Annotated in this window: 42 protein-coding genes, 1 tRNA gene and 1 pseudogene (2 of these 44 cut by a window edge); 24 read left to right on the forward strand and 20 right to left on the reverse strand. The window is 47.0% G+C overall.

Annotated elements, in window-relative coordinates:
- On the forward strand, positions 1-225 hold the 3' end of the coding sequence (locus ACMUEV_RS15415) for a C39 family peptidase (RefSeq protein ID WP_190652890.1). The gene continues 597 nt to the left of window position 1, outside the view; only the last 225 of its 822 coding nucleotides appear in the window; the start codon falls outside the window, past its left edge; its stop codon occupies positions 223-225.
- 180 nt (positions 226-405) lie between these two features.
- On the opposite strand, the gene ACMUEV_RS15420 is transcribed toward ACMUEV_RS15415, so the two are convergent.
- The 5 genes and pseudogenes from ACMUEV_RS15420 to ACMUEV_RS15440 form a co-directional block, all read right to left on the reverse strand.
- On the reverse strand, positions 406-786 hold the full coding sequence (locus tag ACMUEV_RS15420) for a hypothetical protein (protein ID WP_017288256.1): 381 nt from the start codon (positions 784-786) through the stop codon (positions 406-408).
- Positions 787-1,039: 253 nt separating this feature from the next.
- Positions 1,040-1,138 (reverse strand): annotated as a pseudogene (locus tag ACMUEV_RS15425) (transposase); the annotation flags it as partial.
- A gap of 380 nt (positions 1,139-1,518) precedes the next feature.
- Positions 1,519-3,711: a DUF3769 domain-containing protein gene (locus ACMUEV_RS15430; protein WP_190652889.1), complete on the reverse strand. Its 2,193-nt coding sequence runs from the start codon at positions 3,709-3,711 to the stop codon at positions 1,519-1,521.
- A 219-nt stretch (positions 3,712-3,930) separates the two neighbouring features.
- A complete protein-coding gene (locus ACMUEV_RS15435; protein ID WP_071596159.1) occupies positions 3,931-4,047 on the reverse strand; it encodes a photosystem II reaction center protein I in 117 nt (38 codons plus the stop codon).
- Positions 4,048-4,119: 72 nt separating this feature from the next.
- Positions 4,120-5,616 (reverse strand): hypothetical protein, encoded by a 1,497-nt coding sequence (locus ACMUEV_RS15440; RefSeq protein ID WP_190652888.1) that lies wholly within the window; start codon positions 5,614-5,616, stop codon positions 4,120-4,122.
- A gap of 17 nt (positions 5,617-5,633) precedes the next feature.
- Between ACMUEV_RS15440 and ACMUEV_RS15445 the strand changes: the two genes are divergently transcribed.
- A complete protein-coding gene (locus ACMUEV_RS15445) occupies positions 5,634-8,750 on the forward strand; it encodes an alpha-mannosidase (protein WP_190652887.1) in 3,117 nt (1,038 codons plus the stop codon).
- Positions 8,751-8,753: 3 nt separating this feature from the next.
- On the opposite strand, the gene psbN is transcribed toward ACMUEV_RS15445, so the two are convergent.
- Positions 8,754-8,885 carry a photosystem II reaction center protein PsbN gene (gene psbN / locus ACMUEV_RS15450; protein WP_017288250.1) on the reverse strand — a complete coding sequence of 44 codons (132 nt, stop codon included), beginning with the start codon at positions 8,883-8,885 and terminating at the stop codon, positions 8,754-8,756.
- 140 nt (positions 8,886-9,025) lie between these two features.
- Here psbN and ACMUEV_RS15455 point away from each other — a divergent pair, with 140 nt between their 5' ends.
- Together ACMUEV_RS15455 and ACMUEV_RS15460 are read left to right on the forward strand one after the other, a co-directional pair.
- Positions 9,026-10,399: a cation:proton antiporter gene (locus ACMUEV_RS15455; protein ID WP_190652886.1), complete on the forward strand. Its 1,374-nt coding sequence runs from the start codon at positions 9,026-9,028 to the stop codon at positions 10,397-10,399.
- Between the two features lie 630 nt (positions 10,400-11,029).
- A complete protein-coding gene (locus tag ACMUEV_RS15460) occupies positions 11,030-12,763 on the forward strand; it encodes an N-acetylmuramoyl-L-alanine amidase (protein WP_199329677.1) in 1,734 nt (577 codons plus the stop codon).
- Between the two features lie 9 nt (positions 12,764-12,772).
- On the opposite strand, the gene ACMUEV_RS15465 is transcribed toward ACMUEV_RS15460, so the two are convergent.
- Positions 12,773-13,684 carry a DUF4351 domain-containing protein gene (locus tag ACMUEV_RS15465; RefSeq protein ID WP_190652884.1) on the reverse strand — a complete coding sequence of 304 codons (912 nt, stop codon included), beginning with the start codon at positions 13,682-13,684 and terminating at the stop codon, positions 12,773-12,775.
- 69 nt (positions 13,685-13,753) lie between these two features.
- Between ACMUEV_RS15465 and ACMUEV_RS15470 the strand changes: the two genes are divergently transcribed.
- Positions 13,754-13,921, forward strand: a complete 168-nt coding sequence (locus ACMUEV_RS15470) for a hypothetical protein (RefSeq protein WP_190652883.1) — start codon at positions 13,754-13,756, stop codon at positions 13,919-13,921.
- A gap of 239 nt (positions 13,922-14,160) precedes the next feature.
- Here the strand turns inward: ACMUEV_RS15470 and ACMUEV_RS15475 are convergent, their stop codons facing one another.
- Both ACMUEV_RS15475 and ACMUEV_RS15480 read right to left on the reverse strand, forming a co-directional pair.
- Positions 14,161-16,131 carry a caspase, EACC1-associated type gene (locus ACMUEV_RS15475; protein ID WP_190652882.1) on the reverse strand — a complete coding sequence of 657 codons (1,971 nt, stop codon included), beginning with the start codon at positions 16,129-16,131 and terminating at the stop codon, positions 14,161-14,163.
- Positions 16,132-16,135: 4 nt separating this feature from the next.
- Entirely contained in the window at positions 16,136-16,513 is a 378-nt protein-coding gene (locus ACMUEV_RS15480) for a hypothetical protein (RefSeq protein ID WP_190652881.1), read from the reverse strand.
- 383 nt (positions 16,514-16,896) lie between these two features.
- Between ACMUEV_RS15480 and murI the strand changes: the two genes are divergently transcribed.
- Together murI and ACMUEV_RS15490 are read left to right on the forward strand one after the other, a co-directional pair.
- Complete coding sequence (gene murI, locus ACMUEV_RS15485; protein WP_144056199.1) at positions 16,897-17,754, forward strand: glutamate racemase; 858 nt, start codon at positions 16,897-16,899, stop codon at positions 17,752-17,754.
- Positions 17,755-17,768: 14 nt separating this feature from the next.
- A complete protein-coding gene (locus ACMUEV_RS15490; RefSeq protein ID WP_017288240.1) occupies positions 17,769-18,134 on the forward strand; it encodes a hypothetical protein in 366 nt (121 codons plus the stop codon).
- A gap of 18 nt (positions 18,135-18,152) precedes the next feature.
- Here ACMUEV_RS15490 and ACMUEV_RS15495 read toward each other — a convergent pair whose 3' ends face one another.
- Positions 18,153-18,842 carry a LuxR C-terminal-related transcriptional regulator gene (locus tag ACMUEV_RS15495; protein WP_017288239.1) on the reverse strand — a complete coding sequence of 230 codons (690 nt, stop codon included), beginning with the start codon at positions 18,840-18,842 and terminating at the stop codon, positions 18,153-18,155.
- Positions 18,843-18,866: 24 nt separating this feature from the next.
- Entirely contained in the window at positions 18,867-20,009 is a 1,143-nt protein-coding gene (locus tag ACMUEV_RS15500; RefSeq protein WP_190652880.1) for a sensor histidine kinase, read from the reverse strand.
- Positions 20,010-20,394: 385 nt separating this feature from the next.
- On the opposite strand from ACMUEV_RS15500, the gene ACMUEV_RS15505 reads away from it, so the two are divergent.
- From ACMUEV_RS15505 to ACMUEV_RS15515, 3 genes are all read left to right on the forward strand, one after another.
- Positions 20,395-20,823, forward strand: coding sequence for a Pvc16 family protein (locus ACMUEV_RS15505; RefSeq protein ID WP_190652879.1), 429 nt, complete (start codon positions 20,395-20,397; stop codon positions 20,821-20,823).
- 131 nt (positions 20,824-20,954) lie between these two features.
- Positions 20,955-22,943, forward strand: a complete 1,989-nt coding sequence (gene htpG, locus ACMUEV_RS15510) for a molecular chaperone HtpG (RefSeq protein WP_190652878.1) — start codon at positions 20,955-20,957, stop codon at positions 22,941-22,943.
- Positions 22,944-23,092: 149 nt separating this feature from the next.
- Positions 23,093-23,227: a hypothetical protein gene (locus ACMUEV_RS15515; protein ID WP_017288235.1), complete on the forward strand. Its 135-nt coding sequence runs from the start codon at positions 23,093-23,095 to the stop codon at positions 23,225-23,227.
- A gap of 69 nt (positions 23,228-23,296) precedes the next feature.
- Here the strand turns inward: ACMUEV_RS15515 and ACMUEV_RS15520 are convergent, their stop codons facing one another.
- Positions 23,297-23,761, reverse strand: a complete 465-nt coding sequence (locus tag ACMUEV_RS15520) for a DoxX family protein (RefSeq protein WP_017288234.1) — start codon at positions 23,759-23,761, stop codon at positions 23,297-23,299.
- A 191-nt stretch (positions 23,762-23,952) separates the two neighbouring features.
- On the opposite strand from ACMUEV_RS15520, the gene ACMUEV_RS15525 reads away from it, so the two are divergent.
- The 5 genes from ACMUEV_RS15525 (at position 23,953) to ACMUEV_RS15545 (ending at position 30,640) form a co-directional block, all read left to right on the forward strand.
- Positions 23,953-24,303 (forward strand): DUF1257 domain-containing protein, encoded by a 351-nt coding sequence (locus ACMUEV_RS15525; protein WP_017288233.1) that lies wholly within the window; start codon positions 23,953-23,955, stop codon positions 24,301-24,303.
- A gap of 129 nt (positions 24,304-24,432) precedes the next feature.
- Complete coding sequence (locus ACMUEV_RS15530; RefSeq protein ID WP_190652877.1) at positions 24,433-25,251, forward strand: endonuclease/exonuclease/phosphatase family protein; 819 nt, start codon at positions 24,433-24,435, stop codon at positions 25,249-25,251.
- Between the two features lie 10 nt (positions 25,252-25,261).
- The gene (gene cls, locus ACMUEV_RS15535; RefSeq protein ID WP_190652876.1) at positions 25,262-26,704 is read left to right on the forward strand and encodes a cardiolipin synthase; all 1,443 of its coding nucleotides are present in this window, start codon (positions 25,262-25,264) and stop codon (positions 26,702-26,704) included.
- Positions 26,705-27,081: 377 nt separating this feature from the next.
- Complete coding sequence (locus tag ACMUEV_RS15540) at positions 27,082-29,403, forward strand: hypothetical protein (RefSeq protein ID WP_190652875.1); 2,322 nt, start codon at positions 27,082-27,084, stop codon at positions 29,401-29,403.
- Positions 29,404-29,458: 55 nt separating this feature from the next.
- On the forward strand, positions 29,459-30,640 hold the full coding sequence (locus ACMUEV_RS15545; protein ID WP_190652874.1) for a hypothetical protein: 1,182 nt from the start codon (positions 29,459-29,461) through the stop codon (positions 30,638-30,640).
- Positions 30,641-30,759: 119 nt separating this feature from the next.
- Here the strand turns inward: ACMUEV_RS15545 and ACMUEV_RS15550 are convergent, their stop codons facing one another.
- Positions 30,760-32,172 (reverse strand): GTP-binding protein, encoded by a 1,413-nt coding sequence (locus tag ACMUEV_RS15550; RefSeq protein WP_190652873.1) that lies wholly within the window; start codon positions 32,170-32,172, stop codon positions 30,760-30,762.
- Positions 32,173-32,241: 69 nt separating this feature from the next.
- On the opposite strand from ACMUEV_RS15550, the gene ACMUEV_RS15555 reads away from it, so the two are divergent.
- On the forward strand, positions 32,242-32,622 hold the full coding sequence (locus tag ACMUEV_RS15555; protein ID WP_190652872.1) for a hypothetical protein: 381 nt from the start codon (positions 32,242-32,244) through the stop codon (positions 32,620-32,622).
- Positions 32,623-32,718: 96 nt separating this feature from the next.
- On the opposite strand, the gene ACMUEV_RS15560 is transcribed toward ACMUEV_RS15555, so the two are convergent.
- From ACMUEV_RS15560 to ACMUEV_RS15570, 3 genes are all read right to left on the reverse strand, one after another.
- Positions 32,719-35,376 (reverse strand): NACHT domain-containing protein, encoded by a 2,658-nt coding sequence (locus tag ACMUEV_RS15560; protein ID WP_190652871.1) that lies wholly within the window; start codon positions 35,374-35,376, stop codon positions 32,719-32,721.
- Positions 35,377-35,536: 160 nt separating this feature from the next.
- Positions 35,537-36,253 (reverse strand): Uma2 family endonuclease, encoded by a 717-nt coding sequence (locus ACMUEV_RS15565; RefSeq protein ID WP_199329676.1) that lies wholly within the window; start codon positions 36,251-36,253, stop codon positions 35,537-35,539.
- 11 nt (positions 36,254-36,264) lie between these two features.
- Positions 36,265-38,226, reverse strand: a complete 1,962-nt coding sequence (locus tag ACMUEV_RS15570; protein ID WP_242044710.1) for an FAD-dependent oxidoreductase — start codon at positions 38,224-38,226, stop codon at positions 36,265-36,267.
- A gap of 76 nt (positions 38,227-38,302) precedes the next feature.
- On the opposite strand from ACMUEV_RS15570, the gene ACMUEV_RS15575 reads away from it, so the two are divergent.
- A complete protein-coding gene (locus ACMUEV_RS15575) occupies positions 38,303-39,133 on the forward strand; it encodes a FecR domain-containing protein (RefSeq protein WP_190652870.1) in 831 nt (276 codons plus the stop codon).
- Entirely contained in the window at positions 39,114-41,336 is a 2,223-nt protein-coding gene (locus ACMUEV_RS15580; protein WP_190652869.1) for a CHASE2 domain-containing protein, read from the forward strand. Before ACMUEV_RS15575 ends, ACMUEV_RS15580 begins: the two co-directional genes overlap by 20 nt.
- A gap of 79 nt (positions 41,337-41,415) precedes the next feature.
- Here ACMUEV_RS15580 and ACMUEV_RS15585 read toward each other — a convergent pair whose 3' ends face one another.
- Positions 41,416-43,002 carry an NAD(P)H-quinone oxidoreductase subunit N gene (locus ACMUEV_RS15585; protein ID WP_017288220.1) on the reverse strand — a complete coding sequence of 529 codons (1,587 nt, stop codon included), beginning with the start codon at positions 43,000-43,002 and terminating at the stop codon, positions 41,416-41,418.
- Positions 43,003-43,543: 541 nt separating this feature from the next.
- Here ACMUEV_RS15585 and topA point away from each other — a divergent pair.
- Positions 43,544-46,252: a type I DNA topoisomerase gene (gene topA / locus ACMUEV_RS15590; protein WP_190652868.1), complete on the forward strand. Its 2,709-nt coding sequence runs from the start codon at positions 43,544-43,546 to the stop codon at positions 46,250-46,252.
- A 283-nt stretch (positions 46,253-46,535) separates the two neighbouring features.
- On the opposite strand, the gene ACMUEV_RS15595 is transcribed toward topA, so the two are convergent.
- Positions 46,536-46,784: a hypothetical protein gene (locus ACMUEV_RS15595; protein ID WP_190652867.1), complete on the reverse strand. Its 249-nt coding sequence runs from the start codon at positions 46,782-46,784 to the stop codon at positions 46,536-46,538.
- A 356-nt stretch (positions 46,785-47,140) separates the two neighbouring features.
- Here ACMUEV_RS15595 and ACMUEV_RS15600 point away from each other — a divergent pair.
- Positions 47,141-47,214, forward strand: a tRNA-Pro gene (locus ACMUEV_RS15600).
- Between the two features lie 502 nt (positions 47,215-47,716).
- On the opposite strand, the gene ACMUEV_RS15605 is transcribed toward ACMUEV_RS15600, so the two are convergent.
- Positions 47,717-48,448: a hypothetical protein gene (locus tag ACMUEV_RS15605; RefSeq protein ID WP_190652866.1), complete on the reverse strand. Its 732-nt coding sequence runs from the start codon at positions 48,446-48,448 to the stop codon at positions 47,717-47,719.
- Positions 48,449-48,748: 300 nt separating this feature from the next.
- Between ACMUEV_RS15605 and ACMUEV_RS15610 the strand changes: the two genes are divergently transcribed.
- The 4 genes from ACMUEV_RS15610 to ACMUEV_RS15625 all read left to right on the forward strand — a co-directional run bounded on the left by ACMUEV_RS15610 (position 48,749) and on the right by ACMUEV_RS15625 (position 56,552).
- Positions 48,749-48,976 (forward strand): helix-turn-helix transcriptional regulator, encoded by a 228-nt coding sequence (locus ACMUEV_RS15610; RefSeq protein WP_347277628.1) that lies wholly within the window; start codon positions 48,749-48,751, stop codon positions 48,974-48,976.
- A 126-nt stretch (positions 48,977-49,102) separates the two neighbouring features.
- Complete coding sequence (locus tag ACMUEV_RS15615) at positions 49,103-52,441, forward strand: Eco57I restriction-modification methylase domain-containing protein (protein WP_190652865.1); 3,339 nt, start codon at positions 49,103-49,105, stop codon at positions 52,439-52,441.
- Positions 52,441-55,710 (forward strand): helicase-related protein, encoded by a 3,270-nt coding sequence (locus ACMUEV_RS15620; protein WP_190652864.1) that lies wholly within the window; start codon positions 52,441-52,443, stop codon positions 55,708-55,710. Before ACMUEV_RS15615 ends, ACMUEV_RS15620 begins: the two co-directional genes overlap by 1 nt.
- A 269-nt stretch (positions 55,711-55,979) precedes the next feature.
- The gene (locus ACMUEV_RS15625; protein WP_190652863.1) at positions 55,980-56,552 is read left to right on the forward strand and encodes a tyrosine-type recombinase/integrase; all 573 of its coding nucleotides are present in this window, start codon (positions 55,980-55,982) and stop codon (positions 56,550-56,552) included.
- Between the two features lie 261 nt (positions 56,553-56,813).
- On the opposite strand, the gene ACMUEV_RS15630 is transcribed toward ACMUEV_RS15625, so the two are convergent.
- Positions 56,814-57,671 carry the end of a caspase family protein gene (locus ACMUEV_RS15630; RefSeq protein WP_277880446.1) on the reverse strand. Its footprint extends 1,959 nt past the window's final position, so the window shows 858 of its 2,817 coding nt (coding positions 1,960-2,817); its start codon lies off the right edge, out of view — the gene reads right to left on this strand; it ends in the stop codon at positions 56,814-56,816.

A 57,671-nucleotide genomic window follows, 5' to 3' on the forward strand; every position in this document is an offset into this window, starting at 1 on the left:
ATTGTTCATGGCTATTTCACAGGATTCGGTCATATTATTCTGATTCGCGGCTATGACGAAACAGGATTTTGGGTGAATGATCCTTACGGAGAATGGACAGAATGGGGGTATCGTACGGATCTGAGTGGGGAAAATCTGCACTACTCGAATGAGCTAATTCAATCGAAGTGTTCTCCAGAAGGCGAGGATTTCATTTGGTTGCATCGGATTGCCAAGGCTTTATAACGATTGAAGTCGTCGTCAACCGCAGCAATGTTGCGGAGTAGGGAGTGGGGAGTGGGGAGAACCTAAACTCAGATTGCTCCCTATTCTCCTATCAAATTTATTGTGGTGAACTAGTAGCGAAGCACAAATTCTCTGGGCTGAAGAACTCTGAGGGTGAACAAACCGAGGATTTCGTTGAAGTTAGAAATCAGCTGTGCAATCGCGTGACCATTCTCCTCTGAAGATAGTACCGAAAGTCTTGAAGCAGCTTCCATCACGAGCAGATTGATTGAAGATTTCTCGTCTCGGCTCCCAGAACAACCCGGTTTGCATTTGACCCCGCACTGTAATGTTTTGGCTGCCAAGTGGCAATGTTACTGTTCGTTTACCACCAACAATGATTCCAGAGACTTTGAAGTCTTTACGTTGTCCATTAATGCTGTAGTTAATCTGATAGTCTGCGACATATCCACCTTGATTGAATACGGTGACTCGTGGGGCTGATGCAGCGATCGCAGACATTGAGAGGGCAGGAACAGTCGCAAGCATTAACGCGGAGGCAGAAAGAAGTTGACGTAGCATGTTGGTTCTCCTAGTGTTGTGTGAAGGTTTTAAGCTTCTGAGGAGATACACGTTTGCACTTTTGCGTTTATGCAAGCTTGCTCAAATTTCATCGGATTTATTTATCACAACCTAGAAGTTTCTCAAGCACGGCTGTTATGATTCCTGTCCAATTCTGGATAGAAGGTTCCTAGGTAATTCACCTGAAAGTCATCTTTTAGAAAATTAAGGTAAAGCTGAATTTTCTGATTCTTTGTGCTATTCCTCTAGTACTGGCATCAGGAAAGCCAGTAAGTCCATCACAGCACGCAATGAGAATGTCCTTCAGCCTGTGATTCTGAAGCTCAGTCAACACTGAGAGCCAGAACTTGCTAACTCGTTTTGGGTCATCTACATCCCGAGCAATTCCTTAGCAGAGTACTCAAGCTGATCATAGATTGCTTGAAATTTATCGGTATTTTAAGTTCTCTGACTTTACAGGAAAGGCTGGAACTGAGTGTAAGAGGATGTTTTAACGGGAATCATTCATTCATTCATTCATTCATTCATTCATTCATTCATTCATTCATTCATTCATCATCCGCCCCTCGGTTGGGAGTCGGAGCTATCGGAACGAAGTCTATTGAAACAAAGTAAATAGCTTACTGAAAATGGCTTTCAGTTCCTTTAGTAAACTTTGTTTCAATAGACTATGACTTCCAATCACAGATGGGATGTAACCGCCGCGAAAGTTTTAAAACATCTTCTGAATCTCTACTGAGGAGATCGAATAACTCCGCCTTCTACCGGAATGACACCACTGCCTGCGAAAGGCTCTCCACTGCCCTGATTCCAGTTGAAATCACTAATTTCAAAACCTACAGAGCCAATCTGCTGAACCGGATTATAGCGGAGTGTAATGCCATAAGTCCGACGCTTGTACTCTAAAAAGTAATCCGTACTAATCTCTCGACCTGTTTGAATGTTGTAAGCCGTTTGAAACCCGATGCGAATTGGTCCATAAAGCTGCTGCGTAATCCCTGCATAGAGGATTTTATCGTCTGCAATCCGATCGAATAAGAACGGCGACAAACCATTGCGAAAGGCTTGTGAGTAAGTGACGTTAAACGCAGTGTAATCAAAAAACGGGCGCGAGAAGTTCCCAAATTGTCCTTGTAAACTCACAGCACCACTAATGCTGTTTTGACTTTCCCCGTTACTATAAGCAGTCGCAACACCTGTTACTCCTACACCCACACCAATGTAAGGACGAATTGGAATCGGAGAGTACTTCAAGCCTTGATCCGGGGTTGCAGGTAAAGCATTTCCTTGCCATAGTGTAAAGCCTCGACTCAAAGCAGCACTTGCTTGGAATCGTCCCAGACTAATGCGATTGTTCGATCGAATTGGTTCTAGTAAATCAAGGCGATCGGTGTCTGCTGTGACGTATTGATATCCCACTTGATAGCTGAGATTAATCCCAGTTTTACCGATCGGAACAATCGGTGAAAAGAACAATGCCCCAATGCTACTTTGAACGTCTTGGAAGCCGAGGGAATTATTGAATAAGCGATCGCGGTAACTTGCTTCTAAGCTTAAGGTATGTGTACCAATCAATTGTTGTGCTCGCAAGCTGCCTCGTAATGCTTCTTCACTCCGATTGAAGTCTAAGCTAGTTAAGACACCTTCGCCTCGAATCACAGTTCGAGGACTCAAGGGAGCCGCAAGCCGCGCCCGTAGACCAAAGAGATTGGCAATATTACTGCGATCTTGAAACGCTCTTTGCACGAAAAACTGCGGAGTGAGTGTGAATTGAATCGGCGACTGCGGGAAAACATTAATATCGCGTTCGATAAACAGTCCACCTCGATCTTCACCGTCATATCCGAAGTTGAACAAAGCAGGCGATCGCTGATTGCGATCGAGGACTAGCGTTCGACTCGGCAATGGCAGCGTAAACCCTTGATCAAAGACCAATCGGTTACGGCTGACGCGAAGTTCATCTCTGAGCGGTGAAATGCGTCTGAGTTCGGCCCGATCTGAGCGCAGTTCCAGTTCAGGCGGCGAGAATGGATCATTCGTGACTCGGATATTTCGAGCTTGAAAGCCTTCTGGATAAAACTCAATTTGAGCCGCCTCAAATCGTAAGCGTCGAACAGTTCCCCCGGCAGGTCGAACAATCGTTGATCCACTCGAATTTTGCTCTGAGCCAACATTAATCCGCGCACTGCCTGCTAGAGAAATGTTATTCTGCGCCGCAGTCACTCGATCGCCGACTGAACCCACGGGGACAACTCCCGCCGTAATGTTAGTAGGTAAGTTGGGATTGAGATCGGTTCCAGCCGTTGGAATAAAAATTTCTCCACTGGCTTGTTCAACGGTTCCTTCTTCTTGGATCAAGTTATAGCGGAATCGTTGCCCCCGTAGGACTTGATCGCCCCTAGTCAGCGTCACGTTGCCTTCTGCAACTGTGAGGCGATTCACGAGATTCACCTGTAAGCGATCGCCCGTCAGCAATGCGCCTCGAAATCGAAGTGAGACGTTTCCTTCGGCGGTGAAGATCTGGCGATTTGTGTCGTAGTCTTGGCGATCGGCTTTGAGTTCGAGAATTCCTTGGTTGGTGAGGCGTTCGGTGGGGATGTTGCCGGGAGTGGGGGAAGTGGGGGGTAGGGGAGTGGGGGGTGGGGATGTTGCCGGGAGTGGGGAAGAAGTAGGGGGTGGGGAGATGGGGAGTGGGGAGGAAGTGGGGGGTGGGGGGGTTTGGGAGAGGGGGGTTGAGGTTGCAAATTGCCAATCGGGTTCGATCGCTGAAATGGATTGAGTTCCAGTTAGGTCTTCTGCTTTTTTTGACTCAACGGGAAGCTTCTCTGGCGGAGCGGTTTGAGCAAGCTTGATCGCTAGGTTGGGCTTCTGCGTAGGGGCAGGGGCAGGTTGAACAATCGCAGGAGGTTGAACCAGATAGGGCATAGTCTTAGAAATACGACTCGGAACAGAAGGCAGACGGCAGCATTGGCACTTTAACGGATTGACGGGAATTTCGGCAAATTGATTCCACGAGTTCGGTTAGAGCCTTGTAGGTTTTAGAGGTTGATCGATAGTAATGTCGATCGCGCATCGCTCTTGCGGCATTGACTGAAAAAAAAAGGGCAGATGTCTGCCCTCTTCATTCTCAAAATCGAGAATGGATTATTCTAAATCACGGCGGTTGGGGTTGCGCGAGGGGTCGTTCGAGAGAAATCCAAAGACGAACAGACCGATAAAGAAGAAGACCGTGATATAGACAACGATTTTGAGTGTGATCATATGAATGACTCCAAACTGGTTGGGCGGGGTTTGAAATTAGTCCCTTTATCTTACAGGAGGACGGGATCGTTGTTAATTGCGCTCGCGGAGCCAATGCCAGAGTGCAATGATTCTTTCCTCGATCCAAAGCACCAAATTGTCCAGCCATTTGAGAATTTTTTGCCAACGGCTCAGGATGTATTCGACCTCAGTCGCCGGGGTTTCAATCCAATCAAATGCTGTCTCTACTTGAGTCCGTTCGACCCGTCTTACCGCAGGTACAGATGCTTTTTGAGTCGTTGCCAGTTCGGTGGGTGTGCCAAAATCGAGCGGCTGTGCGGACTCGATCGACACTTGGGTGATTCGGGTTTCGATGCGGCTTAAGCTTGCAGCGCGCTGTTTGGGTTTCGATCGCAGAATGATTTTTCCAGAAAATCCTCTCAGATGGCGCTGAACATGCTCGAAGAGCGATTCTGTAAACGATGGAGCTTGATTCGGCATCAACACTCCATTAAAGGCAGCCGAGCCTTCTAAGATCTGAATTTCGCTGACAGCTTGATTCGGCAACGCCCCACCAAAGACATCGGTAAAGCTTAACCAAGGCGAGGAGTCCACCGTGTCTGACAAAGCACCATTTGCTGTCGCCAAGCGAGGCTTATTGCCAAAGAAATAGTGAATGGCTGCCCAGATTAACGCTTCTAAATCAGCTAAGTTCGGAGCTTGAGCAAACCAAGTGGTGACTGCTTTGCGGCTCGGAGGCGTGGGAATCAGTCCGGTGGGATTCCAAGCCGACAGTGGAACATTCGGAACAAACCAGGTGAGTTCTGCCACTTCGACGAGTTCTGATTCGTTGAACAGGTTGGCAGCGATCGCAACTGGGCTAGTCTGCACCCAAGCCATTAATTGCCGGAAGACTCGAATCGGAGCTAGTAAAGTTTCTCGATCTTCGGGCAGGGATAAGGGAGCGGATTTGAGATACAGCTTCCGTCGCCATTGCCAGTAGCGGGCGAGTTCGAGTCGGATGCGCTGTCCGATCTGACGCTGTTGTTCTGGAGTGAGAATGTCGAAGATGACATTATCTTCGAGAATCAAAACGATTTTTTGGGTATCAACGGTACAAGCGATCGCGGTAATTTGATACGGATTCGAGACAATTAGGGCTTCTTCGTCGCGACGGAACAAGAATCGTCCAATTACGACGAGTGGATGCCGTTCTTTGAGAACGGGAAGATTGCCGCCGCTGACTAAGGCGCGTTTGACAGCGACCAGAACATTTTGAATCGGCGCATCGCTGAGGTTGTTGTCGGGGTCGATCGCGATTTCCTCTCGACTCATCTTCAAGCGTAATACTGTTTTTTCTACCCGTTGCCCGATTTGCTGCCCAACGTAGCGTGTGCCCTGGAAGAGGGCGTAGACCGGATACAGCAAAATTTGAGTGCCCCAAATTGCAGCAAGTTTGGCGTGCCGCAATAAGGTACTCGTCTTGTCCGCAAATTTCTGAGTCTTTTGCGTGACAAAGTTAAACAATTGGCTTTGATAGCGTTGAGAGGTCATAAACTGAGGACGATCGTAACAATCGCGATTTTCCACCCCAATATCATATCGGTATGGTTGAATTTGTCACTTCTTTTATTGAGCGTTTGAGAAATTTAGTTCAAGCAGATGCGATCGAGCATTGGCTCGTCTGCGAAACGGATTGTACGATCGCAGATTTATCGACACAATCTTTTACAAAACTTGAGCTGAATGAGAAACGCTATTTAGTGTGGGAGAAGGGGCGAAAGGTTCGCTGGTTCTATCAAGAGTTTAGCGTGCCGGAAGATTTAGCAGGCTATCCCTTAGAAGGGTTAACGCTGCGGTTGGCATTAACCTGGTGGGCGGAACTGGCTGAAGTCTTTGTGAATGGGCAGAAGGTTCAGGAAGGGGATTTATTTGATCATTCTTGTCGGATTGTGTTGAGTTCTGCCACAGTTCCAGGCGAGAAGATTGCAGTTGCGATTCGATTGGTCAGTCCGGGACATGACATTGGCGGATTGATGCGATCGCGTCTAATTTACGAGTCGAATTACGACGAGATCGATCCGGGCTTTGTCGCGGATGAATTGGAAGTAATTCAGAGCTATGTTGAAGCGTTTGAGTTAGACAAGTTTGAATTTGAATTAGATTGGCAAGTTAGTAACCGATCGCAGTTTCATCAATCTCTCGAAGCACTGAGACGCTCACTTTTACCGTTTAGTACCCAAATCAAACAACATACAATTTATTTACTAGGTCATGCTCATTTAGATATGGCTTGGCTTTGGGATGTGGAGGAAACATGGAGAGCCGCAGAACGTACTTTTGTTTCAGTACTTAATTTGCAGAAAGACTTTCCTGAATTGACGTTTTGCCATACGACTCCGGCTTTGTTTGAATGGGTTGAACAGAATCGACCGGAGCTATTTGCTCAGATTCAAGCACAGGTAAAAGCTGGAACCTGGGAAATTGTCGGCGGCATGTGGGTTGAGCCAGAGATGAATCTGATCAATGCAGAATCGATCGCGCGTCATCTCTTGTATGGTCAACGGTACTGTCAAGAAAAGTTTGGTGAAATCTGCCGAGTCGCATGGCTGCCGGATACCTTTGGCTTCAATTGGCAAACGCCGCAGTTTTTGAAGCTAGCAGGCATTGATTACTTTGTGACACAAAAGCTGCGCTGGAATGATACAACGCGATTTCCTTACGAATGGTTTAACTGGCAAGCACCGGATGGTAGCCAAGTAAAGAGTTTGATGTCTTCGCCGATCGGGGAAGGAATTGATCCGATCAAAATGGCACAATTTGCTTGGGATTGGGTGAAGAAAACGGGTCAACCTCATGCGCTGTGGTTATTTGGTGTGGGCGATCATGGCGGAGGCCCAACGCGCGATATGTTGGAAATTGCAGAGCGGTGGAAGCGATCGCCGTTCTTTCCAAAGCTAGAATTTACCACCGCATTGAAGTACTTAGAAAGCCTAGAAGCTCCAAAAGACACTTGGAATGATGAGCTTTATTTAGAATTCCATCGGGGCTGCTATACAACACATGGCGATCAGAAAAGTTTTAATCGCTGGCTTGAATCGCTTCTAAAAGAGACTGAGCTTTGGTCTGCATTTGCAGCAATTACAAAAGATGAATCTTATCCAAAGCTAGACATGGAAGATATTTGGAAAGCAGTTTTATTTAATCAATTTCATGACATTTTACCAGGAACATCAATTCGTGAGGTTTTTGAAACAGCGGTAGAAACCTGGGAGTATGAATCTTACAACTGTATGGAGCTTGATGTGGTAGCACGGAGACTACTCTCAGGTTGTGTTCGGGTCTCAAATCTACCTCATCTAGAAGCAAAATTGATTATTGTTTTCAACCCATCAAATTGGAGGCGAGATCAATTTATTAGTGTCAAACCACTTCATGAAAACATAGCCTTTACTGACACAGATAAAAATCGATTGCACTGGCAGGTTGCTGATTTGGAAGGGAATTGGCTCGAAGAACAAAATCATTTCTATTCAAGTTCAAACATACAATCGTATGAAATTACTTTCTTAGCTAAGGATATCCCAGGAATAGGATATCGATGCTTCTGGCTTTGTCCACTTGAAACTGAAGCTGAAATCCTTCCAGAATTACCTAAATCATCAATTCTTGAAAATCAATTTCTACGAGTTACCGTCAATTTAGAGACTGGTAATCTAGATAGTATTTTTGATAAACAAAACCAACGAGAAATTCTTAGTGAGCCTGGAAACCAACTTCAAGCATTTCAAGATGAAGGACAATATTGGGATGCTTGGAATATTGATCCGAAATATTCAGATTATGCTTTGTCGTCTCCCAAACTTATAGAAGTTAAATTGGGCGAAACACATCTCTCAAATGGCTGTTATCGACCTTTACGAGCTTTTCGATCGCAGATCTCCGTCACCCGGCAAATCGGAGAATCTACTTTTGAACAAATTTACATTCTTGGGCAAGATTCACCCTTTCTCGAAATTCATAATTTTGTTGATTGGCGAGAACGTCATGTTCTAGTCAAAGCTGCGTTTCCACTCAATATTGAATCGAGCAGTGCAACTTATGAAATTGCAGCAGGCGCGATTGACAGAACTACCATTCCTCAGACCGAAGCCGAAAAAGCAAAATGGGAAGTTTCTGCACTCGGTTGGGCAGATTTGAGCGATGAAAATTACGGCGTTAGTATCCTCAGCGAATCAAAGCACGGCTACGATTGCACGTCTAATCAAATCCGGCTTACATTGCTGCGTGGCTCAGAATTCCCCGATCCAGAAGCCGATTTAGGATACTGTGAATTTAGCTATGCAATCTATCCGCACGCTGGAAACTGGAAAGAAGCGCAAACGGTTCGCAAAGCAGCAGAATTCTGCAATCCAGTGCAAGTGATCGTACTCGACAAAATTCCCGAAAACGGCACACTTCCCCCCGTCCATTCCTTCCTCGATCTTGGAGCAGACAATCTCATCCTCTCTAGCCTGAAGCAATCCGAAGACAATCCAGATGAGTACATTTTGCGCTGTTACGAATGCCACGGAGAACCCGCAGAACTCAACTTAAAAGGCGACTTCGAGATCATTGAATCGCTCGATCTGCTCGAACGATCGCTCAACACTCTCAACAAAATCGAACCTTGGCAAATTCGGACTTACAGACTAAAAAAGAGGGCATCCTTCGACACCCTCTAATTTTTAGTCTTCATGATCTTCAAACGGGTCATCCAAATCAACCGAAGGCGGCCCAAAAGCGGTATAAATCGCGTATCCGGTCAGTCCAACGATCGCTACACAGAGCGAGATATTCAGCGCGAATGCTGGTTCCATATTGGTTTTAGAGAGTGATTTTCTAACATTATAAAGGATTGTAACAAGTCCTTTTCATTTACGATCGATTCGGTAAGCTCGTTGGCTGAAGAAATCCCTGAGACCAAGTACAGTGAAAGGGATTTTCGATCGGTCGGATTATGATCAATTCCCTTTCCTCACTCGTCTTTTCTCATCCGCTCATTGCAGAAGCCAGCGCAGAAAGCGGGTCTCTTGTTCTCGCAGGCGTTCTGTTAAGCCTAGTCGTTGTCTATTTCGCAAGTAAAATCGGCGGAGAAATTTGTGCCCGCCTTGATTTGCCCTCTGTGTTAGGCGAATTGGTTGCAGGGGTTGTGGTTGGAGTTTCGGCACTGCATTTGTTGGTGTTTCCCAGTGCCGATTTTGATGCCAGTCGATCGCTGATCATGCAAACCCTGCAAATGACTGCCAACCTCAGCCCCGAAGCACTCAATAGCGTATTTGAATCGCAGAGTGAAGTGATCTCAGTCTTGGCAGAAATCGGAGTCGTGATTCTGCTGTTTGAGATCGGACTAGAATCTGATCTCAAAGAATTAATTCGAGTCGGTTATCAAGCTGCGGTGGTCGCCTGTGTGGGGGTGGCTGTGCCATTTGGATTGGGAACCGCAGGCTTAATGCTCCTCTTTCACGTGCCTGCGATTCCTGCGATTTTTGCAGGAGCTGCTTTGACAGCGACCAGTATCGGCATTACCGCACGAGTCTTGTCCGAAATTCAGCGCATTAGCTCGAAAGAAGGACAAATCATTATCGGTGCGGCAGTGCTCGATGACGTGCTCGGAATTATTGTGCTGGCAGTCGTCGCAGGATTGGCGAAAACTGGCGAAGTGCAGGTTTCGAGCGTCATTTATTTGATTATTAGCGCGGCAATTTTCTTGATTGGCAGCTTATGGTTAGGACGATTAGTTAGCCCGTTTTTTGTCACGCTGGTCAATGAATTGAAAACACGTGGTCAATTGCTCGTCAGTGCTTTGATTGTGGCATTCATTCTGTCGGATATTGCGGTTGTGATTCAGTTAGAAGCGATTTTAGGGGCGTTTGCTGCCGGATTAATTTTGGCGGAAACCGAAAAACGTGAAGAACTCGAAGCTCAGATTAAGCCGATCGCAGATATGCTCGTCCCGGTTTTCTTTGTGGTCGTCGGAGCAAGAACCGATGTCAGCGTCCTCAACCCCTTCGATCCGGCGAATCATGAAGGCTTGATTATGTCCGGATTTCTGATTGTTGTGGCGATTTTAGGAAAAGTCGTGACTGGATTTACGGTGTTTGGTCAGCCTGGATTAAATCGACTCGCGATCGGAGTCGGGATGATTCCACGAGGCGAAGTTGGACTCGTGTTTGCGTCATTTGGGGCAAATACAGGCATTCTCTCCGATGCCTTACAAGCTGCAATTATCGTCATGGTGATCTTAACCACATTCGTCGCACCGCCTTTACTGCGGCTGGTTTTCCAACGAGAAGAGTCGGCTCCAGTTCTCAGTGCGCCAGACGATATATGAGCAAAAAAATATGCTGTGATCCCGGCATCTGTACTAGAATGCTCTAGCCTAACTCCACCCTGTTGAGTTAGAGATGCCGTTGTTTCACCTCTTTTGAATTTATGCAACCGCTATTTCCCAGAAACTCGATCGAACCATTCAGAAACTCGATCGAGTTTTTTTGCGTCGAGCTTCATCGAAGAGAACAAACCGATTTCTCAAATCAATTGAACAGAGTTTCCAGATTCTAGGAACGAGTTTGAGGATATTAGGTCAGTCGATCCAGTATCGTTGATTCTGATTCAAGATATTTGGTGTATAAAGGTTAGATTTCTGAGGTGAATACTGGCATGAATTCAAAGATTCAGCCGAGCAAGGATTCATCGATCGTGGGTGAGCGAGGACTGAAAATAGATTCAGAATCATTGAATTTGTAGGCGAAATCTTTAACATTTTGCCGCCGAATTTTGACGGTCAAATGATAAAAGTTGCTGACGAAATGAGTGCAACACCACGCATCAAAGGAGAGAAAAGTTGGAACGCGGTCTTCACACGATGAGTACAAAAATTAAGGCATCTCGCGCAAGCAAATCTCAGAAAACATCTTGCGTTCAAGCTTTCTTTTTGCTTTGCTCTTTTTATTTTTTACTATTGACTTTCCCGGCTCAGGCTGCCCGATTACAGTCCTGGCGGTTAAGTCCGACTCAAACTCAATTAGAATTTTTCACCGATGACGGCGTGCAGCCCACCGCGCAATTGTTGAGCAATCCGACTCGTCTTGTGATTGATATGCCCGGTGTCACGTTCGGTCGCCCCCAAGTCACAGAATCCTATAACGGCGCAATTCGCGCGATTCGAGTGGGGCAATTTGCTCCTGGTACGACTCGTATGGTGGTCGAATACGCGCCCGGATATACGATCGACCCCAATCAGGTGCAGTTCCAACCGAGAGCCGCCAATCAATGGTCGGTGCAGTTGCCGAATCCCCAAATTTCAGGCGTGATTAATCCTTCACCCGTTACGCCTTCACCCGTTACCCCGCCGCCGATTTCCTCGACTCCTCCTGCGACTAATGCGCGCGCGTTTCTACAAAGTCTGCAAGCGACTGGAGATGGGTTCTTTCTGCGATCGACCGGAGGTGCACCGGAGATTCGTTCCTTGAGATCCGGAGATCGCCGCCAAATGATTTTCGATTTTTACGGCGCAACGATTTCTCCAAATCTTTCCCCGCGTGATTTGCCCGTCAATTTGAATGGCGTTTCTCGCGCTCAAATTACCCAGTTCTCGCCAGATGTGGTTCGTGTGACTTTGACACTCTCTGAACAAAGCCCAAATTGGCAGGCGAGTGTCAGTCCTTCCGGGGGCTTGATAATTCTGCCCCAAACGATCGGAGCGAGTCCTGGACAGTCCGTTTCGCAAACCGCGATCGTCCAATCCGTAGAACTAGATGCCAACCGTCAACTCGTGATCCGAGGCAATCAGGCTCTCAACTACAGCGCCGGATGGGATCGCCCTTCAGGAGCTTATCGTATCCTGATTCGCTCTGCCCGTACGGATCTTAGAACGATTCAACTCCCTGCCAACAGTCCCCTACTTCGTGCCCAAGTTCGGCAAGAAGGCAATGACGTTGCAGTCTTGATCATTCCTGCGTCTGGCAACCAAATTGGCGCGATCGTGCAGTCTAGCCCACAACAATTGACGGTTCCATTTACTCGATCGGGCTTATTCCCCGTCACCCCACCCCCTATCACCCCACAACCCGTCACCCCACCCCCCACAACCAATCCGATCCCCGTCCCCCCTCGTCCCACTCCCACCCCAGTTCCCCGCCCGATCCCAAGCGGTCGTCAAGTCGTTATCCTCGATCCCGGACATGGTGGACCCGATCCTGGAGCAGTCGGAATTGGTGGAATTCAAGAGAAAGAAATCGTTCTCGATGTCAGCCGCCGCGTGCGAGACATCTTAGAACGTAGTAATGTTCAGGTTGTGATGACGCGCAATGCAGATATTGATCTCGATTTGCAGCCCCGTGTCGATATTGCTGAACGCGCTAGAGCCACAATTTTTGTCAGTATTCACGCGAATGCAATCAGCATGAGCCGTCCCGATATCAATGGAGTCGAAACCTACTATTTCCAAAGTGGATTGGAACTCGCCCAGACGATTCATCGCAATATCTTGGCAGGCACTGGCGCGCCCGATCGCCGAGTTCGCAGCGCTCGATTTTATGTACTGCGGCGCACCTCAATGCCCTCAGTCTTACTCGAACTTGGGTTTGTCACAGGGCGAGATGATGCGCGCAGGTTGTCAGATACGACATTCCGGCAACGGATGGCAGAATCGATTGCACGTGGGATTCTTGAGTACTTGGGTAGACGCAGTTAGTTTTGAGAATCAGCGGGGTTCTGCCAACCATTGCTCTAATTCTGCGATCGTACTGAGATTCAACAGTGCGATCGCGAGTTGGTCGAGTTGTGCGATCGGGAGTTGCTGGATTTGAAGTTCGAGGGGTTCGGGCAGAGAGAAGCGCGATCGCAGTTGCATTAAGATCAGTTCAGCTTTCCCGCGCTCAATTCCTTGTTCAATTCCTTGCTCAATTCCCTGTCTTCTTCCGGTTGCGAGCGTTTGACGTTCCCATTCTAAATATGCTTTTGAGAGTGCCATTAGAAATCGCTTCTCCTCTGCGTCAAGAGTTTCAGTTACTTTTATACTAAGGTTCCAGCGGGCTAATAGATCAAGGGCTGTGGAACGCTTTGGGGTGTTTTCTGGCAGCATGAGTAGCTCTTCGATCGCTTGTTCTTGAGTTGTGCCTTTGCCGAGTAGCCTGAGCCATAAAGTTTCTTCAGTTGAGCGTAATTCAGCAATGTTGATTAAGCCGGTTCGCCAACCTCGATCGAAAAGATAAATCCCGTCTTCTTCCTGAAGTTTGCCGCCAAAGTCGTTTAGAACTCGATCTGAAACAGAAGATGCCAGAATCCATAATTGCGGTTGTTCTGAATCTGGGAGGGTTTGTTCGGCGGCGCGATCGAGTTCGGCATGAAGGAAATAGAGTTTTGAAACACAGCTACGGATATCGGTTGCGGTTGGAGGATTGCGAAATGGCTCGAATAGGGATTTGCTTGTGCTTAATTGGGCGAGTTGACCCAGTTCGTTGGGGTCGAGTTGAACTGAGTCGTCTGGCTCAAAGTAGATGTCGATGCGACGAGCTTCTCCGGGAACGGTGCGATCGATGGTTACTCGTCCATAAGGTGTGAGGAGCGCTTCAAAGAGTTGTTTGGAAAATTCGTCGAAGGGCTGTCGCGTCATTGGAAACGGAAATGTGATGAGATGAGTACAAGCGCTCTATAAATTATTGCATACGTCAAAGAAAATTTTATGGGTCACGTAGATCGATACATCTCCAACGGTGTTCGATACATCTCCAACATCGATCGAACATTCACGCTTGATACTCAAATCCTCGCAAACGATGATCAATACATCTTCAATGACGATCGAACATTCACGCTTGATGTTCAAATCCTCGCGAACGTCGATCGATGAATCGCGAATGATATTACAGTGATTCACTCACAATGTTCGATCTCTCGTAAACGTCGCTCGATGAATCGTCATTGACGATCGAACAATCGCGATCGTCATCTAATGAATCGCAGACGACGATCGATGAATCACAATCGTAAATCCGTTGATCGCTTTCCCAAAATGCTCAGAAGATTTGATCAAGCAGAGCGCGAAAAGGAGATAAAAGAAACAAGGGCAAAAGGCATGAGGGTAAGGGGCTACAGAGCCATTGGAGCAGAACAAACAATACGAAAACCGTTAGTGAAGCTGCAGTAGACGGGCGGATCGTCGTCGCGAGAGGCAGAACGACAAGCCCGCGGACTGTAGTACCAGGAACCGCCACGCAAGACTCGGCGGTTGTTCTCTCGATCTCTTTCCATTTCCCAAACGAGCCTGTCAGTGGGTGCATCCGTATAGCTGTCACGCCAAGGATCAGCGCACCACTCCCAAACATTACCGTGCATATCAAAAAGTCCAAAAGCATTCGGGGGAAAACTGCCTACATTCGTTGTTTGTGCTCGGTAAATTCCTTCCGGCACATTCGCATAAGTGTAATTGCCGTTATAGTTTGCTAGAGCAGGCGTAATCGTTTCTCCAAAATGAAACGGTGTCGTTGTTCTAGCCCGACACGCATATTCCCATTCAGCTTCACTCGGCAATCGATATTGCTGTCCAGTTTTTCGAGATAATCGATCGCAAAACTCAATCGCATCCTCCCAAGACACTCGTTCAACAGGTCGCTCTTGACCTCTGAAACTCGATGGTTCTGGCTTGAGATCGCGATTGATTTTTGGCAGGTGAGCGATCTCTTTCCATTGCGCCTGAGTCACTGCATACTTACCCATGAAAAAAGGCTTGATCGTGACTTGATGTTGCGGCTTCTCACTATCTCTTGCTTCTAACTCTCCCTCTGCCGCACCCATCCAAAAGGTTCCACCTGGAATCCAAACCATATCGAGAAAGACACCTTGCGCGAGTTCTTCTCGACGGTAACTTGCTTGACTTTGACGACGATCGATTTCTTTTCCTCGATCGTTGACCGTAATCACTTCAAAACTAAAAACCGGAAGCGAAGGCTTTGAAGGCTCTTTGATTGTCGGTTTAGGCTCTACAGAAACTGGAACCTCTACATCCTTTGCATCAGGAACAATCCGCCGCTCAATCTCTAAAACACTCTCATCCGTCAGACCTAATTCCTGCTGAAGCTCTTGTAGCTCTCGTCGATCTCGTTTATCTAACGGAAACCTACATTCGCGCAAAACCTCTTCATACTCTGCCAAATTCGCCCGATGTTCTCGATACGGCTGAAGCACTTCATCCTCAATCTGCCTCGCCACCGCCGCATCCAGTCCAAAACCTTGCGCTCTTCGATCGAGCATTCTCCGCCCCGCCGGACGAATCTCACCCTCTGCACAATACTGTTCGACCAATTTGCGATACTTCTGAGCAACATCAACGAATGCCCGCGCCAAAACAATCTTCTCTCCATCTCGCACCACATACCGCTCCGGGTGCATTGAAGGCATCGCCCGCTTCAGCTTCGTCCTAACAAACTCATGCAACTCATTCGCCGAAATCAACCCATCCTCATCAAGATCCGCCGCCCCCGTCCGCAACCCCTCCACCAAATAGCGCGTATAAATCGCCAACTCCTCCCCAGACCGCTCAAACGAATACTCGATCGCCGAAGAAGAAGTCAGCACAATCCGCCCCTCTCCACCCAACTGGCGAGAAAAATCGATCGTCCCCTCATCCCGCACAACATTCGCCCCAAACGCCCCACTATTACAGCAATCCAAAATCACAACCATCCGCCGCGACTCGCAATTCTCCATCTGGTCATGCACAAAACTCGCAGGAACCGCCGTACCCTTATTCAGCCTGCCATCCGCTAACTTTCTCGAACTCCGATTGCTGAAATAAAACTTGCCAAACTCATCCGTGATCCCATGCCCCGAAAAATACAGCAGCAATAGATCTTCCTCACCACACTCGCTAAAGAGCGTAGCAATCTCCTCCTGCATCGTCTGTAAATCTGGATTCTCAAGCGGCACAACGCGATCGAACCCACCAATCTCTGGATCGCTCAATATCGATCGCATCGCCGCTACATCCTTCACCGCCGCAGGCAACGACTTCAAACCCTCAGCGTACTCGCTCACGCCAATCAGCAACGCTATCTTTGCCATCGTCCTACAAAGTTTGAGCCAACCGCTTCAACGTTTCTTCCGCCAGCGCCAACTCCTCACGACTACTCGCTTCGAGTTCCACCTCACGCCCATCCGCAAACTTCGCCTTAATCTTGATCGGCTTATTCCCCAAGCGATCGCCCAAAAACCCAAACAGCGACTTCAACCCCTCCAACGTCACCGTCGCCCTCAGCAACCCCAACAAAAACGACCCAAACGCCTTACTGCCCTCCGGCGGATTGTCATCACTGACGCGATCGACCTTCACTCCGTCAATCTGTCTCATCTGCTGCCAGAGCGTCTGTGTCAATTTCTCCTGCTTCTCAGGACTCTCCGCATCTTGAAAACTCAGCATCAGTTCAAGCTTAGAGGCAGTACTCATAACCCATCCACACTCTACGAAACTTCCTCAGATTCTAGCCCTCTGACGCAGAATTATCCGTACTTCCCCGGAATGCAGCCCGACAACATTGGCAACCCTGCTCAACAATCTGACCTCCCGACAGAAGCGATCGCGCTTTCCTCCCAAGTATTTCTGCAAATAGAATTCATGATTTCTTCTCTGAAGTTGATCTTGAGCCTCTGAGCAAGACCGCCTAGACTTAGAAAAAAGTTAACAGTCAGATAGAGGATTTTGAGTTTTAGATTTTGGATTTTGATTGTAGAAACGTCCGAAAAGGACGGTTCAGGAATCGAAGTACACATTTACAATTCAAGCAGGATTTTTTCTGATTTGGGCGTTTTACATTGGTGTGAGGATTCAGCATGAACATGGAAGTATCGAATTTTGGGGGATTTCTGCGAGATCTCCCAAATGGCTCTGATCCGATCGGACTTTTCGATAGCGGGGTCGGCGGTTTGACCGTGCTACGCGAAATGTACCGTCAATTACCGAATGAGTCACTTTTATATTTTGGCGATACAGCGCGGTTGCCCTATGGAACGCGATCGCAGTCTGAGATTATTCAATTCGTGCGCGAAATTCTCGATTGGATGGTGGCTCACCGCGCCAAAATGGTGATCATGGCGTGTAATACGAGTTCAGCATTAGCGATCGAAACGGTGCGCCAGGAATATCCCAACTTACCGATTTTGGGCGTGATTTTACCGGGTGCCAGTGCAGCAGTCCGACAAGGCAGACGCATCGGAGTCATTTCAACGCCAGCAACGGCTGCAAGCGATGCCTATCGTCAAGCGATTCTCGAAGTCGATCCCACGGCTGAAGTTTGGCAGGTCGGCTGTCCTGAATTTGTGCCCTTAATCGAGCAAGGACGCATCGACGATCCTTACACCCACAAAGTGGCTCAAAGCTATTTACAACCGTTACTCGACCAAGAAATTGACACGCTGATTTACGGCTGTACGCATTATCCGCATTTAGCGCCTGTATTGAAATCGATCGTGCCTTCTTCAGTGCAATTTGTAGACCCGGCAGTGCATGTGGCGAAAGCAGCGGCTCAGGAATTGGAGATCTTGGGACTGCGAAATCAGCGTTCTCCGATGCCGACGCGGTTTTATGTCAGCGGTGATCCGAAACCGTTCATGCAATTGGCACAGCAATGGCTAGGATGTAACACGATCGTGACTCAGATCTCGCTGTCTGAATCCGTTGCGGTTAGCTAAGCTAGAGAAAAGGTATGACCTCTCAGTTTCCCCAGGACTCGGAGGTCACGTTTCAAAATCCTGAATATGAAATGACTATGATGAATGCTTTATGGTTTCGCATCTTGAGAACGGTTTATCGTAAAGAGCCGATCACAGGATTTATTCTGACTGCAGGTGCAATGAATGTCGCGATCGGTGGAATTGATCAAAGCACTTCATTGGTGATTTTCGGATTGAGCACGGTGACGATCGCGTTAGCCTTGCGATGGTGGCATTTGTCGCATCGCCCTGCACCGATGAAAGTTTCGACTGAATCTTCTCGACGAGCGCCAATGCGAGCCTTACCAGAGCGATCGTCTCGCCCATCGTTGCCTACTTTATCAATTCCCAAAGATTAACTCGCTTCGTAGGCAGCATCAAGAATAACCGACTAGTCCCATCTTTAACGCTTTAATAATTGCCTGCGTTCGACTTGTCACACCTAGTTTGTTGAAAATCGCCGTCAAATGCGCCTTCACTGTCGCGACTGAAATATATAAATGGGCTGCAATCTCCTCATTAGAAGCGCCTTGCACCAACCAGTGCAACACCTCTTGCTCGCGCTCCGTCAAGTGTAACTTTACCTTCGCTTCTGAAGCTTGCCCGTTGTAAAACCGGAACGTCTGAAAAAATCGCGTTGCCAATTCTGGAGACAAATAAATCTGATCACTCAAAACCGTCTCGATCGCTTGAAATAACTGCGTCGCCAGATCATCCTTAACGACATAGCCATTTGCGCCAGCCCGCATTGCTCGAAACACCCATTCATCCTCTTGATGACCAGACAAAACGAGAATGCGCGATCGCAGATCTAGCTTTGCTAACTCCATCAAGGTCGCAATCCCATCTCCGGTTGCTAGCTCCATATCCAGCAGAATGAGCATAGGGTGCTGCTCCATTGCCAGTTGCACCGCTTGCTGTGAAGAAGCTGCTTCACCCACTACTGTAAATCGTTGATCATTCGTCGTGTTATAGAACTGAAGCAAGGTTTGTAGACCCTGACGGAACCGAGCATCATCATCGACAAGCAGAACAGAGGTTTGCTGAATAGTGGCAGGAGTGGACATAGTGAACTCGTAAAAATGGAACCGTTAGATCGCAGGCACGATCGATAATTTGGGGCTATATCGAGGCAGCGCCACCGAAAACTTCGCGCCGCCTTCTGGTAAATTGCCTGCCCATAGGCGACCATTATGCGCGTGAATGATCTTTTGAGCGATCGAAAGTCCTAATCCTGTTCCACCCGGACGACGAGAATAAAACGGAGTACAGAGATTTTCGACATCACTCTCAGACAAACCCACACCGTGATCGGAGATTTCGATCACGATTTCCTGGTCGGTCACTTCCCAGTGGCAATCAATCTGACTAGAGATAGGGCTGAAATGAATCGCATTGGAAATCAAGTTATCCAACACCTGCTTAAATTGCCAGGCATCGACATCGATCAGCATCAGCGATCGCGAATAGTTCACAGTAATGTCCTTCTCAGTCAGCCAAGGCTGCAACTGTTTGAGACTTTCCGTGATCAGTTCACTCAAATTGTGTTCCGCAATTCGCAGCGGTTTTTGTTTGACGGTCAATTGCTTCAGATGACGGCTGATATCCTGAATCGATGCCTGAATTGATTCGAGATGCGATCTGGAGTGCTGTTCAGAAACAGTCGTCAGTAGCATCTCAGTATAAATTTGAACTAGCGCGATCGGACTTTTCACCTGATGCTCAATGTGGTTGTTTTTTTGCTCTAACTGTTGGTACGACTGGCGTTGTGTATAAAGTTCGCGCACCATTGAGAGATGATGGCTCAACAGATTTGCGCAGTTTTCTATCAATCTTTTCTGCTTTGCTGTAAGAAGTTTGGGGGTTCCAAGCAACAGGTATTCCGGTTTGGTGGGACTAATCGGGCAAGCATAAAATCGAGGTTTTGATTTTGTAAAAACTTTAATCAATCGCCCGATCGAATTTTTGATCCACCAAGTTTCGGATGCCAAAAATGCTTGAGCCTCCGCATCTAACACTGACCAAAATTCGCGACCATAAAGCAAACACTGACGTTTTGAATGCTCTGGAGAATGAAAAACTAAACGAATGCCGAGATCTGGAAATTGAGACAAAATCTGCTCAATTTGCAACCGACAAAACGCTTGAATTGGATTCTCAGCAACCGTGGAAGGCTCGACCGTATGGGATACGATCGCAGAGGGAAACCGCTTAAATGAATGGACAGCTTGCATAACACCACAAGAATCCGAAGTTAGGGAAACACGACAAAATATCTTAAAAAGTGCGTGCTTTTTGCTTGTAATCCAATACGATCGGTTACAAGTTAAGCACATTGATAAAGAACCATACTTTTGTATAACCCAGAGTCCGAAAAGTCCTCAAAATTCCCACGGATTCTAATAAATATCTCAGTAATTTCCCGGAGGGAGGCAATTTATTTAACACCTATTTTGTAAAGACCTAATTTCGCATCGGTACTCTATACGGTGCTAATTGCCATCTTTTGCCCGCTACATCTCGGTTTTCATCATTTCTCTTGACTCAGTTCGACTTACGGCTAACGATCTCTTCTCTGTGATCGTCATAAACTGTCCCCTTTAATCGCTACATAAGATAATGATTCCTGCCATTTCTAAAGCGCTAGCAAATGTGCTGGCGATCGAGACTTCTCTGAGTGAAGTTGAACGGGTTGATTTTAATCCACCGTCTCAGTCGTTGATGGGCAAGGCGGCTCTCAATATCTACTGCTACAACTATTGCTGCGCTGAGAAAAAGCCGACGCTTCCAGAAGTCGCTTTAGCTTTCGTCATCAGCGCTTGGGATACGCCTGCTTGGGGTGACCAGCCATTATTATCAGAAGCTTTATCTTCTCTCAAAAAACATCGACAGCTTGAGCCAAAATTTTTATCCCCAGAACTAGAAGACTATCAAGCCTTATCGATCGAGGTGGATGCGATTCCAGCGATCGAGCCTGTGGTGTTGTGGGAGTCATTGGGATTACCGATGCGTCCAGCGTTGTATGTGACGGTGAAGGTTCCGACGTAGATCATCCCCCACCTCCCCACTCCCCACTTTCCGCAGGTGGGGAAACCCGCACTTAGCAAAATAGAGACGCAGGGCACAATCATCACGCACAATAAATGCGTTGCCTATAAACAGAATTTCTCCTTAAGCCTATGACCACCATCCTAGAGCAGGGGAATATCTCAATTCATACTGAGAATATTTTCCCGATTATCAAAAAATGGCTGTATTCAGACCATGAGATCTTCTTGCGTGAACTAGTTTCAAACGCGGTCGATGCGCTGCAAAAACTGAGCATGGTGTCTCGCTCTGGTGAGTTTTCAGGCGAACTAGGCGAGTCGGAAATTGTCATTACGATCGACAAAGCAAACAAAACCCTCGCCATCTCGGATACCGGCATTGGGATGACGGCAGACGAGATTAAAAAATATATCAACCAAGTCGCATTCTCTAGCGCAGAAGAGTTTGTGCAAAAGTACCAGGCAAGCAGCGATCAGCAAATCATTGGTCACTTTGGTCTGGGATTCTATTCGTCCTTCATGGTGGCGAAGCAGGTTGAAATTGATACCCTGTCTTACAAAGAAGGTTCACAAGCGGTCAATTGGATCTGTGATGGTTCGACTGAGTTCAAATTGTCGGCATCTGAGCGATCGACTCGTGGGACAACGGTAAAACTTCACCTCCAAGAAGAAGAACTAGAATACTTAGAGCCTTACAGAATTCGCCAACTGATCAAGACGTACTGCGATTTCTTGCCCTTCCCGATTAAGCTAGAAACCCTAGCATCTGAAGGACAGGAAGCAACTGCGCCAGAGCAAATTAACCGCCAAAAAGCACCTTGGAAAGAGTCACCTAGCAATCTCACCAAGGAAGATTATCTAGAGTTTTATCGCTACCTCTATCCGTTCCAAGATGAGCCGCTGTTGTGGGTGCATTTGAATACGGATTATCCCTTTGTCGTCAACGGCATTCTCTACTTCCCCAAACTCAAACCCGATGTCGATGTCAGCAAGGGGCAGATCAAACTCTTCTGCAATCAAGTTTTCGTCAGCGACAACTGCGAAGAAGTTGTCCCACGATTCTTACTCCCACTGCAAGGGGTGATCGATAGCGTTGATATTCCATTGAACGTTTCGCGGAGCTTCTTACAAAGCGATCGCACCGTCCGCCGGATTGCAGATTACATCGCGAAGAAAGTCGGCGATCGCTTAAAAGAACTCTACCGAGACGATCGAGAAGCTTATATCCGAAGCTGGCAAGACCTCGGAACCTTTGTAAAATTCGGATCGCTGAACGATGACAAATTCAAAAAGCAAGTCGAAGATATTTTGATCTATCGCACGACTGCGGATTTGAGCAAGCCGAAGGTTGAAGTCGAAACTTCAGAAGGCGATGTCTGGCAAGAGGCAAGTAATACGATCGACGGCAAGACTTACACCACCTTGCAAGAATACCTGGAACGCAACAAAGAGCGTCATGAGAATCGAGTCTTCTACTGCACCGATGAAGTGACTCAAGCAACGTATGTGCAGTTGCATACGAGCCAAGGTTTAGAAGTGTTGTTCATGGATTCATTCATCGACAGCCACTTCGTCAGCTTCTTAGAACGAGAGTACTCCCATATCAAGTTCTCACGAGTCGATGCCGAACTCGATGACACACTGATCGACAAAGACAAAGCAGAAGACATCGTTGACCCCAATACCAATCAAACTCGGGGAGAACAGATCAAAGACCTGTTCCTCAAGGCATTAGGCAAGCCAAAATTGACGATTCGCACCGAGGCACTCAAAGGCGATAATGCTGCACCTCCGGCGATCGTCTTACTGCCTGAACAACTGCGTAGAATGCAGGAAATGAATGCACTCTTGCAGCAACAAGCGATGCAGTTTCCAGAAGAGCATATTCTGCTCGTCAATACAGCGCATCCAATGATTCAAAACTTAATGAATTTGAGTCAAGGCGCAATTGTTACCGGATCTGCTGCTTCTCCGTCGGCTGAGCTTGCCGATATGATTTGTCATCATGTCTATGACTTAGCCCTGATGGCGCAGAAGGGCTTTGATGCCGATGGGATGAAAGCCTTTGTTGAGCGATCGAACCAGGTGCTCACGAAATTGACCGAACGCGCCTTAAATTAGCCTTAAATTGCCCGCGCTACCACTCACGGCAGCGCGGGCAGCTTGCAAAGAATTGTGAATTGTAAACAAATATTTCAATAAATCAGTCTTTTGATGAAACTTCAGGCGTGGTTCGCTACGCTCTTAGATAGATAAGGAGGATTAACAAAATGACCACTGTGCCAGACAGCATTAGCTTGGTTGATTTATCAAGATTGTGGATTCAGAAAGCACTCGAAGAGATTGCTGCACAAAACGAAACCGATCAACCGGAATGCGTTGAGCAAGAAACAGAAGAGGAATAAAGTTTTGACTACGAAAGCAATGGTCTAGATCATATGATCTAGACCATTATTTTGTGATTTTTTACAGTATTACTGCTTGTTAAAGATTTTTACTAAGAAATGGTCGATCGAGAGATTTCCACCTCCCCCTGCTGCTAGAGCCAGATAGCAAAGCGAATAAACCGAAGCCGTTTCTAACGGGGGAATCTGAAACCCGCTATCCTTCAGGTGAAAGTAAACCGCGATCAGCATGGTGAAGAGTAGAGACAATGCGCTGAATCGAGTCAGCAACCCAGCGATTAAGAAAATAGAAGCGACGATTTCGGTATAAGCCGCTAAGTAAGTAAAAAAGGTTGGAAACGGTAATCCAATCACATTAATCACATGTTCAATAAAGCCTGGCACATCGGCTAATTTACTAAACCCGTTGTGAATCATTAATGACCCAACCACAACGCGAACTACAAGCCAAGCTGCTTGGAAGATTGGATTTGGGCTGAGGTCAGATTGCAGAATCGTTGAAATGAGCGATCGCTGAGAAGGGGCAACAGTCATTTTTTTCTCCAAAATGCGCTTTGAATCTTATGGAAACTGTAATTGAAATTGTTACATAACTCAATTTAACTACTCATTTTCTACGGAAAGCCTGACCTAAGATGAGAAATGCAGCCTTTGGATAGACGGTCGCAGCTAAGGGTGCTTGCTACCGTAGATGCAATTACTCATTTAAAGCAAGGTATATAGCTATGTCGCACTTTAGTACACTCCGCAGCAAGATTACGGATGCAGAATTGCTCAAGTCTTCTTTGCGCGATTTGGGTTTCACAGTTGAAACAAATGCAGAAGTCCGAGGCATGGGATGTCAGCGTGTTCATGCAGACATCGTTGCAGTCTTGGATGGCAGCTACGATATCGGTTGGATTCATAATGAAGATGGAACGTTTAGCATTGTGGCAGATCTTTGGGGTGTCGCCAGAAAGCATAACCTTGCAGAATTGATGACTTCAGTGAATCAGAAGTACGCAGTGCAGCAAACGTTGAATCAGGTGAAGCGTCCTGGATTACAAAATGCCAATGTGCAAGTGATGGTACGGTAAGGCGTGCTAGCCAAATCGTCTAGACCTCCGAGTTTCCCGTAAGCTTGGAGGTCTAGTGATGCAGAAAACCACGATCGTTTGAAAAGTATCTTAAGATAGGGTTCAAATGGTTGCATCTGGAATCAAATCATGGCGAAGTTAGGTTCTGAAATATTTACAACTCCCTTCAAAACGCTACTTCCGCCTTACCGATTTATTCCGACGGACGAAACGATTCTGCATCGACCGCACCAGCCCTCTCCGCTCAATGAGAAAGCCATTCGGGTGTTGAATTGGAATATTGCGAAAAATAATCACGATCGCAGTTGGCAAAAAGATTTTGATTGGATCGTCGATCGCTATCAGCCGGATCTAATTTTTCTTCAAGAAGTTCAGCTTTGCACCGAACTCAAGCATTTTGAACTCGCTGAACTCGGTTGGAGCTTTGCGCCGAATTTTATTGATACGTATCGAAATATCTATGCAGGCGTTTTGACGGCTTCTCGTGCCTCTTGTGTGACTCGTAAGGCAGTGATCACAGAACATGCTGAACCCGTTTCTAATACGCCTAAAGTGTCCTTAGTGACTGAGCACCCTTTTGCACAAGGAACCCTACTGACGATCAATTCGCACTTAATTAATTTTGTTGAGCTAGATAAATTCAAAACGCAATTAGTTGAATTAGAAACTGCGATCGCAGCTCACGATGGAGCGATCATCTTTTCAGGGGATTTTAATACGTGGAATCGATCGCGCTGGCAATTATTAGATAAGATGACGCGCAGGCTAGGGCTATCACGAGCGAAATTTTCAGAAGCAGATACACAAAACATCAAACGATTTTTAATGTCTCCTCCGTTAGATCACATTTTCTACCGAGGGCTGCATCAGAATTATTTACAGGCGCGGGTGCTCGATCAGATTCAGTCGTCTGATCATAAGCCGATGCTGGTCGAGTTCCATTTGTAAACCAAAATCTATGCTGGGCGTTGGCAGTTCGGTTCAGATTTTTAGCATTCTCACGATCGTCGTACACCTATTGGGAATTGTGAATGCGGCTCATGCGGTGATGAATGTACGATCGTCGCGCGGGGCAGTCGCTTGGAGCATCTCACTGCTGACGATTCCGTGGCTTGCGATTCCGTTGTATTGGATTTTGGGACGGAATCGGTTTTATGGTTATGCAGAGGCGTTGCAAGCGGCATACATTGAGCATAATGCTCAGGCGAAAGAAGCCTATCAAGAAATTCTAGAATGCAAAGCAGAATTACCTCCAGAGTTTTCTCCTTTGCAAGAGCTAGCAGACTCATTAACCACCATTCCATTTACAACGGGGAATTTTGCTGAATTGCTGGTGAATGGGAAAGAAACATTTACAGCAATGCTAACGGCAATACAAAATGCAACAGACTATATCCTGATTCAAACTTATACCTTAGACGATGATCAGATTGGGAATGAATTCTGTAAAGCATTGATTCATAAATCAATGCAAGGTGTGCGAGTTTACTTGCTTTATGACGGAATTGGCACGCGAGGATTAGCACGATCGTATCTGCGATCGCTGCGGCAAGCAGGCGTTCGAGTTAATACATTTAAGAGTACGAAAGGACGCGGAAATCGCTGGCAAATCAACTTTAGAAATCATCGCAAAATTCTGATTGTGGATGGTGCGATCGGGTTTGTGGGTGGACTGAATATTGCAGATGAATATTTAGGATATAAACCGCCGCTGAGTCCTTGGCGAGATACGCATGTGAGAGTGCAAGGAACCTCTGTGAAATGCTTACAAGGCAGCTTCTTAGGCGATTGGTTTTGGGCAACTCGCAGGCTTCCGCAAGTTCAGTGGAATGTTGATCCAAAACCAGAATTTGATCAAGTGGCATTGGTTTTGCCCACGGGACCTGCTGATCAGGTTCCGGCTTGTACGTTGTTTTTTGTCAATGCCATTAATCAAGCAAAGCAACGGCTCTGGATTGCAAGTCCTTACTTTGTGCCAGATGATTCGATCGCGACGGCTCTCAAACTTGCAGCCATTCGGGGAGTCGATGTGCGAATCTTACTACCTAATCGTCCTGATCATTACATGGTCTACTTTTGTGCATTTTCTTACTACATGGAAATGCAGACGGCTGGCGTGAGAATTTACCGCTATCAGCCTGGATTTATGCATCAAAAAGTAATTTTGATTGATGATGCGATCGCGGGAGTCGGAACTGTGAATTTAGATAATCGATCGTTTCAATTGAATTTTGAAGTGACGTTATTTGTAATTCATCAGGCATTTGTGGAAGCAGTTGAAGCAATGTTGCAGGATGATTTACAGCTTTGTTATTTAGTAACCCCTTCGGATTATCAGCAACAATCCCTGTGGCTGAAGTTGGTTGCACGGATTGCACGACTGTTTGCGCCAATTTTATAGATTGATTCGGCGTTGGTGCATGAATAGCAAAAGCGACTATTTCGGGGGTGAAGGAAGCCGAGATTACGATTCAACTCGATAGCTATCAGGTTTGGCAATCTCGATCATGCGGATGCGATCCTGACAAACTTTCGGTTTTTTCAAAAAATTTTCAGTCTCCTTGCATATGTTCTGACTTTCCATCGTGTAACTCATCACAAGCTTAAATGCTTGACACACGTTACACAACGCAGGAAACACAATCATGCACATTGACCGCGCGTTTTTATTTCAATCATTCCTAGGTCGATTAGGCGCAAAGGGCAACGAACAACAATTCGCTTGATCGACTCGGACAATCTTTCAGTACAACCCAATCAACACCTTAGAGGTGAACTATGCGATGGCTCATCAATGGGAGCATCGGATTTTTGGTGTGGTTGAGTTGGGGAATTCCAGCCTGTTTTGCAAACTCAGAAGTTCAATCCGTGCCCAACTTAATAACACAGATGAACTCACAAGCCTCTCCTCAACCTTCATCTCCCCTGAAACGACTTTCCCAACCACTCAAACCTGAACAATTTTCTAGCAAGCCAACTGTACTTACAGTCCGTTCAACTGAAGAAATACGGCTCAAGCTAGCTCATCTTCCTACAACAAACGAAGGTACACTGTCCGTTTTTCTAAATCAAGTTGATGTCACATCTCAAGTTGCCATTACGGGCAATGAGCTGGTTTATCGATCGCGATTATTGCCCCTCACACCTGGTGAGCACACTCTCACTGTCTATATGGTTAAGAGTGCAGAACAGTGGATCGTTTTAGAGACTTTTGTACTCAAAGTAGATCCAACCACAGCACAAACGCCTCAATCGTCGAATCAATCATCTTCTACCCCGCAACCTGTAACACCGAATTCCGATCCATCCCGCCCCGCCAATTCATCGCCTGAAACACCAAAAACTCCAGAACAACCCACATCTGAGACTCCAAAGCCTACTACTACCCGCGCCGAAGATCTCAAATTCACTCCGAAGCTGAACGTCAACTTCAAATCTCAAGTCGCTGAAGCCCGCACGCCGGATGCAGGCAGATCGGAGCGTCCAACTTTTGCTGATTTGGCGTTGACAGGTGGATTCGCCGCTCAGTATCAGAGAGATAACTTTAATGTTCAAGCGAACTTTAATCTCGCAGGTAGCACCAATCTGCAAGAGGCATTGCGCTTTAACACCTTAAAAGAAGCTGCACCCCAAATCGATTTGAGTGATTACTTGCTCGATGTGAAAGTGGGAAATGCACAGGTTTCTGTTGGACATCAATGTTATGGAAATCATCCCTTTCTCTTAGACAATCTCTGCTCGCGTGGCTTAAGCAGTAAGATTCAAATCAGTAAGCGGGTCAATTTGTCGATCGCTCATATCAGCACCACGAGTGTAGTGGGCTTTGACAATTTCTTAGGCATAGAGCACCAAAACAATACCCTGACAGCCGCAACGCTCGGTATGCAACTTCTCGATAATCCCGCAGGCGGAGTTCGATTAGAAACGACCTTTATGCGGGGGTCTCGTCAACCGATCGAGAACTTTAATGTTGGTGAAGTAGTCGATGCAGAAAAAAGCCAAGGATTCGGGGTGCGATTGCTTGGCACAGATCCCTCTGGTCGGCTGAAACTTGATGCAGGCTATGTCCGCAGTCGCTTTACAAATCCGACGGCTGATCCACAATTGGTTGATAATCTAACTGTGGCGAGAGTGCAGCCTGTGACCCGCAGTGCTTGGTTTGTTGAGACAAGCTATGATTTGCTCAAAAATGTCAAACTGGATGCCACTCGCACCCTAGATTTGTCATTTAACTTTCGGCATGAGCGGCTTGATCCACAGTTTGGCACAGTCGGAGCAAGTGTGACGGTTGATCAACTCCGAACTCGCTTCGGGGTCAATGCTGCGATCGCAGGAGCCACCATTCAATTTCAAACCGATCAGTCCGAAGACAATCTAGCAAATATCGCGACTATTCTAAAAACCAAAACTCAAAACCGTTCTCTAACTATCAATGCGCCCTTACAAACGATCTTAAACAGCAGCAATCAGTTATTACCAACCTTAACTTACAGCTTTCAACGCACTCATCAGTTTGGAGCAAATCAGCCAGTTGAGGCTCTATCTGGGTTTGATGCCTCGGAAATTCCTGATCAACTCACAACAAGCCATAAATTTGGGACAGCTTGGTCGATCGACAATTTCAGCCTTAGCTATCAATACTCGAATACTTTTCAAGACAATCGCCAACCTACGCGAGAGTTGGCAGACTTTAGCACGATGAATCACCAAGTCTCGATCGCTTGGCAAGTGAATCCACGATTGAATCTTGCCTTGGGCTACAATTTCACAAGCGCAAAAAGCTTTGAGCAAGGCATTACTCGCTTTACGAGTAGCCCAACGCTTAGTATCAGTTGGGTGATGTTTCCGAATTTAACGCTCGCATTCAATTACAACCGTACCGATGAGACAGATTCGCTGAATCAAAAAATCACACGCGCTACGAATTTGGAAGCCTTACTCACTTGGCAATTTCAGATGCATAGCTTGGGTCGAGAGATTCCAGCAAGTGCATTTATCCGTTATGGGACACAATCTACGATCGCACATGACCCTCTATTCAATGTGGATACGAATGCCACGATTCAAACGGTCAGTGCAGGCTTAAATTTTAGTTTTTAATAATGGAATCGGTGGAGAGGTAATGAAACTAAAACTGAAATTATTGAGCATACTCATGGGTTCAGCTATCTTTGGATTGTTGATGAGGATGCCCACTGCCGAAGCCGTGACCGTCAGCCCGAAAGGGGTGAATGTTCGTACCTTCGGAGCAACCACGGTGTTTCTCACGTTTGTGGGGCTAAACGATCAAACCCCAGCGGAAGGACTTTGGTGCGGTGCGATTAATGCCGATCAATCTTGTGTGCCTGGGACAATCTTCGGTCAGCTTCCAGCCCGTAGTAATCGCTCCCGACTCAGCGGATCGAACAACTATACCGATATCATGACCATTCCGCCTTCGGTCGCTCGACGAGCCTATCAAGACGCGATTCGAGGGAATTCGTCGCAGTTTTTCTATGTCCGACGGTTTGTGAGCAGGACGGGCGCTCCGGATGAATTTGTTGCTGTCACTTGCCGACTTGCAGGAGGCGGGGCACGGGTTCCGCTCGCGCTAACTGAGGTGCGCTTAGCATTTGAAGATGGTCAGCCAGTGCCAGCGATCGCGACTGGAGAAACTTTGCCCCGATTTGGGGCTGAAATCTCCTACAACGGCACTGGACGACTAAAAGGACGATGGGAAGTTGTGTTACCAGGTGATCCTCTGCCGAGTGAGCGAGATCGGCTTACCGAAGCAACGCTGCCGATCGAAGAACGTCCCTTGCAACGTCGCTATATGACCCTTCAGCGCTTTGATGTGTTTGTTCCACCCACAGGACGAATGTTTATCCCAGGGCCTAGTCCAAATACCTTACCCAAAGGTTCTACCGGGCTGCATTTCATTTTGCTGAGAATTGAGGCGACAGACGATCGTGAAGGCAATTCAGATACGGGGATTGGAGTTGTAAATTCTGGCGGAGTTGCTGGATTTCCCCTGCCAGTGCTCCGCTACTTCGTAACCAACGATAAGCGCCCATTGAACTTAGTACAGCCAAACGATGGAGCGAGACTATCGGTTCAACAATCAATTCAATTTAAATGGCAGGGAGTGGATGGAGCATATAGTTACAAGCTAGAGGTTAGACAGGGTGAGGTTGTGGTACTCTCTGCTCTGCTAGGAGCAAATCAAATGAGCTATACTGCTCCACCTTGGTTGAAGGAGAAAATACAGCAGCGGTTACAGTGGAAAGTGCAAGCACTGAAGGAAGATGGGACTACGATCGTAGAATCAACCGCGAATGAATTCCAGATTCAGCCTTGAAATGCGCTTAGAAGCGATCGACTTTTGTTGCTTTTGCTATTCATCCAACAAAGCCGATTGATTCAGAATTTCTCAAATCACAACAGCCAATTCTTAACCTATTCGCCTCAGTGTTCGAGCTAAAGCAATTCCTGACGCAATCGATAAATAATCGTCTTCGCATCTACCTGATCGAGAATTTCTCGAATCACAGTATTTGCTCCCTGCGCTCCCCAAGTACAGCCATTTTCTAAATAAATCTGCGCCGCTCGTCCCACAGAATACGAGCCATATCCAGCAATGCCAGCCTGCACGATCGCAGTTCCCGCCAAAGCCGAAAAGCCAGCACTGCCATCGACTCCAGTTGCCAAAGCCGCTGCACTTTTTCCCATTCCTAGTAAAATTCCACTACCAATTTCACCGAGCAGCAAACTTCCTGAACTCACCCAAATCGTGTTTAGCAGTTTCCCTGCTTCATGGCGCGTCATCGGCAATCCATACAAATTCGCCAACGCTTGAATCATAGCCAGATCGGATGCCACTCCACCGATCAGATCAAGAAATGCGATCGGGTTCAACGCAATCGCGATCGCTTTATAGCGCGTAAATTTCCAAATCAAAGCCTCCGCTTCCACGTCTCGCAACTCCATGACTTTCGTTGCAATCTCAGTTTCAGCGGTTCTCGCCTGAGTCAAAGCATTCAAAGCTAACAGCGATCGACCTTCTCGATTCAGAATCGTTAAAATCTTCGCTTTTAATTCTTCAATCTGCGGCGGGGGCGATTCCCACTCGTAGCTGACCCGACCATCCGGATATTCTACCCGCATTTGTAACGGCGCAGGTTCAGCCGCAACCATGACAATTTCATCAGAAGTCAACAGATGCTCTAAGCGATCGCTACTATTGCTGCGAATGCCTAAATTTTGCAAATTTCGATAGATCTCTTCTCGTGATTGATCCGGATACAGATCAACTTTGTTAAATACTAAAATCAATGGCTTTTGAGCCTGCCGCAAATCACAAAGCGCCTTGTATTCTGTCCGAGTGATATCGCCAGAAATTACAAATAAAATTAAATCCGCCTGCCGAGCCACGGTCTGCGCCATGTCGGCTCGCGCCTGTCCATCAATCTCATCTAATCCTGGCGTATCAATCAATTCAATCTGAATCTTGCTGGAAGACTCCGGCACGATCGCTTGATCTTCCGCCACAAATCCGCCGCTCGGCGACCAGGTGACGAGCCTCGGCTGTTGAGTCACGCCATTCAACGGGCCTGTCTCAAAAATTTTCTCGCCAATCAGCGCGTTCAAAATCGCCGATTTACCGCGACTGACTAAGCCAAACACAGCAATTCTCAGCACAAAGCGATCAAGCTTACTTAAATTCGTCGAAATTGTCTCAAGCTCAGCCTTGAGCGCGGTTTGTAGAGCGGGATTTTTAGTCGATCGTAAAAACTGGGAATAATTCGTCAGCGCCTGACGCAAACTTGCCCGCGCTCGATTGAGGTGGGTTTCTTGAGGATTCGGACGCGATTTAGAAGAGGCTTGACTCAAAACAAATTAGACCAACGGCATCTAAAATCTATTCTCATCCAAATTTGTAAAAATCGGGTCTAGAAGTTTATGGAAGCATGGCAATTAGAAGCAATCCGCAAGCTTGAATCAGAGTACGGAACCGTTCCGCCTCCTTGGGTTGTCTTCAATGAGCATCCGTATAGTCTCTGCTGGCGGATGGGCGGTGGAGAAGCACATATTGAGGTGTGGTCAGATTGGTGGGAAGAAAAAGATTACTCTGAAGCTGAGAAGATTGAATACTTTCGCCCGTGGAAACCACCTGCTAGCTGGCTAGAATGGATGATTGACGCGATTTGGGAGCCTGCTGATACGGATGAAGAGGAAATTGCAAATTTTGCACGAGCAGAGGCGCTTGGGTTTGGTAGTAAGGCAGAGTTCGATCGAGCAATCAGCGATCCAAAATGGCTAGAGTCAGACGAAGTTTTTTAGATCGAGAGAGCGAAACTGACCGAGTTCTTCAAACTGCTTCCAAGGGAGCTTATCTTATCAGTTCTCAACTCTTACTCGCACAATCCGAATGCCTTCCTATGCGTGTAGATTGCTGGCTTGGCGCTCATCTACTAATACACAAAATCTGTAAACTCTAAGGACTTTATCTCGCTGTTGAGCAGCATCTTGACTTCGGTTTTCATATTCCACACGCTTCGATGTCTTAGACCAGATTCTCCGCTGTTTCTGAGCAGCTTTTTCATAAATTTCTGCTATTAGATTCCACAGAGCGGCAATTAATAATACTGAAGGTCGAATCTTCTCACTTGATGAAGTTGTCCAAAGATCTCGACTGTACAGAGAAGTGCGGGCGAGGGCGCGGGTGAGGGCGCGGGCGAGGTCGAGGGCGCGGTCGAGGTCGAGGGCGCGGGCGAGGGCGCGGGCGAGGTCGAGGTCGAGGGCGCGGGCGCGGGCGAGGTCGAGGGCGCGGTCGAGGTCGAGGTCGAGGTCGAGGTCGAGGTCGAGGTCGAGGGCGCGGGCGAGGTCGAGAGCATTACGCAGGTGTTTCGACCAGTCCTCCCACTGCTGAAAAGCAATCCCTACTACTACTTTCACATCTCCACGCTTGCACCAGTAGCCAACATTCTGGAAATTGATCTGGTGAGTTTCCACTTCATCTGCTGTCGGTAATCGGTATTGTGCAGTATCACGTGCTGCAAGCCATTGACAAAATTCTTCTGCATCACTTGCCCGCACTCCGACAATCGGTTTTGCACTATCCCCCTGAGGAAATCGAAATGCTGTCCAGTGATCCGGTTGGCGATTCTCTCCCTGACTACGCTTCTCGTCAATGAAAAGCTGATACTCGGCACATGTAATCAACCCATCATCAATATCAGTTGTCTCATCAATCCGGGTCAAGCGATTCAATCGACGCGCTAGTTTGACTTCCGCTGCTAGCTTAAACAAATCCGCATCCTGTGATTCTAATCCTTGTTCAAGCTGCGCTTCTAATGCTTGCCGCACTTCAGGTCGAACACTCAAACCTTCCTCAACGCAATCGTAAGCCAGAGTCAATGCAGGAATGCTTGGACTTTGCAACGCAACTTCAACTAAGCTCGTCGCATCAGTCTGTGCCGCATACAAACGAATTGTCTCATCCCACCAAGCATCTCCCATCTTCTCTGCTAAGAATGTTGCTTGGCTTAAGCGAGATAGTTCTGCCGCTGCAAGATATTCCTGAAAACTTTTATGAGCAAACTCATAAACTCCTGATTTCTGCTCTACCAGCAATCCCGATGTATTTTCGATCTGCTTCAGAAATTCCGTCACATCTGCCTGTTGCCCTGCAATTTCCCGAAGCCTAGGCTGGATCTCTTGCTCTGCAAACTCAAGCGTCACTTCACGATTTGACCTCACCATCAATCCCAGCGCCAACCCCTGCAATACTGCTTTTTTCTGCTTCGCACTCAGCGTATCTGCAATTCCCTTCGCATCCTGTCTGCGCCCCAACAGCACATCACAAATCTCTTCATAAAGCTCCACCCTTCGCCCTGGCAATGCCCCTCGAAAACAATGAACAGTTGCAATCATCGTCAGCAAGAGTGGATTTAATGCCATTGCTGCGAGGGGTGGCGCATCTTGAATCCGCTTAATCAGATCTCCTGCCTGCTGCTTGGCTCGGTTTCGCACACCCGCATCATCTTTCCCCAATCGGCTCATGATTTCGTGCTGCAAATACCAGTTATTCACAAACTGCCGCATCTCTTGCAAGCTAAAAGGCTGAACTTCTAGCACTGTCCCGACCTGATTCAATGGTGCAGTCCGATATCCAAACGGTCGAGAAGTCAAAATAAACGCCGACTTCGGATAGGCTTTCATCTGCTGATCTACCCAGCGACTAACTCTCTGCCGTTGAGTCTCCTCTGCCACCTCATCTAATCCATCTAGCATGACCAAGCATCGACCTCGATCGAGGTTTTGTTGAAACCAGCCTCTCGGATTCAGGCTTTGAATCGACTCCTGCTGTTCGATCAAGGCTGCCAAATTCGGCGGATGCTCACTAGAAACCACTTCCCGCACATCTCGCAGATATAACAATATCGGAATTAGTCGAGGCGCTTTCCGATTCTGCCGCTTCTGTGTGTTGCTCGCATAGGTTAACGTCAAAGATTCCAGCAGGGTACTTTTTCCCGCTCCTGGAGGTGCTATCACTACTATGCGTCGAAAGGCAGGCCGATGCTTCAGTTCTGCCAAAAAATCCCAGATTTTCAGCCCTTGATTAGTCTGGCGAGCTTGCAGCATTCCGGCTGTCACTCGATCGAGACTTTCCGGTGCAACTCGCAATGGCACAAATACTTTCTCTAGATCTAGGGTAAAAGCGCCTTTCGTTTTTAGTCCCTGCGTCCGAAAATCCCGACAGGAAAAGATTAGACTCTCATAGTACCGACCCTGAAACTGAGCGGTGATCTTCCACCATTGCCGCTGCACCCACCCCGCAAAATTATTTGCTAACCACTCAAACAATTTATCTAAATGCGGCGATAGCTTATCAAAGAATCGCAACACGATCGCAATCACCCCTGCCGCGATTGCAAGAACGATCGCTTGTGTCCATTGTTGCTCCTTTGCAAAGTGAACAGCTAATCCCGCTAAAAGTCCTGGCACACCCCAACTCAGCGCCAGCTCTCCTGCTTTCTGCTGGATCTGTTCGAGAAAGGTTTGCTCTTTTGGGGGCTGAGGGTTATTTGACATAAAAGGAAGCGGATTATTCTTTATGAGTATAAGCAATTCACATTCTCATCCATAAAAAAATGGGATAACGTCGATCGACGTTATCCCACAGGTTTTCCTAGATGTCATTGAGCAAGTTGAACCTGCGCTGTTTTAGGTATTCGGGTAGGTTGCGCTAGTTTTACAGAAAAACCTGAAACGCCAAAGTAAATCCTGGGACGACATCTTCTCCACTCAAGGTAGCTGATTCGGGGTATTGCGTCACCGAACCATCTGCGCGATAGACAAAAGCCGTTTTGTTTTTACAATCGATCAGCCAACCTAAGCGCACGCCGTTTTCGATATATTCCTGCATTTTTGCTTTTAATTCTGTGAGTGAATCGCTTATCGATCGAATCTCAATCACAAAATCAGGTGCGACAGCAATAAATTGATCTTCTTGTTGTCGCCAATTTTGGGGCAATCGATCTTTTGCAACAAACGCAGCATCGGGAGATCTTACCGCAGTGTTTGATAAGCGAAAGCCAGTCGTCGGCCCAAAAACTTCACCTAAATCATTTCGCTCAACATAAACTAAAAGATACGCACCAGCTTTTGCTTCTCGATTTCCTGAAAGTCCGCCCATTGGAGGCATTGTCACCACACTCCCGTCTGCATTCCGCTCGAATCGCAGTTCAGGATTTTTGGAACTCATTTGCATCAGTTCTTCGTCGGTAATCTCAATGAATGCAGGATGTACCATGAGCCTGTCCAGAATGCGACGGTATTCCTGAACTATAGCAGAGAAATTATTCGGAGTTCGATCGCTGAAATGCAAGTGAATTTTATCGATCGGCTTTCCGAGTTGAAGGATTTGTGAAAATGCACAATCGCTGAATCTTTCAGTGCGATCGCACATTTTCAACCTCCCTACTTCCAGTTCTGCCAATTGGTATTCAGAATTGTCGTACCCGGAAAAGCAGTCGGATTGTTATTCTCATTCAGTCGCTTTTGCAATTTCTCCAAGTTCGGACTTGGATTGGGTAAATTCTCCACCAATTGATACGGAGCAATTCCCGTTTCGAGCGAGAATGCTGCCGTCGTTCCCGCTGCCGCACCCGCAGACCATTCGATCGAATGCACTCGATACGCCGATGCCGCAATATGACTCATCGCAATGCTTTTCCCAGTCACAATCAAATTATCGATCTTCTGGGGAATCATTGCTCGGAGTGGAATCTGAAATGGAAACGTTTCGCCTGCACCTTGTCGCTCTCCAGGACGCTCCTGATTTCCAGGTTTTTCAGGTGGGGATTCAACCATACAAGGATGAAAATCGAGCGGATAATGTCCAATCCCAACACTATCAGGATAGATGTGCGATCGACCTCTTGATTTCACCGTTTTCGGATCAATCTGTCCTCGAATCACTGCAATCGTCCGCAATCCAGCGATCGAGACTGACAAATTCCGAAACGTCTCAGGATCAAGATTTTCAGTGTAAAAGCGATCGCTGAAATCTTTGCGCGATACCGTTACTTCATCCATGAAGAAGCCGTTCGGATAGCCATAAGACGGTCGTCCAACAATTCGACGCGCTTCTCGCATGTAAGGATACTTTGACAATCCGTGCACAGTTCCCATCGGCGAATCCAATCCCGTCAAGTAACGCAGATTCGGGACAGGCTTCTTAATCGGTTGTTTCGCATCCGTTGTGCCGGAATGGAACCAGTGAAAAAAGCCGATCGCTTGTTCTTCACCACCCTGCAATCCACTGACCCGAAACCCGCCCATCCAGTCTGCAAGCTGTCCAGTCGATTGCAATTGCTCACGCGACAGCAAATAGTTATCTAAACTCGTTCCAGGCGCATAGTCATTGCCCCAGTTCCAATTCTGCATGGAAATATCACCCGGATTGACCACGCGACTTCCCGCTTTTGGATCGACACTCCGAATTCGACGATAAGTAAAAACTAGCTCAGGAGCTTCCGCATAGCGCTGATCGTTAAAGCTATAAGACTGAGCATAGCGAGGGTAGAAATCAGGAGGCGTCACAGATTGAGGAGTTGCCGTCGCTTCCATTGCAAAGGTGTAAGTATAGCCCTGGGGGCAGTAGGCATAATCCGTTTCGCTCGATGACGAAGGATTGCGATACGATCGCGCATCCAGTCCTAACCGATAAGGAACATCCGTCAGGGCAACTAGCTCTCCCGTCTCGGTCGCATCTAGTACGTACCAGCGACCCGATTTTGGTGGAACGAAGCGAATGATTTTTTTCTGAAACAGTTGCGAATTTTGTTCGGTATAGCTATCGAGAATTGTTTGAGACAGAGGATAGGTATTGAGAGGCGGAGCATTCGGAGCAGGACTGTGTTGAATCGCACGAATCGATCGAATTTCAGAGCCTTCGATACTCAGAGATTTTGCAACGGTATTTGGGAAAAAGTAGAGTTTTCCTTTGCCTTCTTTTTCTGCTTCTTTTAGCAGCGATCGTAGAACTTCATCGCCTTCTTTGGGCATAAAGCACACCAAGCTCACCCAACAGGCACCTGGATTTTTGCCTTGATTTTCCGCCAAAATGCGCTTGCGAAATTCAGCGTAACCGCGTGGAAAAAGTAATCGCGATCGCTGAGTCTGTTTCTCATCTAAAGCGGAAGTTCCCTGTGACGAGACTTGTCCGCCGATCCAGTCGGTAATTTCGGTCATGCAGACTGTTCGTCCCGCTTTCAACGCTTCGTAGCTCGCTGCCACTCCTGCCAGTCCTCCACCGACGATCGCGACTTCGCAATTTACTTCTTGATCGATCGAGCGTGAAGTCGCAGCCTCTACTCGGAACATTGAAAATAGTGCGATGACACTCGCTCCAATTCCCAAGCGTAAGAATAATTTCATAATCTAAAGCTTTTCAGATGTAATTTTAACTGAACTAAGCTAGGCGACATTTACAAAATATGCAAGAATCTTTTTCATGAAATTCATCCTTTTTCCTTGCATTTTCTCTACTCTCTTAACTCCAACCATCGCTACCGCCCAACCTGTGAATGTGCGGGTTGAGCGATGGTTAGCCATTCAGCAAATTTCAGGAACCGTTAACTACAATCGTGCGTCTGCAACTAGGACGGCAAGAGTAGGCGATCGCTTAGAAACCGTTGGCGATGGGGTTACGACCGGCACTCGATCAGCAGCTTCGCTCCTATTCGATACGGGAGTGGGTGTGCTTAATATGCTAGAGAACACAAATTTGAGAGTTCGGCGCATGGACAGAACTGCGGATGATGGACGCATTACCCATTTAGATGTGACTCGGGGACAAGTTCGCCTCAAGTTGCGGCGATTTACTAGTCCCAACTCCGAAGTAGAAATTCAGACTCCTGCAGGTATCAGTGGGGTTCGAGGAACAGACTTTGGCGTAGTTGTACAGCCCGACGGCAAGACTGGGGTTGCAACACTTGAAGGCGCGGTGATGACTTCAGCACAAGGCTCAGAAGTCTCCGTTCCTGCTGGCTTTCAGAATTTCACGATTCCAGGAGAGCCTCCTTCTGCGGCAGTTCCGCTTCGCGATGATCCGAGTTTGAAAGCGAACTTTGTGAAAACGATAGATCGAGGAATTCGTAAGATTCAACTGGTTGGTCAAGTTGATCCTGTCAATGTCGTCACCGTTGATGGACAGCCCCAATCGACCGATCGCAATGGACAGTTTACGACCGCTGAAGTTTTTGCGCGCTCATTTTTGCGGATCAATGTAACGGTGACTACTCCATTGGGAAAAACTCAATCCTATGAACTGGCGCTCCGATGAGGTGAGATGGCGTTTTCTTCCAGGTGCGATCGCCACCATTCTGATGGCAAGCTTGTTTCATCTCGGTCTACTCAGCCCCCTCGAACAGATTGGATATTCGACGCTATTTCAATTGCGAGGAGAACGAAAATGGGACGATCGCTTAGTTTTAATCAAAATTGATGAGCCAAGCATCAAACAATTCGGACAATTTCCTTGGAAAAGAAGCCGTTATGCTGATTTGCTCGATCGTCTCACTCAAGCTGATGCGAGCATCATCGCGTTCGATCTTTTATTTTCAGAGTCGAGTCCGGATGATGCCGCCTTTGCTCAAGCGATGCTGCAATCGAAGCGAGTCGTACTCGCTCAAGCCGAAGATGAGTCTGGACAGCCGCTCTTGCCGATTCCAGAACTGAGAGATGCTGCCGTCGCAAGTGGTCATATTCGCATCTGGGCAGATACCGATGGCATGACCCGAACGATTCAACCCCAAATCAATGGGACTTTAGCATTTGGAATTGCGACAGTCATGTCGTATTCGATGATGCAAGCCGCGATCGCGATGCCTGATCTCAGTCACCCGATTTGGCTCAATTGGGTAGGACGCGCTGATCAGATCCAACAATATTCCTTCGCAAGCGTCGTCCAAGGCGATGTTCCAGATTCAGCCTTTCGAGACAAAATCGTGATCGTGGGAATGACGGCGACTGGAACGGATGCGGCTCCTACTCCGTTCAATCGCTATCCGCTTGCCAGTGGAGTCCATTTGCAAGCCACTTTGATCGATAACGTTCTGCAAGGCAATCCGGTACACTCGATGCGTCATCCGGTGATTACGCTCTTAATTTTTGCGATCGGCGGAGTTGGATTTAGCATTCTCTTAAGCTTTTACCGAACTGGCATACAGGTGGCGATCGCAGGTTTTGCGATCGCGGGTTGGATTGGGGGCAGTGTCACCGCACTGCAAGCGAATTACTTACTGCCCGTTGCGCTACCGATTGGGTTAGTGGTCAGTAGTACCATTGCGACTGCCTTGATCGAGCGATCGCGCATGAATGCTGCTCTCAGACAGCAAGTTGATCAACTTCAGCAACGCTATCAGACGACAGTTGTGACTCGTCCCGTTCCCGAAGCGACTTCTATTCGTGAGATTACTCAACTCACGACGCTAGCCGACCAACTGGGACAAGCACAATTGACTCAACAGGCAATCACACATAGTTTAGCGATCGGGCTAATTGCAGCCGATTTAAGGGGGCAAGTTTGGTTTTGTAATGAGATCGCGACTTCGCTGCTCCATGTCGAGATTGATCAAGCACTCGAAGCGATTTTGGTTCCAGAATGGCTGTGTTTGGAGCAGTGGCAGCAAGTTTTAGAGCAGCCACATACTGTTTTCGTCGAAAAGTTTTATCAGCAAAAGTGGTTTCGTTTACAAGTTGAACCGCTGAGTGTGCAGACCGATGGTGTTTTAGTCTCGCTAGAAGACATCACCATTCGCAAAGCGATCGAACTCAATCTAGGCGATCAAATTCAAGAACTCAATCAACTCAGTGAACTGAAAGATGAATTTTTGAGCACAGTCTCTCACGAGTTGCGCACCCCGCTCACGAATATGAAAATGGCAATTCAATTGCTCAAGATCGCGAGCACTGAAACCCAGAAAGAGCATTATCTGCAAATTTTAGAAAACGAATGTAATCGAGAATCAGATTTAGTCAATGGTTTATTAGATTTGCAGCGAATCGAGTCTGGGCAGCAGCCCTTGCAATCCACATCGATCGAACTTCAAACCTGGCTACCGACGCTGCTAGAGCCGTTTTATCGGCGCACAGAAACCCGACAGCAAGAGTTCAGTGTGATTATTGATCCTAGTCTTCCGATATTGAATTGCGATCGAGCTGCTGTAGAAAGAGTTCTCGTTGAATTGATCAATAACGCCTGCAAATACACACCTCCAAATGAACAGATTGTTGTCAGCGCGGAGTGGATTGCACCCTGGATTGAATTTCGAGTCGAGAATTCTGGCATTGAGATTCCTGATGAAGCGATCGATAAAATCTTCGAGCGATTTTATCGGGTTCCCAATGCTGATCCTTGGAAACAGGGCGGGTCAGGCTTAGGGCTGGCATTAGTGAGATGCTTAGTTGAATCGTTGCAAGGCAAGATCGAACTAAAGTCTGAACCGAATTGGACAATTTTTATTGTCAGATTTAAAAGCGAGTGAAGCCGAGATTCAAAGCAGTCATAAAAAATCGCCTGATCAGTGTGTCGATCAGGCGAACCGCGTTAAATCACAAGTCGGTCTAACTGTGAATTTCCGGTTGTGGCAATTCAGCGGTTTTCTGCTCAACTCCCTGCGCGATCGGGCGTGTTTTGGTCAACGCCTGCTGCAACATTGGTGTTTTGGTAACTGAATCATTTGCCAACGTAAACAGCGGATTCGAGAGAATTCCAGCGATCGACGTTGCCACCAAAGTCAGAATCAATCCAACCTGCAACGGACGCAATCCAGGCAGATTCCAAGCGATCGGCGGATAATTCTTCACCGCTTCTGACATTTCTTGTGGCTCTTTGACGACCATCATCTTCACCACTCGAATGTAGTAGTAAATCGAGATGACACTGGTGACCAAGCCCAAAATCACCAGCGGATAAGCTCCGGCCTGCCAACCTGCCCAGAACAAGTACAACTTCCCAAAGAAGCCAGCTAAGGGTGGAATCCCACCGAGCGACAGCAGACAGATGCTCAACGCCAAGGTCAAGAGCGGATCTTTCTGATACAAGCCCGAGTACTCACTGATCTGGTCTGTGCCCGTGCGGAGCGAGAACAGAATGATGCAAGTAAACGCACCCAAGTTCATGAACAGATAAATCATCAAGTAGAAGATCATGCTGGCGTATCCGGCATCCGAGCCGATCACTAACCCGATCATCACAAATCCAGCTTGACCGATCGACGAATATGCTAACAGTCGTTTCATACTCGTCTGTGCCAGGGCAACGACGTTTCCAAGCACCATACTCAGAATCGCGAGCGTCGTCATCACCAAATGCCACTGCTCGGTCACTTGAGGGAATGCAGTGACTAATAACCGAATCGCCAACGCAAATCCAGCCGCCTTCGATCCAACCGATAGAAAAGCAACAACGGGCGTGGGCGATCCTTCATATACGTCAGGCGTCCATTGGTGGAATGGAACTGCCGCAATTTTGAATGCGATCCCCGCGATCGCAAATACCAACGCAATCACTAACCCAATCGAGTTATCCAATCCAGCGAGTGAAATCTTTTCCGCGATCGTCGATAATTTTGTTTCGCCGCCGGACAATCCATACAGCAGCGACGCGCCGTATAGGAAAATCGCCGAACTCGACGCACCAATTAATAAATATTTCAGCGCAGCTTCATTCGATCGCGGATCGCGCTTTGTATACCCCGTCAGCAAATAAGACGCGATACTGAGCGTTTCCAACGAAACATAAACTGCCACAAATTCATCCGACCCAGCCAGAAACATACCGCCCACCGTTGCGGTCAGCAGAATTGTAATAAACTCTGCCAGAGCCGTTCCAGACTGCTCGACATAGCGAACGGACATCAGAATCGTCACTGCCGCCGAAAGTGCGACAATTCCCCGAAACACGATACTGAGGGCATCGCTATTAAATTCGCCAATAAATCCGATCGGGTTCGGACTATCCCAGAGGGTAAACAGCGCACCTGTCGCCGTCAATAAGCCACCCACCGCGACATAGGGTGTCCATTTTGCGGAATTTTGTCGTCCCACAATGAGATCACCCACCATCACAGTGAGTAACGTTACGATCACAATCAGTTCTGGCAGGATCGTTCCGGCATTCAGTTGAGCCGCAAGAGAAGCAAAATCCATAGCACGGAGTCCGTATGAGCAGGAATTAACAAAAATTTATGCTAGTCGCACTTTTATTTGAAGCAAACGAATACTTCACCTGTTAGGGATTTTAACGTGGGATGCAACTTGGTTTTCGTCAAATCCGAGTTCTTTGCCCAAAGCCGCAATTGGGATCACGAGATCCATCTATCAACTTTGGTCTATATTGATCGTGCAACCCTCTGAAGAAAGACTTAATCCATCAGAAAAGATGGACGATTGCGAACGAATAGTCTACAGTCTAAAACTTAGGTGTTTGCTCCCCGAACTTTAGCCAGTCTTCTGAATCTTGATTATTTATATAGTGAATCAATTTGTGCAGTTGGGTATGGTTATAAGTTAGAAGCAGGCTGGTTTCCACGATGTCGCGTCTGTAACTCAAATCTTGAGCTTTACAGCCTGCACGACCCCTCAGGTTGGTTTTCCGTATTCCCGATCGAGCAAATTGAGTGATATTGATAGCAATACAGACACTCAGTGCGAATCCTTGTTGACCCGCGATTTCTAGTTAGACAGACTCATGCCAACTCTTGTTATTGTCGAATCCCCGACGAAAGCTCGCACCATCCGCAATTATTTGCCTCGTGATTTCCGCGTTGAGGCATCAATGGGTCATGTCCGCGATTTGCCCCAATCGACCAGCGACGTGCCTGATTCCATTAAGGACAAGCGTGTTAGAGAACTCGGTGTCGATGTTGAGGCAGGGTTTGAGCCAATTTATCTGGTGCCAAAAGATAAATCAAAGGTTGTGAAGACTTTAAAGGACGCTTTGAAAGAAGCGGACGAGTTATTGCTGGCGACTGACGAAGACCGCGAGGGTGAAAGTATTAGCTGGCACTTACTTCAGTTGCTCAAGCCGAAAGTGCCCGTGAAGCGAATGGTGTTTCACGAAATTACAGAAGAAGCGATTCACAGCGCGATCGAGAACTGCCGCGATATTGACGTAAGACTCGTGCGGGCGCAAGAAACCAGACGAATTCTCGATCGCTTAGTCGGTTACACACTGTCGCCGCTCTTGTGGAAAAAGATCGCCTATGGACTTTCGGCAGGACGGGTTCAGTCTGTTGCTGTGCGTCTGCTGGTGAATCGAGAGCGGCAACGTCGTGCGTTCAGAAAAGGCGCGTATTGGGATCTCAAAGCACTGCTCGCGATCGAAGCTGATTCCCGGCAAGAATTTGAAGCAAAACTCGTGACCTTAGCAGGTCGAAAACTTGCAACTGGTGCAGATTTTGACGAATCAACCGGGCAAGTTGCCGCAGGTCGAAACGTTGTGCTGTTAAGTGAAGAGGAAGCGAGAGCATTACAAGCTCGCTTAGACGGGAAAACCTGGACGGTTTCGGATCTCGAAGAACGTCCGGTCACTCGCAAGCCTTCCCCGCCTTTTACAACTTCAACCCTGCAACAGGAAGCGAACCGTAAATTAGGATTGTCTGCCCGCGACACGATGCGAACGGCTCAAAGTCTGTATGAGCAAGGGTATATCACCTATATGCGGACAGATTCGGTGCATTTGTCCCAACAAGCGATCGCGGCTACCCGCAGTTGTGTTGAAGAAATGTATGGGGCAGAGTATCTCAGCCCATCTCCTCGCCAATACACGACCAAGAGCAAAGGCGCACAGGAAGCGCACGAAGCGATTCGTCCGGCAGGCAGCACGTTCCGCACTCCGAAACAGACCGGATTAAAAGATCGAGAGTTAAAACTCTACGATTTGATTTGGAAACGTACCGTTGCCACTCAAATGGCAGATGCGCGGCAAACTCAAGTTACAGCGCAAATTCAAGTCGAAGATGCGGGTTTCCGAGCTAGCGGCAAACGCATTGATTTTCCGGGCTTCTTCCGCGCCTATGTTGAAGGATCAGACGATCCGAATGCTGCGATCGAGAACCAAGAAATCATCTTGCCACCGATGCGAGCCGGAGATCATCCGAACTGCCGGAATCTAGAAGCGATCGGACATGAAACCCAACCTCCTGCAAGATTCACCGAAGCATCGCTGGTGAAAACTCTAGAAAGTGAGGGAATCGGTCGTCCTTCGACCTATGCCAGCATTATTGGCACGATCACCGATGAGCGCAAAGGGTACGCGCATCTGGTTGGCAATACGCTTGTTCCGACCTTCACGGCTTTTGCGGTGGTCGATTTATTGGAAAGGCATTTCCCCGATATTGTCGATTTGCGGTTCACTTCCAAAATGGAGCAAACCTTAGACGATATTGCCGCTGGGGAAGTCGATTGGCTGCCGTATTTGACTCAGTTCTACTCTGGGGATCAAGGGTTAGAGACTCAAGTCAAAGAGCGCGATAGCAATATCGATCCCAAGGAAGCTCGCACGATTCATCTAGACGATCTCGGAACCAAAATTCGGATCAGCCGAACCGGAGCCTATATCGAGTCTGAGAATGGCAATGTCAATTTGCCCAGAGATCTCCCGCCTGCTGATCTCCATCCTGCTCAGGTCGAGACTCTGCTGAAAGGACCGAACAAGCTGGGATCGCATCCTGAAACGGGAGAACCGATCTACGTCAAATTGGGACCTTACGGGCATTACATTCAGCTTGGCGACAAGACTGAAGAGAATCCGAAACCGAAGAATGTTTCGGTTCCTCCGAAGGTCAAGCCTGAAGAAGTGACGATGGAAATGGCGTTGGGCTTGTTAACGTTGCCCCGGACTCTGGGAGTTCATCCCGAAACTGGTCGCAAAATTCAAGCGTCACTGGGACGGTTTGGACCGTATATCGTGCATGACTTGGGCAAAGACGAAGACGGTAAGCCGAAGAAGGATTATCGATCGATTAAAGCCCCAGATGATGTGGTAACGATTACGCTGGAACGGGCTTTAGAGCTATTTGCCGAACCCAAAGCCGTTCGCGGCAAGCGTGCAGCAGCCAAACCGCTTCGGGAGTTGGGGGCACATCCGAATGATGGAGAGCCAGTCAATATCTATGAAGGCCCCTATGGCCCGTATCTCAAGCACGGTAAGGTGAATGCTTCTCTACCGGAAGGTCAGACTGTCGAAGAGATTACGATGGATGTTGCCGTTGAGGCATTAGCCGCGAAAGCAGGAACGAAAAAGACAACGCGATCGAAGAAAAAATCAGAAACGACGACCGCGAAGAAAACGACCGCGAAGCGCGCGACCAAAACAACGACCAAGAAGACCACGACAAAAGCTGCTGCTGCGAAGAAATCGACTGGCACCAGCAAGCGCGTCAAGACAAGCGAATAGGGAAATAGAGCGCGATCGCTAGCGATCGCGCTCTAGAAATTCAAAATTCATTGAAAAAATCGGACGTATTGCGCAAGGATTACGTAATACTAATTTGGGTCTGTTACGGGATGTAGCGCAGCTTAGTAGCGTGCCTGCTTTGGGAGCAGAGAATCGTAAGATCCTGTACGAGATCCTGTCAATATTCTTACTCTATATAGCCTAAGTAAGCCTACTTCTGATAGGTACTGAGGCTATTTTAGTCAAAAATTAAGCCTACAGAGTAGCCCCTCTAGAACCTAAATTAGATGGTCTTGAGAGGGGCTGCTGCGATAGACCTTCCTACTTTCCTCACCTCTGGTCTGGGGGGAGGATCTACCCCTGGTACCAGCTTTTGCCATACCTCCAGAGCTTTGTCACCTACAACCCTGCGCTTCTTACCCCCTGCCCACTCAATATCGATTGCTAGGTCTTTAGACCTCATGTCTACTTTCGCCTCTGTAAAGTTCTCGATATTGATGACAGTATTGCCATCAATGAGTACGTTGATCATTTTTATCTCCTGAATTTAGGACGAATGTACTTATAATACATATGTCAAGTCAAAAGTCAAGAGCGTATTAAAGAGATATGAAAAAGTCCCCATAGGTTAGGAGGCTGGTAATTGGCATCTAGAGGATATCGGCGTACTGGTGATGGCTTGCCCGACCAATGAGGAACGATAGCGAGCATAGCTGCTGCTCAGCAATTACTTTAAGCGCCTCATATATGTCCTTACTTAGGTAGGCTTTGACAGCAATCGTCGTCTCTTTATTAATGCTCAAGTGCCCCTATCTTGAAAGAATTCCCTAGTCCTAAAAAAGTCCAGTCAAAGTGGGACTACCTATGGTATACTTGTGGAATCTGTTACGGGATGTAGCGCAGCTTGGTAGCGCGCCTGCTTTGGGAGCAGGAGGCCGCAGGTTCAAATCCTGTCATCCCGATTGGTTTTAGAGATTGGCTCTAGGACTCAGCCCTAAACCAGCCCTAAGACCGAAACACAAGCGAATATACAAGCATCTAAATCACTGAAACCCTTGCTATATAAGGAGTGTGCAGGGTCGTGATGAATGATGACAGGTATATTTCTAACCCTGCATCGCTGAAACCTTTGCTATATAAGGAGTGTGCAGGGTATGACGGGTGTGACGGGATATGGAAACTTATTGGTAAAGATGAATAAAAAAATATTTGCTCCTAAGTCTAGGCGTGGACTGGATTGCAAATTCATTCTTGTTTTGGCTCTTACATTAAAAATAACTACCCGTCATATCCGTCATACCCTGCACAACCCTTGCGGTATAAGGGTTTCAGCGATGATGGGTGCATTTTTAACCCGTCATCGCCCGCAACAACCCTGCACACTCCTTACATAGCAAGGGTTTTAGCAATTTACAGGGTTAAAGCCGACCCTACACAACCCTCATTCCGATATGAAGTTTCTGTTTACTGCGCGGTTAAAGAAATAACCAGCGTTATGTAGAAGTCCTCGCACTTGTGCCGTCCTGTTCCTGCAAGAGGTTCCGTTACTCTGCCCACGGCATTTAACATCTCAAAAGCCGATATATTTTTTCCTCGGCTTTTAGACTCTTTTGCAGCACCATAAGCCATGCTCGCAAGTTTTTCGCGATTCTCGACGCATCGGCTTTCTAAGTGGTCTAACACTGATGAATACTTCGATTCAGTGAACATTCCACCGTCGAGTGTTGCCAGCATGTGTTCGGATGTTGGCTTCTGATTTGCTGTCTCCGCCTCCACAACCTTGTTTTTGCCCACTTTCGGCTCATACCTCGCCGACTCACCATTAACCGACCTTGCAAAAGCTTCCGCCCTAGCGCGATCGCTAAAACTGGCGACCTGGATCGATGCCTTGCCAGAATCTTGCCGATTTACAGCGATCGCGTCTTTGCAAAATCTTCTGTGAACCTCATTGAGGTTTCCGCCATCAATAAATACTGCATACCAAGTTGCGCTTGCATCCGGCGGATCTCCACAGGTTTCCTTTGATGTTTCGTCAAAGGCAGACCCACTGCCAGAGCCAGTGGCTTGAGTTGTAGGGACAGGTGAGGGCACAACCGAAGTCGCAACGGGCGAATTGTTCTTGACGACCAATGCAACCGCCCAGACACCCGCACACACAATCCCCAATCCAGCTAAGCCGATTGCCGCAATTTTCATAGAGCCATCCACCACAGAAACACGCTTATGAATGCTGACAGATTGGTTCTGGCGCGATCGTGAAGTGACGGTGAAACTGCGTGAATTTTCGGTAACATTACTTACCTAGAGGAAGCGTCTGATATTCATTAAGATTCAGAAGTAAGCAGGAGAAAACATATTACTTTGTAGAACCTTCAAAAACCAGAGTATTTACGGTAAAGCCATGGGTCGATTTGGGTATGTTTTATAACAAGTGCAATAAAACATCATAAGAAGTGCTTTATGTGCTTGTGAATTTACAACAACTCTCCTGAAACTGTGACCGAACCGCTAGAGATATCAGATCTGGTGCGGGAGTTGCGTCAAAGGCTGGGACTGACTCAAGAGCAGTTCGCAGCTAGGCTTGGCGTGACTTTTCCGACCATTAACCGTTGGGAAAACCGACACTCAAAACCTTCCAAAATGGCAATGCTGCTGATTGAAGGCAAGGTGAGAGAGTTGGGCGATAGCGGCGAAGATTTGCTTAAGTACTTCTCTGGTAAATAAATCACATTAGGCAATGAGATACGCAAATATTCTTGCTGAGTCTCATGTAAGAAGACACAAAACTGCAACGTCTTGCGGATTGGTTTGCGTGTTTTTAGGAGGGCTAACAACGACGAGGAAGCCCCCATGCCCGAACGGTTATTGCAGTTGGATGATGTCAGACGAATGGATAACGCACCCAATGTGGCTGACGTATTCAGGATGCTTGGCTATAACGTTCTTCAAACGGCTCAACCGCTTTCCATCAAAGATTTAGAGTTACCAAGCCGGAGTGCAGAGGCAATCTGGGATGCTCATTTGATTGCTGACCATCGTAAGGGAAATGATTCGCTTCAGGTCCTACTCTTTCAACTTCAGGAGCAGGAATGGGAATCGGTCAGCGTTGCCAGCAATCGGATGAGAGCGATCGCGCAAAGTCTATATCGTCGTCCGTCTGATTTTCTCCTCATTGGCACAAAGGAGAACTACAACCATCTGATGCTGGTTAATCCCCGCAAGAGTTTCGACACTCAGATGAATTTGAAAGTCGGAATTCGGAAGCTGCTGATTGATCGTAGAACTCCTACTGCTTATGATCGGGATCGGCTGGAAGCAATCGCGACTCATCGTCTTAGTCCCCAGGAGATCTACAAGCGTCAATGTGAAGCCTTCGACGTTGAGAAGCTAACCAAAGAGTTTTACAGAGGCTACAAGGAGATTTTCGAGGAAGTACAGCGTGTTATTCACAATCATAACAAGCACCCCTATTTTGAGGATCAAAGCCGACTTCACCAATTCACTCAACGATTGCTTGGTCGCGTGATGTTCCTGTACTTTTTGCAAAAGAAAGAGTTTCTGGGTGGTGATCGCGACTTTCTTAGAAATCAATATCGTCTGTTGAAGACTGAGCCAGAAGATAACGATTTCTACAGCAAATTGCTAGAACCGTTGTTTTTCGAGATGCTGAACAAACAGCGTCCGAATTTTGAGTCGCCTTGGGGCAAGATTCCTTACTTGAATGGAGGATTGTTCGATCGCGATTATGGCGAAGAGGTGATCGATGCGGCGGGAGTACAGACACCAGAAACACTCACACTACCGAATTCGCTATTTGATCCAAGTGGTAATAAAAGCGTTCTCAAGTTTTTCAACAGCTATAACTTTACTGTATCCGAAAACGTTCAAGGCGATGAAGACGTAGCCGTTGACCCGGAGATGCTAGGAAAGGTGTTCGAGAATCTGTTGGCTGCCGATGAACGCGGACAGAGCGGCACTTTCTACACCCCACGGGGAATCGTTCATTTCATGTGTGTCGAGTCGCTATCGCGCTATCTGGCTGATGAAAGCGGTGTTGATTTGGAAGTCGTGAAGCAATTGGCAGAGTATGAAACTGAGATGCCAGATGCTGAACTGAGAAAGCTACTCTCAACTGAACAAACGAAAAAGCTGAGAAAGGCTCTAGAGTCGGTGAAAGTGTGCGATCCGGCTGTAGGATCGGGTGCATTCCCACTAGGCATGATGCAAGTCATTCTGTCCGTGTGGCAGGCAATTCGACAGCGAGAAGGAGGCAGTCTCAAACGGGGCAGTCTCGCGATGAGCGAATTGAAGCGTAGCATCATCGCCAATAACCTTTATGGTGTAGACATCAAGCCAGAAGCGATCGAGATTGCCAAACTCAGAATGTGGTTGTCGATGGTTGTCGATATTCCGACGATTGATGATGTAGAACCCCTGCCAAATCTCGATTACAAGCTGATGGCTGGGAACTCGCTGATCTCTACCATTAACGGTGAACATCTGATTCCTGACCCGACTAAGAATAACCAGCTAACAATTGCTGTAGACCCTGTATCAATCGAGATTCAGAAGCTCGTCACTCTACAGAAGCAGTATTTCCTTTCTCAGGCAGATGAACGCAAAGATTTGAGAGGGCAGATTCTAGAGGCTGAGAAGAATGTGTTCCGGATTGCGATCTCAAATCGCCGTCAAAATTTGCTGATCGATCTACGCAATCTAGAACGAGATCTTAAGCTGATGGGCAAACTGAGTAAGGCTCAAACTCAGAAGCTGCAATCAATTGATAGCACGATAAAGGAACTGGACTCGATCGAGATCAACGTGGCGCGAGGGTTGCGATCGCTCGATTTCTTCCAATGGCATTTGCACTTCAATGATGTATTTGGGGAGAAGGGCGGGTTTGATGTTGTGATTGGGAATCCACCTTACGTAAGACACGAACAAATCAAAGAGCTTAAACCTGCACTTCAAGAAGAGTACGATTGCTATGCGGGTACGGCTGACCTATTTGTGTACTTCTTTGAGCGTGGATTTCGGCTACTCAAATCTAATGGCAATTTGACCTACATTTGCTCGAATAAATACATGCGCTCTGGGTATGGAGAAAAGCTGCGGAAGTTTTTGAGCAGTGAAGGTAGCATTCAACATCTCATCGATTTTGGTGACGCTCCGGTGTTTGAAGCGATCGCTTATCCCAGTATTTTGCAAGTTGCTAGAACTGAACCTAAAGAGCATGAGGTGCGATCTCTGACCTGGGATGATGAGAAATCTGTCAATGAATTTGCTTCTGTTTTCCGTTCTGATAGTTTTCTAATTGCTCAAAAAGAGTTAACTTCCAGTGGATGGAGATTAGAATCTCCAGTTGTGCAACGACTAATAGAGAAGTTGCAAAGTGTAGGACAGCCGCTTAATGAGTTTGTAAATGGACGGCTCTATCGGGGTATTATTACTGGGTTTAATGAAGCCTTTGTAGTTGATCGAGCCACACGCGACCAATTGATTGTTGAGCATCCTTCATCAGCAGATGTCCTAAAGCCATTCTTGAGAGGAAGAGATGTAAAGCGTTGGCAAGTAAAATTTGCTGAACAATATCTCATTAAGATTGAATCATCAGAAAACAAAAAACATTCTTGGTCTGGATTGGTAGGAAATGAAGCTGAAAAGAAATTCGCCTCAACTTATCCAGCTATTTACGAAAGATTCTTACTATTTCGTGATCAATTAATTAGAAGAGATGATCAAGGCAGATTTTATTGGGAACTGAGATCATGTAAGTACTGGCGGGAGTTCGAGAGCAGCAAAATTGTCTACCCAAATATTTGTAGTCGCAATGAGTTCACCTGGGATGAGGAAGGCTATTTCACCAATCAAAAGGCTTTCATTATCTCAGGATCGTCGAAATACCTGCTAGGAGTTCTGAATTCTAAAGTTGCCTGGTGGCTCTTCGATAAGCTTCTTGCGAAACTTCAAAATGGCTTCTATGAACCCAGTGCAATTTTTATGAAGACTGTTCCTATTCCCCAGGCTTCCCCAGTCGATCATAATGTTATCTCTGATCTAGCCCAAAAATGCCTTGATGCCAAAGGGCAAAACGTTGCGCACTGGGAAGCAGAAATCAATGATCGCGTTGCCCACCTCTACGGCTTAACCTCAGAAGAAATCAAAATCATTGAGGGAGGACAGAACTAATGCCACTCCCCGATTACATCGACAACGATCGCCACAAACTAAAAGATGTTCTGGAGACGATCATTCAGTCTGAGAAACAGACCGTTCTCGACATCGCGACTGGATTCTTCCGCATCGAAGCTTGGATTCGTCTAGAACAGGCTCTCAACCAACTCACCAGCCTAAGACTCCTCATTGGTCGTGACCCTACCATTATGGCAGCAGAGCGTGATCGCGTTGATCTCACCCGATATTTTCGCCGCAACGTTCAGGGACAGCTAGAAGGTGAACCGTTCAACCTCGATTACAAACAAAACATTGATCGCCTAATTGCCTATTTGGAACAGGCTCACATTCAAGTGAGACTCTATGGTGCAATGGCAGAGGGAACACCTTTCCTTCATGCAAAAGCCTATATTTTTGATGATTACTGCATTGTCGGTTCCAGTAACTTCACACCCTCTGGTCTACAGGGGAACACGGAACTGAATATGCTGAATAAGCATCGTTATGCAGCACAAAACCTGCGAAATGAATGGTTTGAGAAATTCTGGAATGACCCAAGCGTTGATACTGACTACAAAACTAAGCTGATCGCGACCCTCAACGCTTCTAAATTCGGCAGCAAGTCCTACACACCCTATCAAGTGTTTGTGAAAGCGCTATATGAACTGTTCAAAGAGGATGTCGGTCTAGAGAAGAGTAACGATCGCACATCGCTCGAACTTGCCAGTTTCCAACAAGAAGGATTTGAACGCGCAGTCAGGCTACTAGAGCGACATAATGCTTGTATGATTGCGGATGCAGTTGGTTTGGGTAAAACCTTCATCGGACTCCGGCTGCTGGATCACTATCTGATCAAAGATAAACGACCTGGCTATGTTCCTCGCGCATTGGTGATCTGTCCGGCTCAGTTACGCGATCTAGTTTGGCGCAAAAAGTTAGATGATTTCGGCATCAAGGCGACGGTCATCTCTCAGGAAGAGTTAGGGCGAAAAAACTTCAATACTAAGCAATTCAGTCGTTACGACATCGTTGTAGTGGATGAATCGCACAACTTCAGAAACTCTGGAACGAATCGTTATCAGAACCTACAGCGGTTGCTACAAAGCGGGAAGAGAAATAAGCGAGTTGTTTTATTGACAGCGACACCGATCAACAACACCGTTTTCGATTTGCGGAATCAGATTCTCTTGCTTACTCGGAATCGCGAGACTTATTACCAGGAATGGGGCATCTCAAATCTTCAGAGCTATTTTCAGGACTTGAATCAGGGCAAAACTGAGATTACTGAACTGTTGATGCAAACGATGGTCCGTCGATCTCGCCAGGACGTGATCAAGCGGCAACAGGCAGGGGAACAAATCTTCATTGCAGGTAAAGAGATTCGCTTTCCTAGACGCCAGTTAGAGCAGTTCACTTACAATTTTGAGTCGAGCTTTCAGGGTTTATATGCTGGAATCGCTCAACAGATTGATCAGTTGAATCTCGCACCTTACAACATCAAAGCGTTTAAGAAGAAACCGAACAAGGACGATCAGACACAAATTAAGAGAAATGAAGCGTTAGTCGCCTTGATGAAAGCTTTGTATCTCAAGCGTTTAGAGAGTTCGCTGCTTGCCTTTGAGAACAGTATCACCAGCCAACGTGTCTTTCAGAGTGAGTTTGATGCTTGCCTTGATGCAGGTCTACTGCTCGATGGCAAGACGTTCCGCAAGATCATCGCGGCTGAAACCGAGGAAGAAGAATACATCTCGATCGGGGATTTGATTGCCTCTCTTGAAGAAGTTGACCCCAAAGAGTACGACACGAATCAACTTAAAGCCCAGATTAATGAGGACTTTCACGCCCTAGAGGACATCCTGAGAAAGCTAGAAGCCATCAGGAATAAAGCACAGACGGGACAGGATTACGATCTGAAGTTAGCTGCATTCAAGCAATTACTGCTCACGCTCAAAGGTCAGAAAGTCCTTGTCTTTAGCTATTTCAAAGACACCGCTGTTTATGTCTATCAGGAATTGCTCAAGGATGAGGATTGGTTAAGGAAAATGCGGTCCACTCGCGCTCCACAAATCGATCTCATCACCGGAGCTACCCCCGGCAAACAGCGCGAAGAGAAGGTAAGACACTTTGCCCCAATCGCAAACTGTCAAACTGCGGAGGATTTAGAACTCTGTGAGTCGCAACCGATCGACATTCTCATCTGTACTGATGTACTTTCAGAAGGTCAGAACCTCCAAGATGCAGGAGTTCTGATTAACTACGACCTGCATTGGAACCCAGTACGGATGATTCAACGAGCGGGACGCATCGATCGCTTAGGGACGAACTTCGATCAGCTATCCATTTACAACTGTTTTCCCGAAGAAGGGTTAGAAGATTTACTCGGCTTGGTAGCTCGATTGCAGCAGAGAATTGCGACGATTGATCGAGAAGTTGGACTCGATGCCAGCGTTCTAGGGGAAACCATCTCAGAGCGATCGCTAGAAGAAATCCGCCGCCTTAAAGAAGCGGATACAGACGCAGAGAAAGCAGCAATTCTAGAAGAACTAGAGCAAGCATCAGATTTAGTGTCGCTCGATGAAATGCGTTTCCCCTTACAAGAATTCATGCTGCAAATGGGCACTGAAGCGGCTGAAGAGATCCCACTGGGAATTCACAGCACCCGTAGCAATCTGAAGGATGTGGATGGGGTTTTCTTAGCATTTCGGGTACGAAATCGTCATCTTTGGCATTTCTACCCTCGAATCAATGGACACATCTCCACTGGCCCAGACAAGATGATCACCGGATACAGCACTATCTTCAAATGGTTGAAGTGTAACGCTAGTGACTATCCGAACCCGGACGAGTTGCCTCCTGTACCTTTTGATAATGCGATCTTTGCCATTCTAGAGGGAGCAACCCGAAATTTGCTTCAGGGCTTCAAAAAGCAGCAGAGCAGCACACGACTTAGACCGACTTTATCGAAACTTCTCCAGAAGATTCAGACTGCTCTCACTCAGGCGGATTTATTTATTGATGAACCAACTGATGCTGAATTAAAAGAACGAGTGTTGAGAGTAATCGTTTCGGCAAATCTTCGGAGTTATGAGAAAGACATCAAAGCGATTTGGAGCCGTTTTGCTGAGAACAGGAATTTGACGGACCTAATCTCTGATTTAGATATCTTGTTTGTCGATCAAGAGCTTTATTACGAAGTTGAGGAGGAAGAGGAGATAAACCTGCTCGATATCATTCGAGAAGAAGAAGTACAGTTAGTCTGCTACCAATGGTTTAAGCCGCAATAAAAGAATTGCATTAGGCATAGACCTCGCTTACCTGACAACCAACCATCACTTTTTTTCTTTGCTCATTCCTTGCTCTCGAATTGAGTCTCATCTGTTATCAACACCAATGCTGTTTTCGCAATAATGATGAATCATTCTCAATAAGCGCGGCGATTTTGATGAGACTCAGCTAGAAGAACGAAAGAATAAGGGTTTGATGCCTATACTTTACGATTTACTATTTTGTAAGGTAGGATAAGAAAGTTACAGTGCTTCGAGTTAAGAACGTCATGCTCAGTTTCGATATCGACCTTGGAGATTTAGAAGCATCCGCAAAAGTGGACGGTCACGGACAGGCGAAAATCTTGACCGATGAAGAATTAACCCGGTTGTTTGAGGATGGTTTTCAAACTTTCCGCGATCGCGCTTTGTTTGCCATTTGCATGTTCACCGGATGCCGCATTAGTGAAGCGCTGCAACTGAAAGTCGAGATGATTCGGGGCAACTTCATCACCTTCACCCGTGAGACTCGCAAGGGCAAGACTGGAACCCAACAAGTCGAAATCGTCCCCGCGCTACAATCCTTGCTAGATGCTTGGAGCCATTCTGGAGAGATGCCACAGACAGGCTACCTATTCAAAGGTCGTAGAGGCAGTAAACAAGGCTTTATGTCGCGGATGCAGGCGCATGAAATTCTCAAAGCGGCTTGCGATCGTGTTGGGTTAGAAGGAGTCAGCACTCATTCATTTCGTCGCACATATATTACGAAGCTACGAGACAAAGGCTACAGCCCTGCCCAGATTCAGAAGCGCACTGGGCATAAGCGACGGGAGAATCTGATGCACTACTTCGATCAGGTATAAAAACGATCGTGAGGCAGAAAGTTTCCACACTTTGATTTACCAAATCAGAAGACTCAATCAGCATGGGGGATTGCTATCCATTGTGCAACTTTGGAAGAAAGTCCAAGGTTACACCTAAAAGCTATCAATGTTGTTTGCGCGTCTTCATAAACCGCCCATTGCGGACCCGCATGATGGGTGGTGGGAGGGAAGGGTTAAACGCCCTTCTCGACCCGATTAGACCTCGGCGTTGAAATCATAAACGTAGGAAAAATAATAAAATCATGAACTTTCGTCTGGATGTAGGAAACCTTCTATTCCAGCTATAACAACCTTGACAGCCGGATGATCTATTGCTTCTGCAAGGGCATCACTGCCAGCTTCCTTAAGCACTTGTATAACTCTTGATCTCAATTCTGGCTTCTTATCTATTTCTTCCAAAACTTGGGCACCAAGATGCATTTTCTCTGTTGGTGTATTATTTGAATAATCTGTAGATAGTTGTTCAAGCAATTGTCTAATTTCAGCTGCTGCTTCAGCCAGATTCTGTCTTGAATACTGGAATACAAGATTTTTATCACCTCCTATACGATCACCAACTGTAATTTCTCCTGAATTTCCAGAAATGTTGATTATATGCCTTTCAGGTATCTCCTGGATGTAATTTCTTATGACTGTTTTAGGTGGCTCGACAATGATCCTAAGTAACTGTTCACTTTGCTGTTTATACATATCTGCTTCACGACGAAATGCCTGAAGCTCTACTTCTTTCGTTCTAAGTTCTACTTCAAATTTCAACTGAGATTCTTTTAACTCTAAATGTCGCTCTTTTGCTTCTAGCTGATATCTTTTGATTTCCAGTTCCGCTTCTTTCTTGTATTCTTCCAAAGCAGAGCTATGAACAAGATTCCTGTTCTTTTCTGCTACTTCACTTTCTTTTATGAACTCTTCTAAACTATCGTATAGGTGCGTACTAAGCTCTAGAGACTTTTCTTTAGCTTGGGCAAGTAATCCTTGCCCAGCAAGAAACTTTCCGTCTTTTGCATGTCTAAGCCATTCTCGATGTTCATCTTCTAACCGATCCAAAAGACGACGAACTTCGCGGTCCTCCTTTCTCCAGTTAGAGAACCGGATCCATCC

Source organism: Leptolyngbya sp. FACHB-1624, assembly GCF_047649235.1.
In the GTDB taxonomy this organism is placed as follows: Bacteria; Cyanobacteriota; Cyanobacteriia; order Leptolyngbyales; family Leptolyngbyaceae; genus Leptolyngbya; species Leptolyngbya boryana.

Bases quoted from the DNA above. Each gene is read 5' to 3' on its own strand.
- ACMUEV_RS15445 (WP_190652887.1), top strand. From the start codon at position 5,634: ATGGTTGAATTTGTCACTTCTTTTATTGAGCGTTTGAGAAATTTAGTT.
- ACMUEV_RS15515 (WP_017288235.1), top strand. From the start codon at position 23,093: ATGACCACTGTGCCAGACAGCATTAGCTTGGTTGATTTATCAAGATTG.
- ACMUEV_RS15520 (WP_017288234.1), bottom strand. From the start codon at position 23,761: ATGACTGTTGCCCCTTCTCAGCGATCGCTCATTTCAACGATTCTGCAA.
- ACMUEV_RS15625 (WP_190652863.1), top strand. From the start codon at position 55,980: ATGCTCAGTTTCGATATCGACCTTGGAGATTTAGAAGCATCCGCAAAA.
- ACMUEV_RS15540 (WP_190652875.1), top strand. From the start codon at position 27,082: ATGCGATGGCTCATCAATGGGAGCATCGGATTTTTGGTGTGGTTGAGT.
- ACMUEV_RS15480 (WP_190652881.1), bottom strand. From the start codon at position 16,513: ATGAGTACTGCCTCTAAGCTTGAACTGATGCTGAGTTTTCAAGATGCG.
- ACMUEV_RS15595 (WP_190652867.1), bottom strand. From the start codon at position 46,784: ATGATCAACGTACTCATTGATGGCAATACTGTCATCAATATCGAGAAC.
- ACMUEV_RS15565 (WP_199329676.1), bottom strand. From the start codon at position 36,253: ATGTGCGATCGCACTGAAAGATTCAGCGATTGTGCATTTTCACAAATC.
- htpG (WP_190652878.1), top strand. From the start codon at position 20,955: ATGACCACCATCCTAGAGCAGGGGAATATCTCAATTCATACTGAGAAT.
- ACMUEV_RS15475 (WP_190652882.1), bottom strand. From the start codon at position 16,131: ATGGCAAAGATAGCGTTGCTGATTGGCGTGAGCGAGTACGCTGAGGGT.
- ACMUEV_RS15500 (WP_190652880.1), bottom strand. From the start codon at position 20,009: ATGCAAGCTGTCCATTCATTTAAGCGGTTTCCCTCTGCGATCGTATCC.
- murI (WP_144056199.1), top strand. From the start codon at position 16,897: ATGAACATGGAAGTATCGAATTTTGGGGGATTTCTGCGAGATCTCCCA.
- ACMUEV_RS15605 (WP_190652866.1), bottom strand. From the start codon at position 48,448: ATGAAAATTGCGGCAATCGGCTTAGCTGGATTGGGGATTGTGTGTGCG.
- ACMUEV_RS15580 (WP_190652869.1), top strand. From the start codon at position 39,114: ATGAACTGGCGCTCCGATGAGGTGAGATGGCGTTTTCTTCCAGGTGCG.
- ACMUEV_RS15465 (WP_190652884.1), bottom strand. From the start codon at position 13,684: ATGACGCGACAGCCCTTCGACGAATTTTCCAAACAACTCTTTGAAGCG.
- ACMUEV_RS15615 (WP_190652865.1), top strand. From the start codon at position 49,103: ATGCCCGAACGGTTATTGCAGTTGGATGATGTCAGACGAATGGATAAC.
- ACMUEV_RS15420 (WP_017288256.1), bottom strand. From the start codon at position 786: ATGCTACGTCAACTTCTTTCTGCCTCCGCGTTAATGCTTGCGACTGTT.
- ACMUEV_RS15620 (WP_190652864.1), top strand. From the start codon at position 52,441: ATGCCACTCCCCGATTACATCGACAACGATCGCCACAAACTAAAAGAT.
- topA (WP_190652868.1), top strand. From the start codon at position 43,544: ATGCCAACTCTTGTTATTGTCGAATCCCCGACGAAAGCTCGCACCATC.
- psbN (WP_017288250.1), bottom strand. From the start codon at position 8,885: ATGGAACCAGCATTCGCGCTGAATATCTCGCTCTGTGTAGCGATCGTT.
- ACMUEV_RS15470 (WP_190652883.1), top strand. From the start codon at position 13,754: ATGGGTCACGTAGATCGATACATCTCCAACGGTGTTCGATACATCTCC.
- ACMUEV_RS15505 (WP_190652879.1), top strand. From the start codon at position 20,395: ATGATTCCTGCCATTTCTAAAGCGCTAGCAAATGTGCTGGCGATCGAG.
- ACMUEV_RS15575 (WP_190652870.1), top strand. From the start codon at position 38,303: ATGAAATTCATCCTTTTTCCTTGCATTTTCTCTACTCTCTTAACTCCA.
- ACMUEV_RS15430 (WP_190652889.1), bottom strand. From the start codon at position 3,711: ATGCCCTATCTGGTTCAACCTCCTGCGATTGTTCAACCTGCCCCTGCC.
- ACMUEV_RS15555 (WP_190652872.1), top strand. From the start codon at position 32,242: ATGGAAGCATGGCAATTAGAAGCAATCCGCAAGCTTGAATCAGAGTAC.
- cls (WP_190652876.1), top strand. From the start codon at position 25,262: ATGCTGGGCGTTGGCAGTTCGGTTCAGATTTTTAGCATTCTCACGATC.
- ACMUEV_RS15495 (WP_017288239.1), bottom strand. From the start codon at position 18,842: ATGTCCACTCCTGCCACTATTCAGCAAACCTCTGTTCTGCTTGTCGAT.
- ACMUEV_RS15545 (WP_190652874.1), top strand. From the start codon at position 29,459: ATGGGTTCAGCTATCTTTGGATTGTTGATGAGGATGCCCACTGCCGAA.
- ACMUEV_RS15585 (WP_017288220.1), bottom strand. From the start codon at position 43,002: ATGGATTTTGCTTCTCTTGCGGCTCAACTGAATGCCGGAACGATCCTG.
- ACMUEV_RS15490 (WP_017288240.1), top strand. From the start codon at position 17,769: ATGACCTCTCAGTTTCCCCAGGACTCGGAGGTCACGTTTCAAAATCCT.
- ACMUEV_RS15570 (WP_242044710.1), bottom strand. From the start codon at position 38,226: ATGAAATTATTCTTACGCTTGGGAATTGGAGCGAGTGTCATCGCACTA.
- ACMUEV_RS15455 (WP_190652886.1), top strand. From the start codon at position 9,026: ATGATCAATTCCCTTTCCTCACTCGTCTTTTCTCATCCGCTCATTGCA.
- ACMUEV_RS15560 (WP_190652871.1), bottom strand. From the start codon at position 35,376: ATGTCAAATAACCCTCAGCCCCCAAAAGAGCAAACCTTTCTCGAACAG.
- ACMUEV_RS15435 (WP_071596159.1), bottom strand. From the start codon at position 4,047: ATGATCACACTCAAAATCGTTGTCTATATCACGGTCTTCTTCTTTATC.
- ACMUEV_RS15530 (WP_190652877.1), top strand. From the start codon at position 24,433: ATGGCGAAGTTAGGTTCTGAAATATTTACAACTCCCTTCAAAACGCTA.
- ACMUEV_RS15525 (WP_017288233.1), top strand. From the start codon at position 23,953: ATGTCGCACTTTAGTACACTCCGCAGCAAGATTACGGATGCAGAATTG.